Consider the following 57,671-nt stretch of genomic DNA (forward strand, 5'->3'; position numbering starts at 1 on the left):
TGTCCAAAACTTTTTAGATAATTACTCAAAAAAATACGGATCAAGTTCAAAAGTTGGGGATTATCCAAAAAGATTAGATAATCTGAATAAGAAGAAATCACTTTTCGTACTCTTTTAAATTGACGTCTAAACGCTTATACTTTAGCGTTAAAAGATTCCGCTGAACATTAGTCATTAGTACTTCTATTATCAAAATAGTTTAAGATTGACTAGTAATTAAACGTTATGGTATTAGTAGGATATTAAAGTTCTTAAAACCTGATTCTTCTACATTGCTATATTAATGTGCTAGTTTGATCATAGCAATGAGTTTGTTGTTATAAATCCCACGAAGGTGCTGTACTAGTCTATGAGTTGTTTTTATATCAGGATATAGGCTAAAATAAGATCTGAGCTCTTTTATTTTGTCTCTCAATCCATTTTTTACTAGATTTATAAAGAATACATCTGCTTCTGGCTAACAACTGCTTTACAGAGTCTGCATTAGAGAAAAGTTCTGGGATATAGGTTTTGCCCTCTCTTTTCGATTCTCAGCATCCATAGTTTCCCAACGATATTTGATTCTAAGCTCCTGTAATGCTTCTAGAGCTAATTTTTGAACATGAAATCTATCGGTAACCTGCACGACTTTTGGAAAACATCTTTTGGAAAACATCTTTTGGAAAACATCTTTTGGAAATCAATTTCAAGGAATTGGCTATGTCAAGTGTTATCTCTTGGACACAATTTTTTTGTTTTTTTGTTTTTTTTGTAATCAATTTATCAGATATGTTCAATAACCTGATCAGCCTTTGTTCTGATAAGAATAGCAACTAAGCAACTATTTTTGTTTCTGGCTTCCTCATTAATAACAATAGTAAAAGCTATCCTTGAGACAAAGCTACTTCATCAATTGATAAATGAGTACCAATATTTTCAAGGTACAAATTCCACTGATGATCATGTTCATGTGGAGTCCATGTACTAAAAGAACTTAGGTATTTTTTATATTGTCTCTGTAGTTTCTTCCCATTGACTCCAAGCAAGCTTCCAATGGTTCGACAATCAATAGCAGTCTTATTTATTAATTTTTAAAAAAACACACACAAACTCTTGAGGCATGTGGCTTCCCTTAGTAACTAAATTCCAATCTCTTTTAACGATCTCACCTGTGTCTTTATTAGTCCAGGGACGTCTTTTGATGTGTAGATAGACAAACTTGCCTCTCAAAGGAAAGTCCTGAATGGTAATCTCATCTTGAAAGCCTGATACTAACTGAAGTTCATTAAACTCCGCTAGAGGTTTGCAATTCTCTTCAAAGTATAGGTGTAATATTTCTTCTGTATTTGTAGACGAAACAACTTTAAAGTGTTATACTAAAAAATCAAGAAGCATAAATTTCAAAAGCTCTTAGGGAGCATGATAAATTATTAGATTGCAAATCTCTTATTTTATTTTGATACTTCCTTCTCAAAATTTGTTCTTGATCCGACTTTGTATTGATGTTTATAAATGCTCAGATAAGAAAAAAAATTAGCTAAAAAGGTGCTTAAACACATTGTTTTTGCACCTTTTAGTTATTATAAGCCATTGTAATTTCCGCAAATAAAATGTAATCAAATAAAGCCTAAGTCTTATTTAATCTGTTTTATTTACTGATACTTTAAAAAAGGTGCTTTTCAGCACCTTCAAAAAATTTAAACTTTTTCGTGGTAAAAATTAAGCTAGGATTATATTAAACTTGTTTGTAATCACTATGCCAAACAGCTTCTTCTGGACCATCTCCTTTATGCCCGTCTAATTGAATTACAAAACTTTTAGCTGGAAAATAAGGTGTAATGTGAATGTCTAACAATATTCTATCTTTTTGAGTTTTATCTTGCTCAATTTTCATTACAGTAAATTTCTCAATAAGGTTAGTTGGACCTTTAATTCCATCCAAAAACTTAATGATTTGACTTCTTAGATCTGCTTCTGTTCTAGTAGTCCAGTTCTCAAAAGCTCTTCTGTTTAGGAAATCAAAAAGTACTTTTGTAATGTGGTCAAATACTCTAACTACCGAATAGGTTTGTAAACCTAAGTTATCTCCGTTAAATAATGTTTTTGCAGAGAAGGCCATGATTTTGCTATATTCATTAACCATTGGTACTAGCCCCATTTTCTCAAGTTCAGAAATTTCACTTTTTTTCAAATCAAAACGAACACTTTCTACTTCATTAAGACCACCAAACTTTTTACCTGCAACAACTTGAGACATCAAAGTTTTGTATATTTTACCAGCTAATGAAGTAGATGGTGGAATATATAAATTTTCTTCTTCGCCTACTTCATCATATTTACTTCTTCCTAACAAATAGTTACAAGTCATGATGGTATTTGATTTATAAATGTCTCCTCCAGTATGATTAGCATTAAAGAAAATATCTATAACGTCATCTGGTGTTTCAAGATCCTGAAAATCAGTTAATAAAACAGATTTGTTCTCATGAGCTATCTTAGACCATTTATCTAAAACTGCATTTGAACCCAAATAACCTGGTACAGAAAGAATAGAGTAGTTTTTTCTTAAATCTAATCTATCAAAATTTTGTTTTAATTCATTAGAAACATAATCAAAAAACAGCGTGTTATCTAAATCTTTCAATTGAGAAATGTCTGCATTTAAGATAGTTACGTTCTTAATTTTGTCACTTTCCGTATTTTTATAAAATAAAGCTACACTTCTGTATGATGTTTCTAATTCTCTTGAAACATTTAAAGCATATTTTAAATTTTTATTTAGTGTAGAATCTGCAGATGTAGCTTTTGCATTAGCAACTTCAATCATCGATTCAACTGAATTATTGTCTTTTAATAAATCTAACCACAATTCAATTTTGTTAGTAAGATTTGTTCTCTCACTTTCCCATTGAGCATCATGAAGAAAAATGTTTTTCCTAGCTTTTCTAGTAGGGTTTAAGTTTGATAATCCATCAATTACGTTTTCTAAAAAGGCAAAACCTCCGTATTCGTTTAACAAGTTTATTTTGCTACTTGGAGATTCTTGTAACAATTGTTCGTTCGATGAACCTTGACTTTTTTGTTCTTTAGTTTGGATAGCCATGTTTATTGTTTATTATTATTGATTTCTTTTTTTGCATTTTCAAGCAATTCTATAATTGCATCCTTAACTGCAGGATCCTGAATAGCTTTTATTAGACCTCTATTGCTTGAGAGTTGTCTTATAATTTTGTAAGCTTGTTCTTTCTCTGTGTTTAATTTATTTAAAAAAGGACTATTTTCTCTAATCGATTTTGCTCCGAAATCTCCTAGGTTTTTAAAAGTCATTGATTCACTCAAATCGGAGCCATCTTCAGTAGTAAATTCGAAATCTACATTCGGTTTGAAGTTTTCAAAGACAGCTTCTACTGTTTGTAAATCATATACTGCTTCGGGTCCTACGGGTTGCTCATTTGTAAGTTTTTGAATCAACAAGGTTCTGTTTGAAGGAATTTCTAAAATTGATTCATTGGCATCAATTTTTACTTCATTACCACCAATGCCATAATTGAACATGCTCATAATTTTATAGATTTTTAGTTAATTTTGTAAAATTAATAAAAAATAACTTGTAAAAAATAGTGATTTGTAAGTATTTTATTTTCATTTTTGTAATTTTCTGTAAAGGAAGTTTTGTAGGCCTAATTTTTACCAAAGTAAATGTAATCTTTTTTTAATATGAAATATCTTAAATACCCCATAAATTTCAAGTCTTTACTGCATGGTTCGCAAGAGAATTTTTGTAAGATAGAAGAATCGATAGCTTACAATATTATGATGATAATTACAACCGCTTTTGGAGAGATTCCAGAGACACCAAGCTACGGAACTATTATTTGGGATTTAGAATTTAATCAACATATCAAGAAAAGAGACTGGGAAGATTTAGTCAGAAAATCATTATTTGAATCTATTACTGAATTTGAAAAAAGATTAATTCTAGGAGAAGTTACTATTTCTTTAGATGAAATTGATGACAAGGAGTTAAGTTCAAGTATAAGAAGAAAAGCAATTATAGTTGTTAAAGGTTCCATCATAGAAAGTTTAATTCCATTTAATTTTCATACAAAATTGAATATAAGCCCAATTTCTCAATAATATTAAATATGAAAGACGTCAAGTTTATTGAAATTAAAAACAGAATACAGAAAAAATGTTTAGAAATCTGGGGGATTGAAGATATCCATATGGCAGATCCTTTGGTGATGATGATGTTAGAGGTTTTTGTGTATGAAATTTATTATTTGTATCAGGAGGGAGTAGAATCTGATAATAAAATTATCGAGCGTATTGCTCAAGAAATTGTACCAAGTCAATGGAATCTTCCTATGCCAGCTCATACTTTAGCAAGTACAGTTGCTACTAAAGGTATTGTAATATTAAATGCAGATACTGAATTTGTGGTAAAATCAAGTATGGTCACTAATACCGATTTTGATATTCATTTTACTCCTTTTACCAATGAAAACATTATTGAAGGCGAGATTAGTTTTCAAATGTATAATTCATTTTTGATCGATTCTTTAAAAAATGTGTCGCATTTGCCTTCAGAACATAAGGTTGCAGATCATAGTGTATGGGTTGGATTAGATGCTACTAAAGAGAATCTAGAAAAATTGAATTTTTTGAAATTCACATTGATAACAGAGAATTCATCATTAGATACATTTTTAAAATATGTAACTGTAAAAGATTCTAAAGGAAACATTCTTGAAATCGAAAATGAAAATTTTGAGGAAGTTCAAGATAATAAGCACTATACAGAAACGATAAAAGCTTTCTATCGAAATTTTATTTACAAATTAAAACTAGATTCTGAAAATCTAGTGTATGAATCTATTCTAGACAAATTTGCAATTGATAAAGAAGCATTAAAATCGAGCAAAAAAAAATCAGGCTTGATTTGGTTAGAATTTGTATTTCCTGAAATTTTCTCTAAAGAAGAATTGGATAAGATCCAAATAAAAATAAACACTTTCCCCGTTGTTAATAGGAAATTAAATCATAGAGTTCATAATGCTCAAATAGAAGGACGTCTTTTTCCGATGAAAGCTGAGGCGAATACACATTTTCTTGATGTGATGAAAGTTTTTAATGAAAAAAATATTGAATTCATCAATGGTATAAAACAGCCTCATATTCTTGCTACAAATACATTTACTCTTTTTTATGGTGGATTAGAAAATTACGATTCCCGTAATGCTAAGTTTTTCCTTAAAAAATTAGTACGGGCGTTAAGAGAAGATATCAGTGCTTTTTCAAATATTAATGCAGATTATATTGATGCTACGATGACTAAAATTAATGAGGAAATTAACATAATTGAAAATAAAATCAGTAGTAGTTATAGTCAAGTAAATGATGAAGAGGAAGTGTATGCTTTAATTCATGAAACGAATAAATCTAAAATTATTTATTGCTCGTATTGGACATCAAATGGGCAAATAGCTAATAATTTAAAAAAGGGTACTATTTTAAAACAAACTGTTTTATCAGAGTTAGCTCAAGATTCTACTGTTTTTGAAACAAGTTCATTTGGCGGAATTTATAGAAATAACAAAATTGAAAAACTAATTAATCTACGATATGGATTTTTGTCCAAAGAAAGGTTGGTTACCAAGCAAGATATAAAATCAGCAGTACACTTTCATTTAAGAAATGTTACTAAAGATGTATTAATAACAGATGGAGTAGGTATTAGCGAAGAAAGAAAAAAGGGAGTTTTTAGGACTATTGATGTAGAAGTTATTTTGCAAGATAAATATGCAGTACAAGCAGAAAATAAGCAAAAAATAGGTTTGTTCTTAAAGGAAACTTTAGAAAAACAATCTGTCATGAATATTCCATTTCAAATAACAATTAACTAAACTTATGAATGAATTAGATTATAGTCCAAGCTTATTATCTGCAATTAAATCTGCTAAATCATTAGCTATCCAAGACGGGCATAGTACTTATGGGGTTGCTCATTTGGCTTACGCATTATTATTTGAGCCAACAGGATTGGTAGAGGTACTAAGAACACTATCAAAAGACATAGAATATATAAAAGAATGGTTTGATGTGAGAAAGGAAGTATATACTTCTGTTCAAAATAATGGCAACATCATTATAGCAGATACTGAAATCGAGCATGTTTTTTCAGAATCAAATTTCAATAAAATCAGATTGGGAGTAGATTACATTGATGCATTTTGTGTTTTTATTGCCATTATTAAGCCAGGATTGGTTTATAGTGACAAACAAATTGATGGATTAAATTTAAGTGACAAAGAGCTTTTGAAACATTTTGGATTGCGAAATACTCAAAAAAGCTTTAGTCTGGCTGATGATGGAGAAGAGCAGGAAACTATCGATATTAACTATTGTGATACATTATATAAAAAAAATATCATTGAAGAAGGTAGTAGTATTATTGGAAGAAATAAGGAAGTAAGATTAATTCTTGAGAATATAGAACGGTATGAAAATCAAGGTATTTTACTGATAGGTGAGTCAGGAATTGGCAAGACTAGTATCATAAAAAATCTCATCTATCATTTGCATGAAACAGATCCCAATTTTTTTGAAGAAACCCTAGTGCTATCTTTAAATTCATCCAAACTAGTAGCAAATTGTGGAAGTGAAAATGAAATTTCAAAAAAGCTAATTGAAATTTTTGAAAAATTAGCTAAAAACGGAAAGAGTATACTTTTCATTGATGATATACAGGTATTATTAAATTCTTCGAACTCAAAATCGAATGCAGTAATTAATATCATAAATACACAATTAACCGAAGGAAGCATTAATATTATTGCTACAATCGATTCTGATTCTTATAGAAAATCTATTGAAGGAACAACTATCAACGGAAAATTTGAAAATATTTTCATAGAAGAATTAGACTATTCGTTATTACTTGAATGCCTTGATATTTATAAAGATAAGCTAGAAAAACATTATAAGATTGAGATTGAAAATGAAGTTTTAAAAGAAGCAATTCATTTATCTAAAAGATTTTATAAAGAAAAAAAATTACCCTATGGAGCTATTGATTTATTAGACAGGACAGCTTCTTCAGTGATTGTTTCAAATGCAAATTCATTAGTTGAAATTATAAGAATAAAAGAGCAAATAAAAGAATGCGATCCTGATGATGAATCAAAAATTAGTTTGCTAAAAAAGGAAATATACAATCGAATAAGCTGTATTGTAACGAGTAAAATCGAAGTTGTCGAGAATTCAAAAAGTGTCAAAAATGAAGTGGTTACTTATGGAGATATAGAGAAGTTATCAATCAATATTGAGGCTATTGCAAAAGAAAAGATAGCTACTGTTACAAAATCTGAAATTTTAGCTGTTGTTTCTAATGCAACAGGAATTCCTTTAGGAAAAATAAGCGCAGGAGAAAAAGAAAAGCTTCTAACAATTGAGGATAAATTACAAGAAAGAGTAAAAGGGCAATCACATGCTATAAAAACACTTTCGGAAGCTATTATAGAATCGAGAAGTGGTTTGAGCAATCCTAAGCAGCCTATAGGGTCATTTTTCTTTTTAGGACCAACAGGAACTGGTAAAACTGAATTAACGAAAACATTGGCTGAGTTACTGTTTGATGATGAAAACGCTATGATCCGATTTGATATGTCGGAATTTAAAGAAGAACATTCAGCTGCTTTATTGTATGGTGCTCCTCCAGGATATGTGGGGTATGAAGAAGGAGGTATGCTAGTCAATAAAATTAGACAGAAACCTTATTCGGTTGTGCTTTTTGATGAAATTGAAAAAGCACATGCTTCTGTTTATGATGTTTTTTTACAGATTATGGATGAAGGTAAAGTACATGATAAATTAGGCAGAGAAGGTGATTTTTCTAATGCTATTATCATTTTCACATCAAACATAGGCAGTCAGTGGATTCAGGAACAAATAGAAAGTGGTCATTTACCAACTTCGAATCAATTAATTGATATCATGAGCACTCATTTCAGACCAGAATTTCTAGGACGTTTGACAGAAGTTGTTCCCTTTGCGCCTATAAATATTGAAATTGCTAAAGCCATTTTTAAATTACATCTAAGTCGTTTACAAGAGCAATTAATAAGCATTAAGAATATTTCATTTGACATATCAGACGCTGCCTTAGAGTATTTAACAAATAAAGGATTTTCTAAAAAATATGGAGCCAGACCTATTGCAGGAACAGTGCGAACATATTTGAAAAAAACTATCTCAAAATTAATTATATCAGAAGCTATTCTTGAAAATGAAACTATTATTTTGGATATAAAAGATGATGAGTTTATTTGGGAAAAGAAGTAAGTTATGGAACAAGATATTACTGTTTTAAAACAACAAGTCAATTTTAATTTAAGAGGAGAGGTCCTTTTTTATGAATTACAAAATCTTCTAGAGGACGAAGCAGAAGTTTTTGTTAGACATAGAGGGCTTTCAAAAAGAAATAATTCTAGGGACGCTATTGATATTTCTTCCATGTTATATCAAGAAGGAGCACGGCTTACAAAAGAAGCACTTGTTTTGCATCTGGCAAAAAACAGTGTTTATCATAATTTGCCCGAGTTACTTTTTCATCCATTGTCGGTAAGTAATCCAACGATGTCTAACAAAGAAATTGTAGAGGCTGTAAAAGAAAATAAAGAAACTGAAAATGTAGCTTTAGATTTTTTTATGCCTTTTGATAATGAGATTTTTTCTGCTCATACAGATTTTACTATAAGAAGCCTCCATTTATTTAATGATAAAATAGATTTGTTTTTAAAAATAGTCGACGAATTAGTGGCTATCGAATTTGAACTGACTAAAAATCAAAAAAGAAACTTGTTTATTTATTTGTGCGAATCAGAAAAACTAAAAGAAAATCTTCCAGAACTAGAAAAAGTTTTAGAAATGCTTTTGGGGAATGTGGTAAAGCTAAAATACAAAAAACATGTCTTTACAATATCACCTTTTTTAAAACTTAGCAATGGCATCTTAGGGTTTAATTTAGGACTTTGTGGATCTGTTGAAAGTGAGATAGATGATGTAGAAGTTGCTCTGTATTTTGAAGGAAATATTGACTATTCTATATTAGAACGCAAGATGATACTTACTCGCAAAATATTAGAGTATTTTATTATTAGTAACAGGAAAATTGATATTGTATTTTTTAATAACTATCAATTGGGAATAAAGTTAAACGAAAACTATTTAGGCATTAATACCATTTTATAATTTTTAAACGATAATAAAAGAGAAAACATTCAGATGAATACAATACTTCCATTTTTTTTAAAATACCTATTAGCACCGCTTTTGATATTGATTATAACTCTTGTAATGAGTCAATTTTCGAGTATAAAGATCAAAACCAAATCGGCTATAATATTTGTTTTGTGCTTTTCGCTTATAGCAGCTTTACCATCTTTATTTGCTTTTTTTAATAATGAGTTTATTTGGTTAGGCTTATTATTTTCGGTTTTTTACTATTTAATACTTGGAGTCGGATTATTATATTTTATGGATACAGCTATGTTTCAAAATATAGGAGTTCAAAATAGTGCTCCAGGAAAATTCTTCTTGTTTTTAATTGTAGCAATTTTGTCCTCTTGGATATACTATTTGGTATTTAACTATATCGCAATATCAAGTTATGCGCATATAAGTCTGCTTAATATTCTATGGTTATTTGCACCAATATTTTTTGAAGAATCAAAGAAAAAGTATTTGCAAATTCCAGATCCATTTTATGAATATTGGAGAGTTGGGAAAGAGCGTAAAGATATTGAGTATTGGGACAACATTGATAAGTTCCGTTTAATGCAGGTATCTATAAATATAAAGAAAAAAGTCAATTCGGATATTTTCTCAAAGTTTGATGTAAAAATCGCGCAAGATGTTAACCTGGGCAATTGGTTTGATAAATTTATAGAAGATCAAAATTATAGATTCCCAAATGATGCTATCGAATCAAGTGCAGAGAATGAAGATACAGGTTGGATTTTCTATACAGCAAAATATTTTAGTTTCCCATTGTTTATCAGGAACCTAAGTCCTAATCAGACTATTTCTGAGAGTAAACTAAAAAACAAGCAGATCATTTTCGCAAAAAGAGTGGCTTTAAATAGAAATAGAAATGAAAATGAAACTGAAGAGTAACAAAGACAAACTATTTTCTTTTAATCTCATATCAATTTTAAAAATAAAAAAACTAGCAAACTAACTAATACTCGAATAAAATAATTTAAGCAATTATGAAATCAAACATACATTTACCAATTAATTGGACAGATGGAGTAAAACTTACTAAAGACCATTTTATTAATAATTATTTCAATTTTATAACAATTGTTAGTGATTATAATAAAGTGCAGTTAAATGATTTTAATTATGGCTGTATCCAGACAGTTGGTGGAAAATCAATAGATATTGATATAAAAATTGAAGGAGGGCAATTAGTTGCCTATTTAAAAAAATGCGAATTGATTGCTAAGAATGGGCATTTAATTTCTTTTAATCAGGATATCTATGGGACAAAACTTCCTGAAGTAAGTATTAAAGCAAATGATTTAGATAGAAATTCTTTTGAGCATTATTATGTTATTGTATCTATAAACCCTTATAACTTAGTTCCAGTAGGTATTCCAGATCCAGAGATAATTCCGTTGCATCACCCACATGCACTTCCAGAGATAAAATTACATATTATTAATAAAAAAGAAGTAAATGATAATTTTTTAGAAGGTTACTTTTTAATCGTCAAAAAAATTGCATTTCAAAACGGGACATTTGTTGTAGATGATAAATATATAGCTCCAGTTGTAAAAGCAAAAAGCAATGAATTTTTAAAACAATTTCTTTCAAAAGTAAATAACGAATTATATCTGTTGAATGATTTTTCAATTAAAATTCATAAAAAAAATGTGCAGAGTTCAACTAATAATAGGTTAGTATCTAACACATTTAGTTTATGTACTAAAATAATTGATTATTATGCGGAGCACTGTTTTTATCTTAAAAATATTGCTTCAGAGGAGTCTCCAGTGTATATGTTCGATAAAATAATTGTTTTAGCAAATCACCTTCTTTCTTCTTTAACTTTAATGGATGACAAAGAGAAAGAAGTTTTATTGCAGTATTATTATGAATGGATTGATGTTAAACCATCAGAATTGTTAAGTGTATTGTTTGAAGCAAAAAGTGCAGTTTACGATCATAACGATATTACACAAACCTTAGAAAAGCTGAATCAATTTTTGGGTGTTTTAAAACGCTTATGGCAAAAATTAAGCGAGTTAGAATATATCGGAGTTAGAAAAGAAAATATTGTAATTAGTGAAGAAACCAAAACAGCTCCACAAAGAAGTAATACATGGTCGATACTAGATTAAAAACAAAACGATGAAACCACTTAATTATACTAAAATAAACACCGAGAAGCGTAAGTTTTACACCATGTTTGTAATAACATTTGCTTTTATTTTTTGTTGTTTGTATGTTACATTAATAACTGCAAATAAAGGAGTTGCCGAATTAGAGCAAAAAAATAAATACTACAATGATATTGCTGTAAAACAAGGTGAAATGAACTTACTTCTTGATGAAATATTAATTGAAATTAACGATTTAAGATTCAAAGATAGAACATTGAACGAACGTAAAAATCTTCAATCTTTAATTAATGAAAAGCGATTTGCAATTAATAATGAAATCCAAAAATCTAAGACCAATCTAGCAAATTCTTTTGGTTTATACGAAGAGTTTTTGGTAGAGCTTCAGCGTATACAAACTAAAATTGATGTATTAAAAGAAGTTGAGACAGGTTATAATATTAATAAAGTTCAGTTAGAAAAGTGTATTGAAAAACACAATCAGGAAAATAAAAAAAAATAATCCATAATTATGAAAAAGGCAATAGAATTGGATGAAACATATTGGAAAAAAATAAAATTCAATTTAATATTTATCATTAGTGCTTGTGTTATATATATCGGTGTTACCAAATTTTTATTAAAAACACCCAATTTTAATAATACAGATATGCTCAATAGAATTAATGATTATGAAAAAATGCAGAAGATTAAAGTAGATTATGCTAATAAATCAAAAGTAATTTTCAAAACAATTGATACTATAAAGTACGATATTAATCAAGTGCAGCGAATAGATGAAGTAAAAAGAAATATATCAGAATATAAGCAATTGTATAAGGATAATGAATTTCATTCGTCATATAATTTTTGTCTTATTGGCGGGAATTTATTGAACGTTTTTTTAGAAATAAATCTTGAAGAAAGTACCGTCAAAAAAAATGATACCCTTATTGTAAGAAGTCTTAACGAGTGTAAAGCAAATTTTAAAAATGAACGTTAAAAATAAAACAGTAGTTATCCTTTTGCTTAGCATTGCGGTAATTTTAATTATAGTCGCATTATTATTTCCTTTTAATAAAAAGTTAAGCAATCTTGATTTTTCAATAGTAGATGCTAATGATAATCATCAATATGAATTAAATGAAAAATTATCGTTTAAAATAAATGATAGTACTTTAATCTCTGATAAAAAAGCCGTTTGGTATTTTGGTAATGGAGATTCAATTGTAAGTAAGAAGAATGTAGAATATACCTATGAAAAATCAGGTAAGTATTTAGTAACATTAAGGATTGATGATAAGTTTGATTTTTCGAAGCAAATTAATATTGTTAACGGACGAGCGATGACTGCTAAAGATTCTATTCCCAAAATATTCTGTGAGGAATTTGGTTATGTAGGAGAAGAAATTGTCTTTACAGGATATTCTCCAAGCTCTAATAATTGGTACTGGGAATTTGGTGAAACAGGAACTATTGATTCTTATGAAAAACAAGCGATATATGTTTTTAATAAGCCTGGTATTTATACTGTAAAATTAGAAACGGAAAAAACTAGATATCCGATTACAAGAGAAATAGAAATTTTTCAATTGTATGAGCCATTCAAAGAACCAGTAATTGTGGACTCTTCAAGTATTGTATTAAATGATATAAAAAGGCGATTACAAATTATTGCCAATCTAAGTGCAAGAGATACCAGAGCGTATAAAGACCAGGTTAATTACATAAAAAATAAGTATATATGTAATAATTTGTCGGATGTGGTAGTGGTAATCAATGAAGAAAAATACAATGATTTTTTAAGTTATTGCCAGGGACTTCATTATTTAGATGGAAATGCGACTGTAATTCAAGAAGTAAAATTAGATACGATCAAATGCTTTAAGCAAATAAATATTACCCAAAAAACTAAAAAAACAAAGTAATATATGAAAATTAGCATTTTACTTAGATATACTTTTTTGATGTGTCTATTGATCACAAATTCTATTTTTTCGCAGGTAAAAAACAGCACAAGTGTTCTCAAGAAAACAGAAAAGACAATTAATACTTATGATAATGAGAAGCAAAAGGAAAGCGAAAAAACGGAGCTTAAATTAGTTTTTTCAGATAGAACGGATAATAATATTTATGAAGAACCTTATAGTTCTAAAGTAAAAAATAAAGCAGCTATTCTGTCCCCGATGTATGTAATCAATCAGGATAAAAATTATTATGAAGTGGTGGTGGCCGATAAAAAGATGATCGGTAAACCCAAAGGAACTCTATCTGTTTTAAGGAGTAAAAAAAATCATTTTTCTAATGCCAAAGAAGTTCAATATCTAGGTTGGATCAAAAAAGACAATGTGATTGAATATAGCAGGGCAATGCAAAATCAAACAAATCTAAAGTATGTGAGGTATTTTGTAGCTTGTAACACATTAGACAATTTGTTTTCTAGTGATAAAAATGTCAAAAAAAAGGCTCTTTTATTAAAGAACGAACCGAATTTAGAAACAGTAGCTAAAAAAAATATCAAGTTAAATGATTTCGTATATGTATATAAAATAGATAAAACTACTAAATCGGCTTTTGTATCTAATTTTGATGATATAACAACAAAAGATACTCTCAATCATAAATATGGCTGGGTGCCTATTCAATATCTAAATCCAATAGAAGACAATATGGTTGTAAAACTAAGTACAGCCGATAAATTAGAATTATCATCAGGGAAAATTACTTTTCAGGCAAATGAACTTTATAAAAACACTTTTTTTATAAATGAAAATCAATCAAGTAAACCAATCAAGTTTGATAATGTAAGTAAGGTTTTGTTGCCAATAAATATTTGGAACCATGATAAAAATAAAATTACAAACTTAAGAGGTGATGATATTACTATAAAAACAATTGAGCAAATTGCATCTCAAAGTAAGAACATTAACTTTTATTATATTTTTGAGAATAATAATTCAACAAAACAGTATTTAAAGAAAACGCTTTCGGCATTACAAAATCTCAAATTAACCACGAATAATGAGTTGTATGCAAATTATAATTTTACCTATTCGTTTATAGCCAAAGGAAAATATAAAAGTTATTATTTAGCAAAATCGCCTTCTTTTTCAAAATGGTTTGATTTAATTGAAAAAAGTATCAAAACACCTGAGGAAATTTCTAAGGAAAATATTTTGCCTAACAACAATAATGGAATTAGTCAATTTTTGAGTTCAGATGCCAATTTTGAGAATAACTTTTTTATTTTGGCAGGTTTAGATAATTCGATAAATTCTACTTTACCAGATAGTTTCAATGCCTTAGCCAAAAATAATGCAAAATTATTATTCATTCTTTTTGGAAATGAAAATACAGCCGATAATCAGGATTTTATCCTGCAAAGTAAAATGTATTTGAATGAGGCTAGTAATGCAAATAAAAGAAATATTCAGAACTATTATGTAGATCCAAAATTGGTTATAAAAAACGATGAGTTTACATATAATGGAGAATATGATAACGATTACATCTACAATGCTCCTTTAAAAAGTAATTTCAACGGAGGTATCGTATTCCCGAAATTAAATAGTGAACTTACTCCAGAAACCATAAATAAAGCGATTGATAGTGTTATTTGTAAAACTATAAAAACAAATAATACCTTATTAAAATCATTAACGCAATATAAAAATGAATTTAGCTTTTTGCGAAGCCAGCCAAGTCAAAAAATAAATAATTTAATTGAGAATGCTACTCAAAAAGATGGTGTTGATACCAACATTACAAAAAATTATAAAGACGAAACGTTTGTAATAAATGCAAAAGACACCCTTAATAACAATTTAGAAGATAAGGTACATATTTTACTAACAGAAAGCGAAATAAAGGAACTTCTTGAGAATTATAGAGAGTTAATTAGCAAAGAGTATACTAACGAGAATATCGATAAAGTCGAGATCCTTAATTTTAAGGATAAATGTAAAATGTATGCAGGAAATATAAAAAAAACAGAAAAGATAAGAGCTAGAAGTTCTTTAGCAGATTTGCTTTACTTCAAGACTAGAGTATTTGTTAATAGTCCTCAGTTGCATGAGATAAGAATTAAAGATATCCGAAAGTTTAAGAAAAAACGAGAGGAGTTTAGATCGCTTTTTACAGCTTTAAATGCAAAGCTAGAAGTTTTAGAAAAAATGCAACGAAACAGTGCTTTTGAGGTTTTTGATGAGGAATCTCAAATTAAATATTATTATATATCAAAGAATCTTTTATTATAAATAACGATTATGGAGATTATTAAAACAATAGAAATAGCCAAGCCTTTGCACGAAATAATTTTAGAATTATTTTATTTTGAAAGTAAAGGCAAACCTTGTGAGCTTACCAAAAAAGAAATTTTATGGAAACTAAAAGATTCTAGTATTTCTGAATACCAAATGGAAGAAGTACTCAATTGGATGGTTCATCATAAAAAACTAAATGAAAACTTAGGACTTTATAGTTTAGACCGCTTTGAACTTATTGATTTAGAAGAGAAATTTAAAAACGAAAGATTGAATAAAGAACAAAAACAAGAACCTATTTTTTTTACTAATTATAGTACTATAAATAACATACATAATGCTGCAAAACCAAAAGTACTGGAGATATTTGCTCAGTATATTTTGCCTACTTTTTTACTGTCATATATAGTCTTTATCTTTTTCTTGATTAACAAGCTGAATAATAGCTTTGAAATTAATAATGACAAAATCGAAGATGTAAGTGAACTGACTCTTACTGAGCCTAAAACAGGAGTTATTAGAAAAAAAGAGGCATTGTCTGACAAGGAAGTAAAACGACTATTTTCCAATCAGCATCAAAACATTTTATACTTAAATAGAACGATTGACTCTTTACAGAAGCAAGTAAATAAAATAAATGAAATTCATACGGCAGCTACCTTGGATATAAACAAACAGATAAATTCTCTGCAGCCTCAAGTAAATGGGATATTCTTGCATATTGCTTTAGTTCTTTTAGGGTTTGTCTTATTGTTTTTTATGAAAAATAACATTAATTAGATATAGAGGGGTACTGGTATGTAATTAGTTCGCTAAATGGAAATTTTCTCATGGGAGAAAACTAAAAAGTGCTAGTTAGTTAAGTTGAACCTATGTCAGACAGATATTTTTAAAGTTTGAAGGAAATTGGAAAAAATAGTTCGGAAAATTAAATGTGAAAAAGAAATTTAAACATACTACATGTAAGGAAAATTGGAACAAAGAGGCTGATATAAAAAAAAATAGCAGTTCACCTTTTGTCATTTACGTGCTAATCTTAGTTTTTATTTATTTACTAGCATTAGTATTATTTTTTAGAAAAATATTTTTTGATTTCAGTGCATTTTCTTATTGGGTTGGATTAGGTTTATGGATGTTGTTTTATAGTAACTCACAACGAATTGTAGACAAAAATCAATTTAAGGAATTCACGTTATTAGGTTTACTAATTCTGATTTTAAGCACAATTCTACTAATTGCAACAAAAAGTAGTTTTTTAAATTTTCTCATGACTGGATTTCCATTCTTTTATATTGTTTATTTCCGTCTGTTACTATTTTTATTCTATAAAGACTTTGCAAACACATATAATAAACCAATTATTCTTTTTGCATCAAGAGGAGGTAAGTGGACACCTGAAAATTCCGGACATGGATATACTATTTCTAAAAAGGAAATAATTTTTTCCGATTTACTTTTTTTTGGGCCTTTCATATTTGCGCTCATTGTTGCGTATTTTGTACTTAGAAAGTAAATCATTAGAATCATTTTGTTTTCAATAAGATGTTTTATGTGTCTGAAGGAACATGATTTATCTTAATTTTTTTTTTATTTTCAGAAAATAGGAGCTTTATTAGAAGAGAGACAAAGCATTTTATTTGAATTATATAAAAATATTTTTATTTAAATAAAATCACAGATTCTCTGTTAGCCCAAGTAAACACTAGATTCTTACATTTACGAGTTGAGGTTTTTGATTTTATTTTTATATTTTTGATGAAAAAGATGGTTAATTAGCTTGTTTATTCAATTTTGTGTTATATATTCGTACAAGAATTGATTGCGAATCCTCCTCATCTTCCTACAAGAAGCAAATCAAAAAAAAGTACATTAGTACAAAAGAGGTATTCTAAAATCAGTTAGAATACCTCTTTTTTTGTTAATACTAGTCATACAAAACAAAGAGGATTCTAAACAAAAACAATTTTTAACAATTTAATTATTTTTATTATGGCATTTAAAGCAATTTTAGAATTCGAAGGAAACGAGTACCAAGTATTATTTTCAAAAGTAGATATGTTAAGACATACTGATGGTAAAGGAGCTGTTTCATCTGAAATTAAAGGAGGTAGATTAAACGTAAGAGTGAAATCTACAGACAACACTACAGTTATTGAGCAGGCAGTAAACAGTCAGCACAAACCAGTAAGTGGAAAAGTAAAGTATTTTAAAGCTGATTCTGAACAAGTAATGAAAGAACTTTCTTTTGAAAATGCTTTTATTGTTTTCTTTAGTGAGCAATTAGATGCTTTGGCAGAAACTCCAATGGTAACAGAGATCACTTTCTCAGCAGAGAAAATTACATTAGGTAATGCAACATTAGATAACAATTGGGCAAGAATTTAATTTTGCTTATTGGAACAAGAAGCGGTTTTTTACCGCTTCTTGTTTTTATAAAGTCATAATGTTTTATCATGTTTAGATATCCATTCTCAAAGAATAAATACAAACTAACATTTTTTATTATGTTTAGAAGTTTTAAAATCAGGAATTGTTCCATTTTAAGCTAAAACTTATGAAAGGAATACTATTTTTTTTCTTTATAGCATTCTCGGCTAATGCTCAAACAGCGTTACATAATATAGTAAAATCATGTAATTATTATTCAGAAACTGATATTTCTAAATCTAATAGAATCAAATATTATATAGGCAAGGATGAACTAACAAAATTTAACGCGACAAAAGTTATTGAACTCTATAAAGATTTAAGTATAGTACCCGAATTTTATATAGTACCTATAAATATATCCGCTGAGTTTAATGTATACGTCGAAATACCCTTTGATGTTATTGGTGAAAAAAAAAATATAATGACTCCTGCTATATATGGCTCCTACTTACTATTTGACAAAAAAGTAAATATATTATATCGTATAGAGTCGGATATGGCATGTGGCTCGGTATATAAAAAAAGCAAAAAGATTTTAGTTACCAATAGTTCTTTTAATACATTAATGGATCCTGTCTTTATAGTTGATAAAAATTTTAATAATTTAAAAATATAAGACTCGTAATCATAACAATTATATTAACATTATTATTGTTTTGTTAAATACTTGGAGATAATAAATGATTTTCAAAGATGACTTACAAAATGAACGTGAAATGCAATTATTAAAACTTAATAAATGTCAATGATTAGAATAGCTTATTTAGCAATTTTGAGATTAAATAATTAAAATAAAGTTATTATGCTTCGATCATCAAATACAGGAAAATATAAAAATGCAAGTTCATTAGGTGTTAGAAGTCCACGATATAATAGAGAAACTGGCGAATGGGAAAATACGGACAGGTTAGCAGCAACGATTGTAAGAAGAAATGCAAATAGTTTATTTAGTCCTAAAGAATTAAGAATGGGAGAACCTCCTATTATATGGGTCGTAGATGACTCTCATAGTCATAACATTATAAAATTCGCAAATGATTTTAGGTATATTAAAGGAGATAATTATTTTGATGTTTTTGCGCATGCAAATTACAAATATATAGAAGGAAGAGATTCTAACGGAAAGATTGTAGCTATTAGAAGTGCCAAACAGTTTGTAGAATTAATGAAAAAAGCTAGTATAGAGTTTAAAAGGGCTTTTGAGAGTGATGCTTTAATAACTGTAAAGTTACATGCTTGTAATACTGGAGCAGATACAGATCATAGGGGCAATCCAATTATAAGCTCAATAGGTCAACAAATTTCTGAACAATATGAAAACATTATTATAATTGCACCAGATGGAAAAGTTGTTACAGCATCCGGAATAGATCCGAATGGGAAAAGTGAAAGTAGTGCAAATGCTCATGAAAAAGGTGTTTGGGATAGTCATGATTCAACACCAAATTCGGATGGGTCACAAGGGTCCTATAGAATGTTTTTTAAAGGAAAATTAATTTATGAAGACTCTAGTGTTGGGCTAAAACCTGCTAAAAAATAAAAGTTATGAATAATCGATATTTAACAAATCTTCTTGTTTTTTTAGGAGGTGTTTTTTTAGGAGTTATTTTATTTAGCTCTTATATTAAATCATCTAAAGATAAAGTAGAAAAAGATTTAGTTAATGATAGCTACGCAATAAGTAATAACCATCAAGAGCTTTCTAACAAACTTGAATCAGATATAATTAATCAAGGAAATATTAAATCATATAATGAATTAAGAGTTTCTTATATTGATAAAGATATGTTTGCTTTTCTTCCTTGGGCATTAATAATGGCTAATAAATACAATAATAACGACGCTTACTTTGACGTGTATTATAGCCTTTTTGATTTAAACTGTACAGCGTGTAATAATCAAGAAGTAGAAAATTGGTCTTTGGATAAATTAAACCGTAAAGAACAAGATTTAGCAATTTACTATCTAATCAAAGCTTCTGAAAAAGGGCACTCCCAGGCAAAAGAAATATTAGACATATATAAATCAAAAGGTAAATATCTCAATATTTTACATTAATTATATTTACGTAGAGGTAAAAAAATATAAACTCACCAAACATTATAATAATTTTTGAGATAAGTTTTAAAAGATGTACCATTCTCAACTTAAATAATTATAAAAACTAATTTATTATGTCTAGATCATCATCTTCAGGGAAATATAGAAATAGCTGTTCGTTAGGAGTTAAAAGTCCACGATATAACAGGGAAACAGATGTGTGGGAAAATACTAATATGTTAGAAGCAATGATTGAAAGAAGAAATAATCAATACCGGTCTAATAATCCATTTGATGTTGTTCCTTATTTGGTCACATCATTAACAAAACCTGAACTAGACCCTATATTTAGAAAAGGAATTTTTACAAAAGCACTGGGTCTTACAATGAGAGATATAATGAAGACCAATACTGGTAAAAACTATATATCGCAGTTTATGAAAAAAAACGACATGTTTTACGGCTATAAAGCTCGAGCTGATGGAAAATATTCTGACGTTATACTTAATATTGTTCAATTCGAATTAGACAAAGACAATAAAATTTACGAAGGATCACGAGGTTTTGCGCATCGTGAAGGAAATGTTACCTTATCTCAGGACAAAGAAACTGGAAAATTATTGATTAATATATATACTAATCAATCAGATATTGATGCAATCTCGCACGAACTTTTTGTTCATAATGCTGGAGGTATCGAAGAAATAATTCAAGGATTTAGAAGAGGTGGTTTAGATGAAGCTGAAAAAATTAAAAGAAGTATTTATAGTGCAAATGAAGATCATATAGCTCTTCGAGATTTGGATTCAAACCATAAAGGTATTAGGATGTATAAAAAAATTACTCAAGAACTAGAAAAAGTTGATCCAAAATATAAAGAAGTTTTTGATAATGTGGAAAAAGTTAATCTGATAAAATATGGGGATCTTAAATAAAAACACTAGTTGGTTTATTTTATTGCTATTATTTTTTTTTAGTTGTTCAAAAAAAAGTGATGTTTTAACAAACAAAAAAAACGATGAATATCGTGAGTATATTTATTCTAATGATACCATTTTATGCATTTCTGGGAATTTTTCAAAGAAGAATAAAACAATCGATACTACTATTTATTATAAAAAAAGGAATGATTTTTATAAAGATTTTTATAATCCTACTGAAGGACCAATCTCTATAAAAAGTAAATTGTCTTTTTCTATAAATAAAGATACTTGCTACAATTATAATGTAATATTCGATTCGCTCTATTGTAAAATTTCAAAAATTGGGAACAATAAATTCCAGACTATTTATGGAAAACATGACAGTTTGAACTATAAATATAAACGAATCTTTTATTATGATAATAATTATAGAATATATAAAATTGAAGAAATAGATAATGATGAGAGAATCATCTTTGAGAAATAATAATGAAGTAACAACAATCTTTTTAATTATAAGTTTATGAAACCATCAACAATTATATTCGGAATAGATTCTAAAAAAGATTATTAATTAACTTGATAATCTTCATAGACAACAATTAAAAAACTCTTAATAATAATGAAAAATACAATTTTGATAATTAGCTTTTTAATGTTTTTAAGTTGCAAAGAAAAAGATAATAAATCTTCGCTTGTAAAAATTAAGAATATTAATGGAATCGTCGAAACAATAATTGATCAAGATAGTTTAAAATTTTCCAGAAATAAATTAAGTCCTATCTCTCTTTTTTGTGAAGATCTAATAAAAATAAATATTCATATTCCAGAAAGTACTGATAAACAAAACATTCCGTCTATTCCATTTAATAATGTCTCCATAAATGATTTATTAAATTCCAAAATAGAAAGAGATTTTTTTTTCTCAAAATCTGATTCTTCTTATTTAGTCTCACAAAATCTAGGGCAGAAAGAATTTAAAATAGAGCAAAAAATAATAGATAAAATAAATTCGACAACATTCGAGAAGGAAAAAGTAAAACAAGAAAATAGAACAAAATATGATTTTTATCAAATGACAATACCTGTTTTTTCAAAAGATATGACTAAAGCTTACGTTGAGCTTAATCACTTTTGCGGAGGGCTTTGCGGAGACGGAAAAGCATTCTTTTTGTCTAAAATTAATGGAAAGTGGAGAATTATAAATAAGCACCGAACTTGGGTTAGTTAAAAACGCTTTGCATAATATTTATTTGGATATTTAAAATTGAAGTAACAGATATTGAGAAAATCATCTTTAAAGATGAGAGGTACTATACCAGTAATTATTAAACTATAAAAACATGACACGACCAGCAATAATATTTGGAATAGACGGTAAAAAAATAAGTCATTTTACCAGCATTGAATTGGTACAGGTAATAAATGGCCATCATCAATTTGAAATTCATGTCCCACACGCGGCAGTAGAGAGTCCTTTGGCATACACGCTGGAAAATGCGCAAGGCTGGTTAGGTAAAGTGGTACATATAATGCTTGAGGAGAAAAATAATTTTTTAGGGGTTGTTACCAATGTCGATTTTGATCAGGAAATGGGGCATTCAGGTAACCAGATAATTGTGTCTGGATATTCTAAAACGATATTGTTAGAATCAGGAGAAAAGTTATATTCCTGGGAAGAACTACCCTTAAAAGATATTGTAAAAGAAGTAGTTAAGAATGGTTCTGGGGAGCAATTACAGAACGAAATAAATCCTGAGTATACCAGTAAAATGGACTATCAGAATCAGTATCTCGAAACTGATTTTCAGTTCATCCAGCGATTAGCAAAACAATATAATGAATGGTTGTATTATGACGGAGAGAAATTAGTTTTTGGCAAGCCTAAAAGTTTTGATGATCCTATATCGTTAATGTATAATAGAGATATTTCAAAATTAAAGATATCTGTACAGGCTGTACCTAATAAATTTAGTGCTTTTACTTACAACGAAAGCACAGATAAGCGTTATACGGCTAAATCTAAAGATACAGTAGGTGGTTTGCCCAAATTAGGAAACGAAGCATTTGCAAGCTCAAAAGATCTTTTTGCAACACCTGCTTTTACACACGGTGTTGTAAGTACAGGTGATGATTTAATTCTGGAATCTTTCTTAAAAAAGAAGCAAGAAAGTGCTGCTGCCAATACCAATTACGTTAATGCAAGTACTAAAAATTCAAAATTAAAAATAGGAAGTATTGTTAATATACAATCGAGTGTTTTAGAAAACTCGAGCATGATTACACAAGAAGTAGGTTCTTATATTATTACCGAAATTACGCACTATGCTACACATTTAGGAGAGTATGGGAATGATTTTAGAGCGATACCTTCAAAAATACTAAGCTTGCCAGAACCGGATATTGCTTATCCAATTGCACAAACACAGCAAGCGATTGTAGAGAGTAATACCGACCCGAAAAATAAAGGAAGAATTAGGGTGCAAATGCTTTGGCAACAAGGTACTTCGATGAAAACAGCCTGGCTTCGTGTCATGACTCCTGATGCAGGTGGACCAAATAATAGAGGAATTGTATTTATCCCTGAGGTTGGAGATTCTGTAATGTTAGGGTTTAGACATAATGACCCCAACAGACCTTTTGTATTAGGAAGTGTATTTAACCATGTTATCGGAGCTGGTGGTGGTAGTGGTAATAACACTAAAACTATTAGAACTAAAAGTGGTAGCACCATAGCTTTTCAAGAAGATAAAAAAAGTATTACTATAACAGATGGAGCAGGAAATTCTGTGGCATTAGATGGAGCAGGAAATATTTCGGTTACATCTTCGGCTTCAATAACGCTAACTACAGGTAGTAGTAGTTTAACATTAAAAGAAGATGGAACTATTGATTTATCGGGTAATAAAGTAACGATTAATGGTGCGGAGACACTGGATCATAATAGTCCAAAAGTAACTGTAACTGGTTCGGAAGAAGTTGTAGTGACCTCTCCGATAAAAGTAGATATAAATTCGGCAGCAGAAGTTTCTGTTACAGGAACTGCATTAGCAACTTTATCTTCATCGGCAACCACATCTGTAGAGGGAACAATTATTAGATTAAATTAAATATGGCAACTAGTAATTCGGTACAAAATGCTATGGATAGTTTAGTAAGTAAATGGCAAAATGCTTATATCTCAAAAGATGTAAAAATGGTATGCATTACTTATACCCCAAAAGAGGAATCTATGATGGAAGCTTTTTTGGATTATATCTTAGCATTAGACAACCAAGTAGAAAATTTTGTTTGGGTTTTTGAATCTGTTTTTGAAAATGAAGAATCTTTTGCTCTCGATATTGCTAAAGAAATGCAGGAACTAGTGCAGAATTGGAACACTATGAACAAACCTGTAGAATATGCTACTTCAGAAATAAATTGGGAACCACTTTTAGAGCACACTAATTCTAAAAACCCAATGCAACTTTTGGTAGATAATTTAAATAGTTTCGCTAAGAATCTTTTTCCTAAAAGGGATATAGAAGTGTGTTATGTTTTCAAAAATTATGGTATTTCAAAATCTGAGGCTTATCAGTGGACAAAATTATCACTAGCCTTTCCTTTCGAAAAAAATGTTTCGTGGACAGTAGTACAATCAACAGAAAATTTGGTATATCAAAAAGTAGTAGATCATTTTCCTAAAGAAGTAAAAGAAATTAAAACTGACATTAATGTTAATGCAGTTGTAGAACAATTAGTTGCACAAGCAGACCCTACCAAGCCAGAAAATGTATATCGTAGCGAATTGGTAAAATTAATGCATGCTGTTGAAGATCGGAATCAGGATAAGGTAAGTATTCAAGCAAAAAAATGTTTAGATATTGTTCTTCGAGAATTAAAAAATGATACAAACTGGATTTCTCAAATTGTTACCGTTTATGTAATCTTATATAATGATCAAATTGGTTATAAAAACTACGATGAAGCAATTTATTTTGCAGACAAAGCAGTAGAAGCCTCTATAATTGCTCAAAAAGAAACGGAGCCTTCAATCGGTAATAGATTGGCAGGTCAAACTCATATAGGCAGAGGTAGTATTTATGTTTTAAAGAACGATTGGAGAAAAGCTAATGCTGATTACATAAGTGCAAAAGAAGCATACAAACAATGTGATGATTATTTAATGCAAATAGAAGCCTGTCGTCTTTGTGGATGGTCAGGTAATAAATTTGATGTAGAAAAAAACGTACTGCCTTTTTATATCGAGGGCTTTAATTTACATACAGAATTAACCCCTCAATTATTATCAAATTCAACTTTTCCGTTGCTGTTAAAAGATGTAATTTATAATTCAAATTTCGAAAACAAAGTAAGTAAACAAAAGCTAGACGAAGTATTAATTCCTCTTTTTGGTGAAAATTATAAATTTGAAATTGATCGATATGGAACAGGTAAATAACCTATACGAAGTTATTGCTAACTTAAATTGGAAAAGAATTTTTTCTTTTATAGTAATTGGAATTCTAATTTTTGGTTCGGTATATCAAAGAAATTGGAACCTTAGTAGCAAAGACAAAATTACATTGCCTAACAAACAAAAAGTATCTAGAAGGGGTATAAATACATTTTTAGTATTTATTTTTTGCCTAATTAGTTTAATAATTTCATTAACACTATTCTAAAAAACAAACAAAACCTACAAACAAAACCTATTATGAAAGAGCAATCAGAAAGCATTACAAACCAATTTAGCCAATTTTTAACTCAAAATCCACATTATGGTTATTTGTTAGCCGCAGTGGGGTTTACTATATTTTTTCTGGGATATTTGTTTAGATGGAGTTGGATTATTAATCCTGAGGGGAGCACGCGATCTGTGTTTTTATATGAAGTATTTGGAAAAGAAACCATGCGTAAATTAATGATAGTTGTTATGGGGGTAGTGGTTTTTCTTTGTGTTGGAGCTTTTTTTCTTTCTAATTCAAAACAAAAAGATAGCTTAAAAAACACTTCTGATAAAGAGGTTACTCAACAAAAATAAACGGCATGGAAAAAGAATCTAAATATGCAGATAAAAGCTATCATGAAAAAGTGAGCCAACAGCTTGCTATTACCACAGCTAAGAAAACGCAAGGGATTTCGGCCAATGTAACTACTGCTCAAAAGACATATAATAATAAAAGCTTAAGTACTTCTACCAAAGTTACAGCGTTGGCACTTAATGCTGTGGGTACTGGAATACAAGCCTTTGGAGCTGTAACAAGTATGGTAGATGGAGTATTAGGAGCGGCATTGATGCCTATGTTAGAAGGTATCGGGATGAAAGGAATGGCATCACTACCAATCTCCAAACAGCTTGACCCTGTGTTGGGTATAGATATTCACATGGTAACTATACCGCCTTCTCCGGCTCCTATATCAATGCCACATCCGTATATAGGAATGCTTTTTCGCCCAAAAGATTTCTTAGCTGCAGCAATTGCATCTATAATTCCACCACCACCTGCGCCACCGCCAATGTCTGAAACACCCACAGATGGAGAACAAGCAGAGGCCAATAAAGTACAAGCATTAACCGTAGCACATACCGCAGCCACAATGATTGTAGGTATGATTGGTGCTACTGTAAAAATTGGAGGTTTTATACCGCGTGCTGTTGCGAGTACACCTACAAAAAACATTCCTCATTTTCCGATGGGAGCAGGATTTCATCCTGTTTATTCTAGATTGTGTAGCAAAAATAATGGACACGCTCTTTTTGGTAGTTTGCTAGCTCTTGCAGATGGTGATCCTATTGGTGGTGGTGGTGCCCATTTGCATAATAGTTGTCAAGATATTGGTATTTTTTCTCCCCATACTTTTCGTCCTACAAAAAATAAGGACGATTCAATTAAGATAGGGTTAAAACTATTTTTGCCTACGAGTGTAATAATACCCATCCCCACATCAGGATTAATTATTACGAATCCTGTTCCTGCTCCTTTTAACCCAATTACAATGCTCAAAAAAATGCTAAGAGCAACGCTGGGAAAATTTGTAGGAGGGAAAATGCACAAATTAGTCAACAAAAAAATTGGTTCGGGTAAGCTACAAAATATGCTGCACAAAGGAATTTGTACAGTTACAGGTCACCCTGTAGATGTAGCGACAGGTAACTTTTTTACGGATGAAGAAGATTTTTTCTTGCCTGGTCCCATACCTTTATCATGGGAACGTACCTATTATAGCAAATCAGATTATCAAGGCCCGCTAGGGAATGGATGGCACCATGCTTATGATATGGCAATGCATGTAGACGATGATACCAATACTGTTACCGTAAGGCTTACCGATGGTAGACCCATTGCTTTTGAAAAACCTAGCCTAAAAAAACCAACGTTTAATAAAGCAGAGCAACTCGAACTTTTTGTAGACGATACCAATCGCCTGTACCTTTGGGATATAAAAGAAAATTTATATTATTATTTTACTCCCAACTCTTACAACGACTTGCATCTTCTGCAAACTGTAGCCAATGCCAATGGATTTGCTCTTTTTTTTGGGTATGATACTAATGGTTTTTTGATCAAAATAACCGATGCAGCTCATCGAGAACTTACAGTTACTAACGATAACCAAGGCAGAATACTAACCATTACGGCACCGCATCCAACGGCATATAACCAGTTTTTTGCAATTGCCACCTATGAGTATGATGCAATAGGGAACCTTGTAAAACAGACCAATGCTGAGAACGATAGTATGTTCTTTGAATATAAAGACAGGCTAATGACCAAAGAAATTTGGCGTAATGGTCTTAATTGGTATTTTGAGTATGATGGTACAGCACCTGGAGCGCGCTGTGTACACACTTGGGGAGATGGAGATATTTACAACCACAAATTATTTTTTGAAGAAGGCAAAACGATTGTAACCGATAGCCGAGGGCATGACATTGAGTACTACCATAAAAACGGACTCGTATACAAACGTATTGATCCTAATGGAGCTATAAATCAGTGGCTTTACGACAAAGACAATCAACTACTTTCTGAAACTGACCCGCTAGAAAATGCCTATTTATATGGCTATGACAATCGTGGTAACCAGATACAAACCACCAACCCAATGGGGGGGACTGAAACGACAGACTATAGCTTTTTGCATAAGAACCTACCAAGTTTATTAGAAACGTCATTGGGTGGAAAATGGAAATGGAAATACGACTCTAATGGGAACACTATAGAAGTTACCAACCCCAATAATGCCAAAACCAAAATAGAATACCAAAACGGTTTACCTAATACTATTATAGATTATTTGGGTAATAAAACACTTTTGGAGTATGACAAAAATTATAACTTAATACAAATAACAGAACCTACAGGTGCTATAACCTTATATAGTTATGATTCTCTAGGAAGAAATATTACTACACAAAACGCAAAAGACGCTAAACAAAAACTGTTTTATGACCTACTAGGTAGAGTAACCCAAGTAGATGATTTTGATGGGAATGAGATAAAATTACAATACGATGGTATAGACAACCTGTTGCAATACAATGATGCTCAGACTGAGGTAAGCTACACTTACAAAGGGATGTGGAAAATGACAGGTAGGTATCAAAACCAAAAAAAGACTCTCTTTTTTTACAATAAAGAAGAACAGTTGATACGAATAGAAAACGACCACCAGCCCTACACTTTTAAGCGTGACAGCGTAGGTAATGTAGTCGAAGAAAGTCCGTTTGACAATGTAGTGCGCCTGTATAAACATGATCTTGCGGGCAATGTTCTGCAAAAAGAAATAGAAAACCACGAAAGTACTCTAGCTCAAAATGCCAAAACGAATTATGAGTATAACAGATTAGGCAACATACAAAAGATTACCTACACAGATGGCATAGAACACCTCTTTGATTATAATCCAGCAGGCTTACTCATCAGTGCTATAAACCCAGCTAGTGAGGTAACCTTTACCTACGACACCTTAGGTAATATTACACAAGAAACACAAAATGGTACCATTATAACCAATACGTATAATGCAGTAGGACAACGTACCAATTTGAAAAGTAATCTAGGAGCTAACCTGGATCTGGAGTATAATGAGTTGGGGCAGTTAAGCAAAATGAAAACCCAAGAAGACTGGCAAAGCACTTTTGGTTATGACCAAATGGGACTAGAAATACAACGTTTACTACCAGGTAACATACAACAAACTACCAACCGAGATGCGCTAGGACGACCAACGGAACAACTTGTAGGACATGCCAGTAAACGTGTTAAAAGCCGAAAATACCAATGGGGAATAAACAACCAATTAAGACAAATAATAGACTCTACCACAGGTGTAACTAATTTTGCATATAACAAAAACGGGCACTTAACAGAAGCAAAATATGCCGATGGAAGTATCCAAAACAGATATCCGGACGGCAAAGGAAACCTATACGAAACACCCGAAAAAAAGGATAGAACGTATACCCGAGATGGGAAATTAGAAAAAAAAGGCAGTTGGCATTACAAATATGACCATCTTGGTAACTTAATAGAAAAATATAAAAAAACAGGAAGTATTTTTTCTTTTAAAGAAGAGCATTGGTTTTATGAATGGAACGCCACAGGAATGCTTAAAAGGGTACAACGCCCCGATGGTGACTATGTAAATTTTGCATACGACGCCTTGGGCAGAAGAATATACAAACATTATAAAAAAACATTTACTAACTTTGCTTGGGATGGTAATGTGCCTTTGCACGAATGGAAAACATTTACGACTAAAGACGTACTCTCAGACAATATTATAACATGGGTATTTGAGGAAGATAGTTTTTCTCCAATAGCCAAAATAAAAAAAGATAAACAGTATAGCATAATAAATGACCATTTAGGTACACCAATAGAAGCGTATGCTGATGATGGAAAACTTATTTGGGAGCGTTCTTTAAACAGTAACGGTAAAGTTTTAAAAGAAACTGGATTTGAAAACTTTTGCCAATTTTTGTATCAGGGACAAAGTTATGATAGTGAAATAGAACTTGCCTATAATCGTTTTAGGTACTATGACCCTGAGGAAGGGCGGTATATTTCTCAAGACCCGATTGGTTTGGCTTCTGGAGAGTTCGGGTTTTATAACTATGTTCATGATACAAATGGATGGATTGATGAATTAGGACTTGCAAGTAATGCTTATAAAGCCGCATGGACTAAAGCAAGGAAAAAATACTGGTCAGACGAATTAGAAGCAAATCCTGGTAGGTTTTCTGAAAGAAATAAACAACGAATTAGAGAAGGCAATTCTCCACAGATTAAAGTTATTGTAGAGGATAAATTAGGAAACAGAAGTACTAAATATGTGTCTATGGAACTTGAACATACTCATTTAAAACAAAGAGGAGGCTCATTAAAAGCTCATGAATCTTGGAATTTGACAGAAGCAAATCCTTGGGGACATGCTTCAATGGATAAATATCGACATGTTGGGACAAAATTGATAAAAATTTTAGAAGGTCTAAATCCTAAATAAAAATATTTAAATTATGATAGAAAATAAGATTTATATAAAAGTAATATTTGAAATAGTAGAGAAATCAAATAAAAAAATTGATACAAATAATTATATGTCTTCAATACAGTATGCAAAGGAAGCTATCAAGAAGGCAGATCAAAGCGAAGAAAAACTGTTGGACTTTTTAGTTAAAAATATTGATGAAGTAATTTCTTTTTCTGTGAAAAAATTAACAACTTTAAATAGTACAGATGAAAAAGATGAAGATGATGATTGGATTTCAGATGATGGTGATGAAGATGAAGTTGTAGAAGAATTAGGACTTTCAATGACATTCTTGATATATTATTTAATCGAATTAATTCTTATAAAAAAAGGGGATGATTCATTAGAGAAATATTTAAAAAAAATGCGTATTCCTAATGCTAAAAAATATGCAAAAGAGTTACAGGATATTTACAAATCTATAAATGAAAAGTAATCCCGATGTTTTTCTCTCTTGCGCAAGTTTCTAGCTTGTGCACGCAAAGTAATTTAAAAGAACAAAACCCGCTAATTTTAGCGGGTTTTGTTCTTTTATAGCGATAATGTTTTATTGTGCTAATGTGTTTTGTGTTTTCTTTTTCATTTGAAAGAAAAATCAGTTATTTTTGAAATATCGTAATAGTAGGCTCTTTGACAGTAGATAATAGTAGAGAGAAGACTTGCCTATAATCGTTTTAGGTACTATGATCCTGAGGAAGGACGGTACATAAGTCAGGATCCAATTGGCTTGGCTTCTGGAGAGTTCGGGTTTTATAACTATGTTCATAATACCAATGCGTGGATTGATGTTTTTGGATTAGATGGAATTACGATTGCAGAGTTATTAAAAGATGAACCTGAATTATTGCAAAATTTTAGAGATGAGTTCAAAAATAATCCCCAATGGCAAGGTATTGATCCTGATAAAACCAAAATACAATATGTTGATAAAGCTACTGTCGATGATATAAGAAAGAAGAAAGGTGAAAGCGGAGGACATCATCCGCATGGACTGGCTCTAGATGGTCCAGAGGGGCAAAAACTTACAATAACGAATGAAACACGGAAAATAAAAAATCCGTTACATTCTTTAGCTACAAAAATGCAAAGACAATTAATAAAAAGGCTTAAAAGTACAGGCTATAATAAAAAATAGAAATAATATGCAAATAGAAGACTATATTAATGAGCTAATTAAAAAAAAGTGGATTTATGATCCTATGGATAAACAAGATTATAATTTAGAAAATATTGCTGATGGAAAATTGAAAAATATTGATATTTCATATATACTTTTTTTAAAAAAATTTAATAAACTGACTAATAAAGAGGAAACTGTATGGTTTAACTCATTAATTGATTATTCAAATTTAGGAACTGATAAAAGTGCTTTTTTATGGAATGATTTTGAAGTTGATAGTTTGGAATGTGCTGAAGATGATGAAGAAAGAAATGAAATTGTTAAATTTTGGAAAAAATATTTACCTTTTCTTATCTCTGTAAAAAATGGATATTCATATCTAGGAATTGGTATTAAGGGAGCGAATATTGGAAAAATTGTTTATGGAAGAGAGCCTGAATATGAAGAGATTGAAGTTATTGCAAATTCATTTGAAGAATTTATGGAATTACATTCTTCTGAAACAGCTCAAATAAAAGATTTTATTTAAAACACCATGAGATAAGTGTTCCGCTTGTGAGCACGATAAGAAATTATTTAAAAAGCTAAAGAATCTGGATTTAAACCCCGCTCTGCGAAGAGTTCTTTATAAGTGCTGTGCGAATGTTTCTGAGTTCGCACTGAGAAGATAATAAATACAAACCCCGCTAATTTAGCGGGGTTTGTCGTTTTATAAAGCGAGTTGTTGAATCTTCTTTTTTGTAATAAAGGCATCTAAGAAAGTTTTAACAAGATGTTTTTCTTCGGGGTTTAATTTTTCTACTTCTTGAAATTGTCTGATTAATTCTTTAACCCGATTGCTCGGATATGCACAACGATAGCGCGGAAATTCTTTCCGTGCCCTCAAAGAGAATCGACAAAGAATAAAAAAACACAAAACCCTGAGTAATCGGGGTTTTGTGTTTTTATAAATAGACCAAGACGACCTTGATAATCACACGAAAACCAGAAAAGAAGTTGCAGATGACTATAATAATATTGACAATTTAGGATATGAATGTGCAACACAAAGTTCAATCGACGGTGGTACATTTAAAGGATTGGAATAAATTAATTTGTAAAAATAATTAGCATGAATATTAAGGACTTAAAATTAGTTTTAATAAATAATAGTTTCGAAGAGTTTAAAAAAGCTTTGGAAGATTTTGACATCAACGAAAAAGATAATTATGGAAATATCCTGCATTATTTTATTGGAGGAGGGTTTTCAAATGAAAACAGCAAAAAATATAAAGAAATTATCGATTTATTAATAAAAAAAGGGATTGACATTAATGAAAAACAAGTAAATGGAAGAAATAAAATGAGTCCGTTACATATAGCTGTTCTTCTTTCTAAAAAAGATTTTTTTGATTATTTAATAGAGGTTGGAGCAGATGGTAATTCAACCGATGGAAATGGTAACAATATTTTATCAACAGCTGTAACATGGTGGCAAAGAATAAACGACGATTATTTTATTAGAAAACTGATTGAAAATGGTGCAGATGTAAACCATGAAAATAATTACGGTAGAAGTGCAAAAATGGGAGCACTAGAAAATGATGGTAATGAAAGTATTCATAAATATTTTATTTCACAAATCTAAAGGCTGACGCAATCTTCTAGCTTGTGCACGCAAAGAAATACGACACAAAACCCTGAGCAATCGGGGTTTTGTTGTTTTATATAAAAGTCAATTTTTATTGTTCTAATTGTTGTGTTTTCTTTTTTATTTGAAAGAAAAATAAGCTACTTTTGAAATTACACAGTAGCAAGCTCCTTGATAGACAGTAGGTAATTTATTGAAAGTATAGCAGAGACAGGCCTTGCCTATAATCGTTTTAGGTATTATGACCCTGAGGAAGGACGGTACATCAGTCAGGACCCGATTGGGTTGGCATCTGGAGAGCTCGGCTTTTATAACTATGTAGAGGATTCCAATGCATGGATAGATGTTTTAGGACTCTCGGCCTATGCTCCAACTCATCATATTGCAACTAATAAGCATGACGATTGGGAACATAAATTTAGAGATCTTTTTAGAAAACATGGATTTGGTAAATTTAAAAATGGCAGAGAGCGTAAAGATATTCTAAATGATCCACGAAATAAAGTAGACGTAGTAGGCCATAAAGGACCTCACAATGAGGAAGATTTTCATAAAAATATTTTTGACAGATTAGAAACAGCTGGTAAAAAGGGAGGTGATGCTGGTTTTGAAACTGAATTGGCCAAGATGAAAACTGAATGTACTCAAGTTGGAAGTGAAATGAATAAAATTATTACGAAAACATATTAAAAATGGATTACTATAAATTACGAATAACTGGAGAAAAAAAAGTTTGGAGAAAATATTTTACTTATGCAGAACGTTTTTTTATAAACGAAGAAGAAACCAAGTTTACCGTTGCATATTTTAAAAATATAGAAAATAGTTTTACTATTGAAGCATTAAATGACAAAGGTATAGTTTTGAATGAATCTGATTTTTTTAAAAAAAAAATGGCTGAGTTTAGTGTTATCGAAAGAATTTTGTTTGTAAGAAAAAGCGTACTAAACAGAGCTGTTTTTACTGATATAAAAGGAATCTTGTTCAACGAGGTTAATGTTAGAGGGAAATTTTCAGATTCTTATTTATTACTCAATTTTACAACTGCTGTTAACTGCATTAATGAATCAAAATCGATTAAAGCAAGCTTTGAGTTTTTTAGCACTTTAGTTTTAGATAAATCAAAAATACCTATGGAAGTAGATGGTTTTTTTTTAAAAGATTGGGATAAGTATGGTGGGTTCTCCTGTATTGTTAATGAAAAATTAAAGGATACACTTTTAACTTTAGAAAAAGCAAAAGAATTTTTAATTTTTGATAGAATAGAATGCGAGTAATGCACTTACAATTGTAAGTTTCTAGTTTATGCACTAAGAGAATAGAACGACAAAATCCACTGATTTAGCGGGTTTTGTGTTGTATATAAAAGTCTATTTTTATTGTGTTAACTGCTTGGTTTTTTTTATTTGAAAGAAAAATAAGCTATTTTTGAGTTGTACAATAATAAGTTTTGGTAATTTATTGAAAGTATAGTAGAGAGAAGACTTGGTTATAATCGCTATAGTTACTATGACCCTGAGGATGGGCGCTACATAAGTCAGGATCCAATTGGACTACTAAGTGGAGAGTTCGGGTTTTATAATTATGTAGAGGACAGTAATGCATGGTTAGATATTTTTGGGCTTGTTGATCGTGCTAATAAGATAGGTCTGATTACTGATGCTCAGTCTAAAAGATAAAAAAAAAACGCATATTCAAAATAATTATGAGTAAAGTTTATGATTTAATTCCTTATATTTCTGTAGGAGATATAAAGTTCGGAATGACTAAGACAGATTTAGTTGGTGTTTTTTCTAAAGAGCCTGATCTTGTTTCAGTTTCTTTTTCAAAGAGAACTACTTTAGATTGGGGAACTATTAAAGTAAGGCTTAATAAAAAAGGACTAGTAGATGAAGTTTCTTTTATTGATAACTGTTCTGTGTTATATGATGGAATGGATATTTTTAATGATCCTAAAGCCATAAAAGAATTAACAAAAATAGAAAAACCGTATAATACAGTAGGCTTTAAAGTCTTTTTTGAATTTGGAATAGCAATTACTGGGTTTAGTACAAAGAAAGATTATAAATCATTATCAGTTTTCTCAAAAGAATTAATAAATGCTTGGAAAAGCTAACACGAATCTTTTATAAAAAGAGTAATATAAAACAAAAAAACGTGCTGGTGTAAGCTTCTTTATTTCTGTTTTTATGTGACAGAAGTAACAGGACTTTCTAACAAGGTCTAAATAATAGTTATTAAGACCTTGTTTTTTATTTTTAAATCATGAATTTAAGATCTTAATGAAAACCTTAGAGATCATTTTTTAAACTGTTTAATCATAAATTTTAGATAGACAGATTTAGATCTTGTGATAAAAAAGATATTTTTGATATAATTCTAACTGATTGTCTAGGTTAATTATTTACTCGATTTATCATCTATAGTAATCTGTTTATCAGTTTATCAGTTTATCAGTTTATAATTTGACTGATTTTAAAGAACCTAGCAGGTATGGAGAATTTGAAGATTCTGAATTGCTAACTAAATATTTTATTAAAAAAGCCTTTTTTACCAAAAGTATCTTTAATATATTCTTCATAAGTCATTTTTTTCTCTTCTAGAAAACCAATTAGGTATTTCTCACTAGCATCAACACCACTTGAAAGTTCAATTTGAAGTAATCTTTCGTATAAAGGCTTAATCTTCTGCAAAGCCTCTTCAGGTACCGCTTTACGTTTTGCTAAAAAATTTGCGATTTCATTATTCTTATCTTTACTAATTTCAAAATCAGTAACCATCCAATAATATCTTCCAGATTTAGCCATGTTTTTAACTACAGCATGAAAATTACGACCTGCTTTTAAGTTTTCCCATAAAATTTTAAAAATGACTTTAGGCATGTCCGGATGTCTAATGATATTATGCGGTTTAGCCATCAATTCATAATCCTCATAACCCGATACATTCACAAATCCTTCGTTGGCATATTCGATATTGCCAAATCGATCTGTTTTGGTCATTATTAATTGCTTTTTGTCCCAAACGACTTCTTTATCTATTGGGGTTGGTTTTAGTAAAGTTAATTCCATTTTTATTTGTTTTTAGTCGTACAATAGTATGATAAATTGAATTAAATAACAAATTTTTAAAATAAAATAAAAAAAATGTATAATTGTTGGTGGTATTTAGTAGTGTATTAACATTATGGTGAATTTTGTTTTTGATAAATTTAAGAGCGTTATTTTGAGCATTTATTTGTTCATAAACATCAGACTTTAAAAAATTATATATGTAAATAAGAAAAAAAAGAATCAAGTATTAGATTGAAAATTACAATTCCGTTTTAACTATTTTAAAATTAGTTTTTTCTCATAGGGTTAGAAAAATTATTCTATAGTTTTATTTTTTGATTTATTCTGTTTAGATTTGACAAAGGCGACAAAGTCTTTTATAAGCTATTTAAGAATGTGAATTTTTCACTGATAGTGAGCTGTTTGAATTGTAATAATTTTTTTAGTAATAAGTAGTCAATGATTTATAACAAAGAAAATTTCCCCAAAATATCTTCTGAACGCAATCTGGTTTTTACTATATTGATGCATATGCTGTTTGGAATTTTGTGTTTCGCAATGTTAGCTTTATTTATTGGAATTCCTTTAAGTATTCAACTGGAGTATGGTAGCCCTTTATCTACAGGTGAGATAATCTTCAATCTTATTTATTTCCCTTTATTTATTTGGGGTGTTTGGGCTCTTTACAAGAATTACAAACGCCATAAACTTAAAAAAGTCATCTCGATTTCTGTAGATGAATATGGTATGCATCACCACCAATTTGATGGTACAATTCAAAGTGTTTTATACAAAGACTTGGAGCGGAGTAAAGAAGTTTATGTAAGTGATATTGATCGGAAAATTGGAACAAAATATTCTCCTGGATATATTTTTGGTTTTAAAGATGGTAAGCAGATTCCGATTCATTTTTCTAAACCAGACAATGGAATGACTTATATCCCGAAAAATAAATATGAGTTAATTGGTCATTTTCTGCAGGGTGCTGTTTTATTTTTTCCGCACCTAAAAATTTCTCAGGCTGTTTACGCTGATTATTTTATAAATCCTACCACTTTTGAATTTGATAAAAAAGCCCAAAGGATTACCTATTTAATGATTTTTATATTTCTTCTCGTAGTCTTGATTGCAATCGACCTATTTACAAAATATACAAAAGGTTTTTCGATATTATTTTAATTAGTAAAAAACAAGTGACCTTTTAAAGGAGTATTTGGTGTTTTATTTTTGGGATTACGAATGTAATAAAATAAAGGGATTTGCTAAAGCTTTGATTCTGTTAGATTAAATGCTAGATATGTCCCCCCTACAATAAGTGGTTCAACTGTTTACAGTTCGCCAAATATCTTTTTGACTACTGGATATAATATGGAGTTAAACAGTGAGTTGATATTTGAGCCTTCGATATTAGCAAAATATGTTAGAACAGTTCCTTTAGCAATTGATTTTGTACTAAATTTTGAGTATAGAGAATCATTCCGATTTGGAGTATCTTACCGTTGGGATAATGCTATGACTGGATTAATTGGATTTGATGTATTAAAAGACTTTCATGTGGGATACGCTTATGATTATAACTTAAATTCAATTGCTAAGTATGCTCCAAGTTCACATCAATTTCATTTGAAATATACTTTTAAACGACCTAAAGAGCTTATGAGGCAATGGCAATTGTAATACCTCAAAAAAGATAAAGCTCAATCAAGTTTATGACTTTCTAATGTATAGAAGATTTGAAACTTGAAGTATTCAATACGCCTGGTTTATATTTTTGGGAAATCTATTGGGCGTTGTAGTTTCTCTTTTGTTATTTAATAATTTTATTTTGTGCATATGATTACATAGAGCGTATTAAGCGTAAGAGAAAAGTTGATATTAATATTATAGGGCTATTATATTCTTTTTCTTGTATACTATAATTGCCTATCAAATTTTAATTCATTTCTTTTTTACTGCAAATTGAAAATTTTCAGCACCTAATAAACCATCACCACTTACACCCTCGATATTTCCTAAAAACAAGGTGTTAATATCCGAACAGAAAAAGGTTACAGTTGCTTCTCCTTGCTCATTAGTAATAATATCTGGTTTCCAAAACAAAGTATTACGGTAATCAGGAATAGGATCATTCAATGTTACATCGTCATAAAATGCTTCGTAAAATACTTTCTTTCCATAAAAACCTTTGATTGCAATAGTATTGAACATTGATAGAAGTTCCGATTCAGTTAATTGTTCGTTATTACCAGCAACAGCTTTATAACCTGGGTAAGGTGGATGTTTAGGGCAGTTTAATATCCCATTTTCGCACACATAATCATTAGAAGGCTTTACTTTGGCTAAACTGTCTAGTTTTCCTATGAATTTGTCCCGAAATATTATTTTATTTTTTGAAGTTATCAAAACTTCATTCAATTTGTTTATTTCTGGACGATCTTCAAATTTTCGTAAAACTTCTGGTTTGATTTCCAGTTCTGCTGGTATTGGATAAATAGTTGTTTTGATCTTGCGCTCTTTATTGATGTTTTCAAACGAAAAATCCTTGGCATTAATGCTGTATTTAGAATTTTGAGGAGCAATCAATTTCAGATATGTATAGCCTCCTTCTCCTTTTTTTAAATCATTTGGCGTAATAGTAAAAGTTCCGTTTGCATCTGCAATTAAAAAATCGGTTCCTTTTTTTTCATCGGAAGAAAATATTTTTACACCTTGTGGCTGTGGTTCTTTTGATTTTGAATCGGGGTTTTTTAAATTGATTTTAGCTTTTAGTTCGTCAAAAACAATCGGTCTTTGGGGAGTGCCCTGTTCTCTTAAATTGGATTCTTCCCACACATAACTTCGCCATCCCTGAGTAAGTAATAATAGGTTTAATGACTGTTTTAGATCTTCATTCTGTTCGTTGAAATAATATTCGGGATCATAAATATTACCTTTTAATTGGGTAGAAAGAAAATAGTGGGTAAGTATGTTTTTTGAGTCGCGTTTGTTTTTGTATAATTCATCGTAGATGCTAAGTGCTAAATGGGCTACTATGGGCTGTTGATTTTGGTCTGTTACTTTTATTTTTAGAGTTACTTTATCTCTTGTATCGTAATTTTTTTTATCGAGTTCGACCTTAATGTTTAATTTTTGGTCTGAGTTTATATAAACTAATCGCTCTGCTTCAGGAACAGAATTTTCATTAAAAAGGATGATTTCTGCAATGCCCTGCGGGATATCTTTTAAGGGAAACTTAATTATTAACTCTTTTTTTAACAAGCCTCTTGCAATGGAGTAAACCATTCCTCGTATTTGCAATCTTAGACATACGTTTTCTTCATTTAGACCCGCGCTTTGCGAAACTTTAAAAATTAAATCTTCTTTTGTCTGCTCTATTAATTGTAATGTTTTACCGCTTTGATATATTTTTGCCAAAGGATATTGCTCTTTAGATACTGGTGTCGTGAGTTGAATATAATATTTTTTATTTACATTGGGTGTAAAAACTAAGCTTCCCATCCCTGCATGACTACTTTTAAAATCAAGCAGAGGGACATTGTTTTCATACAAGTTACCCGAAACATTCACAGGCAAGCCATTTGAATCGACAGCCTTAAATGCCAGCGTAGTCTTAATTCCTGAGACTAGGTTTCCTCCTTCAGGAAAAGTATAAAATTGCAAAGCGCTCTCTTTTTGAACTGGATTAGCAATAGCTTTACTCTTTATTGATTTTAAAACCTCGAATTTCTTTACAGCATAAAATTCTTTTGTATTTTTTGTATAGGAAAAAGAACTGTAAGCTACGAGGGAATAAGTTCCCTCTGGCAATTTACTATCCAAAAATAGATGGCCATTGACAAAGCCTTTTTCTATTTCATACTTCTTTTCCCAAACAACCTTATCTGTTTTGTCTTCTATTAATTGAACAAACAATATTTTACTTCGCTCTGAAGGCATAAAATAGTTTCCATCCAAAACATATCCTTTAAACCAAACATCCTCTTCTGTTTCATAAATATTTTTACTAGTTTGCAGATATACTACGTCAGAAGTATTATTTCTGGTTAAACTATCCAACTGTTCAATTAATTGATCTGTTATTATATTGTTTTGTGAAAACAAATGGAAGGAACAGAACATGAAAAAGAAAATGAGTTTTTTTATCATATTTTAATTTTAAATTACTTTGTAGTTTCTAGTTTGATTTTAGCAATATGACACTAGGCTTACTACATTCTTTGTAGCATAAATATTAAGGCACTTTATCTTTTTTAGAGAATTTTATATACCAACCAGAACTCAATCAATAATTTGGAATAAATAATTGCGCTAAAAGGTGAAATTTAATATTTAAATATCTCAGAAAAAAGATATATTTAATTATGCTTTACTTTATGAGTTGTCTCGATAAAAATACAGATATTTTTTTATTGATGAAGAATTTTGTATAGATTTTGATAAAGCTACATGGTCTTTTTTTAGGAAAACTATTTAAGTATTCTTTGGTTATGTCTAAATATGAAAAATGAATACAGTTTATTTACTTTTTCATTTGAGTGGGTTTCTTCTTATTCAGATTATCTAATCTTTTGATCTAATTCCCAAGTTTTGCGTTTGATCTGGATTGATTCAACTTTTCATTGGTTTTTGGGATATAGTCAATACACTTTTATATTGATTACTGATTGTGACGGCACAAATTTTAAATTCCAACGGCCACTTTTTTCGAGTATTTTCCTTGGTTTCAAATTTATTGAGTGATGAGTTGTTTTGTAATTATTTCTTCTTACAATTTATAAATTTAAAATCTAATCAATATTTTAAAACCGCCTTAGCTTTTTGTGGCAAAAAAGGTATCACCTCCAAGTGCTATATGCTTCTTTTTTGCACTTTCTCATCAATACTGCCTAAGCATTTAATCGCGAAAAAGGCAGCAACTCCACTTGCAATTTAAATGCGTTTATTTTCATTACTTTACTATCTTTAGCCAAAATCTGAAATATGCGAAAACTATTACTTTCACTGTTATTGCTTCCTTCTTTATTTCAAGCGCAAAATGCAGCTAGTGCCGATCCGGGATTTATTCCTGCTACGGTTTGGAATAATTATGAAAAACAAGTCAACGATATGGCGCTTCAGTCCGATGGCAAAATTGTCATTGAGGCTACCCAATATGATTACGATACGGGATGGACGCGAACCATAGAACGACTCAATGCAGACGGTTCGAGTGATGTTGCTTTTAGGGTATTGACCGATAATACGGCAAATAGGCATGAATGTCTGATACTGATACAGTCTGATGGCAAAATTATATTGGGCTCCCAATTTACTGTAGCAGGTGTAATCAAACCTATGATTCGACTGAACACCGACGGTAGTATTGATACAACCTTCGACACACCAGCTTTGCCAGCATCTTCTTATATCTACTGTTTGACCTTGTTGCCAGACGGGAAGCTACTGGTTGGAAATGACTCTTCTAAAAAACTGCTTCGCCTGACCGCCGATGGTGCTTTAGATACCACTTTTTATGATGAGCATCCCGAAATACAGTCTTGCAGGGCCGTATTGGTATTGCCAGATGGCAAGTTGATTGTAGCCGGCTCAATGTTAGATCCAGGAGGGGCGGTTACGTACTACCATATTGAAAAACTAAATGCCAACGGCACAATAGATCCAACATTTGATATCAGCACAAGTTTTATAGGTCGGAATGGTTATACGTCTTCATTGGCATTACAGCCTGACGGAAAAATACTGGTGGGCGGAAGGTTCGATACATGCGACGGCAACAATTCTAAGAGCTTAGCACGGCTGCACCCCGACGGAAGTTATGACAACACGTTTACATCCCCAATATATGACACAGAACCTGTGGTAAATGACATTTTGGTGCGACCTAACGGCAATATCCTGATTGGAGGTAATTTTAGCGCGAGCAGTATTTATGGTATTGCTATGCTGTTACCAAACGGTTCAGTAACATATTCTTTTTCGCCATCGACGGCTGGTACTAGCGTTACGATTTCAGAATACTCGGAAGTGCGCAGGGTCTTGCAGCAACCTAATGGTATGATCTTGCACTGTGGTGATTATGGAAATATTGGAGGTCAGTATAATAAGACCAGCATGATTCGCTTGCTCGGTACTGATAGCTATCTTGTAAACGGCTATACCCGACTTGACATGCAAAATAATGGGTGTACCGATGCCGATCCTGGATTTCCGTACCTTAAGTACAAACTGGTGAACGGTACGAACCAAAGTTCTTATTATTCCAGTTCCAATGGTTACCATGGCGTCATGCTCAAAAATGGCACAAGTGTTATCACGCCTATACTTGACAATCCGACTTGGTTCAGCGTTTCGCCATCAAGTATCAGTCTGAATATGCCATCGGCAACGAATTATGCAAACCAGAATTTCTGTGTGACCGCAGTCGGAAGCCACCATGATTTGTCGGTTGTAATAGAGCCAATTGACAGAGCGAGACCAGGTTTTGACTCCTATTATAAAGTTTTGGTTAGGAACAATGGCAATCAAACGGCAACAGGTACTGTACGATTTACGTACGATGCCGCTACGGCGGAATATATCCAAAGTACCCCTTTGGCTGCAAGCGCAGGTTTTGGCTCGGTGACATGGAATGTTGAGGGTTTATTGCCGTTATCTGAAGTTGAATATATTGTAAAACTAAACTTAAACACCCCTACCGATACGCCACCACTGAATGCCAATGATGTATTGAAATTTTCAGCAGTGGCAAACATTGCTCAAGACGAAGTTACGACAAATGATGAAGCGACATTGGAGCAAACGGTAGTAAATTCGTTTGATCCTAATGATAAGATTTGCCTCGGAGGTGACTATCTGCGTCCGGAACATGTAGGTGATTATATGTATTATCGCATCCGATTCGAGAATTTGGGTACGGCATCGGCGCAAAACATTAAGGTGACCGATATGATTGATACCACTAAATTTGATATCGCTAGTTTGAGTCCAGTAGACGGTAGCCATCCTTTTACTACCCGCGTGATACAAGGTAATCAGGTTGAGTTTATGTTCAACAACATACAGCTTGGGTTTGCTGATGAGAATAATGATGGCTATTTGGTTTTTAAAATTCGTTCATTGAATTCGCTTACAGAAGGTGCTGTGCTAGAGAATACAGCTTCGATTTATTTTGACTACAATCTCCCTGTTGTGACAAATACTTCGGTCGTGACGGTGCAGAGGTCTTTGCATACTATATCATTTGAAACGATTAAATTGGCGCTTTATCCTGTTCCTGCGGGCGATATGGTATTCATCAGTATTCCCAAACAAGTTAATGTTCAGTCGGTAACAGTGTATAATCTTTTAGGGCAGTCGGTACTTGAAAATGTAAGACCCGGACCCCAAGGCGATGTGAATGTTACAACACTTGCTAGTGGAAGCTATTTAATGCGGGTGAGGACGGAATTGGGCGATGGTGTGATGCGGTTTGTTAAAAAGTAGGTGCTGGGCGTAGTTGGTGGTCCCTAAGGCATTTGCCCGTAAAGATAATGTGATCGAAAATAAAGAATAGCATTGAGTTATCCTGAAAAAGGTTGACTGAATTAATCACATAAAATTAATTAAATCGGAACAGAATTACTTTTGTTCCGATTTATTTTTTTTCATTTTTTCAATTTCACTTTATTTTGTAAATGAGCTTGATTTGGAGTCAGCATATTGATTGTCTCGCCCTAAAATAAGTTGACTTATTTGGAGTTACAACAATTTTTTTAATGAAGAGAAATAAACAAAATTATCTTATTTTTTTACTAAACTTAGTACAGTTGTTTTATTTTTCCATTTTTTACAATATACACCCCATCTTCACATATGATATATACATTAAATTTGGTTTTTTTAATATTTGTAAACCAACCTGGGAATTTATATTGTTTCAATGTTTTATCACCTATTAACTGCCCGTAATATCCATATTGTTTACTAGTTTTTTTATCTATTCCAGTTCCTGAAATATGTACCACTTTATCTTTTTGAACTATTTCTCTAGCTTCACTGCACAAATCTAAGTAAACCAACGTGTCCGTTTTATTCTTGCTTTTTTTATAAAGCTTCACGTTATCACTTTCATCATTGATTCCAGATGGATAATCAACTATATCTCTTGTATATTCCGTTTCTGGTATCGTTTTACATATACCCAGTCTTTCTTATAATCAGTTCCTTGAAATTTGTAGACTTTGTTTTCAACTGTACGAACATAAAGCTGCTCCTTTGGATTTGAAATTACTTCCATTAGAAAAAATTTTCTAGTATCAAAAGTTATTGTTTCCCAAGAATTTCCAAAATCTTTTGAAATATGTATTCGAGAATAATCCGATTCGTGAATTCCTACCCAACTATCAATTCCAACAAGAATCTTTTTATCAGTAAAAGTTATTTCGTGTTGATGCGTTTCATCTGGATTGATTCAACTTTTCATTGGTTTTTGAGCATAAAAAAAGTCCTGAAGTAATTCAGGACTTTTATGTGGGGAGAGCAGGATTCGAACCTGCGAAGTTCTCACAGCAGATTTACAGTCTGCCCTCGTTGGCCGCTTGAGTATCTCCCCTAAGCTTGTTTTGTCTTGCGTTGTTCTGCTTGACGGGTGCAAATATAGGGACACTTTTTAATTCTGCAAACAAAAAACACACTTAATTTTAAGTTTATTTTATGTTGTTTTTTAAAGCATTGGTATTGAATAAAATAAAAAATGATAACAAGGCATTTTTTTTGAAATATAGGTAGAATAGTATAATTTTATTTCTCAGTCTCAGTAATCAGTAGTGTTATCTTGAGTGGAGTTGAAGGGGTATCAGTTCTAGTTTTCAGTTTCCCTCCTTTGAGTCTCTATTGAGGAGCTATTTTATGAGTTCCTTCCTTTGTCTGTATGACAAAGTTGGTTATATTGATTAGTCATAGTAATCAGTAGTGTTCTTCTGAGGAGTCGAATGACAGTCGTAGTTTTCAATGACAGTGTTTTACTTTATTTTAAATGTAGTTTTTAAATCTAACTAGTAAATGGATTATAATCTCGTATAAGTGGTGTTATTAGTCCGTATTTGGTGTTTAAGTTGTAAACTTTTGGGTGGTGTATAAAACAAAAAATCTCCACTAGGGAGATTTTTGTTTTATACTGAATATTGGTATTATTTAGCTAAAAGTTCAATAATTTTCGCTCTTAATTCGTCGCCTCTTAAATCTTGTGCTACTACTTTTCCTGATGCATCTAGTATAAATGTTGCAGGAATTGATTGAACACCGTATTGAGCAGCAATTGGCTCATCCCAAAATTTTAGGTTAGAAACTTGCGTCCAGGTTAAATTATCTTTTGCAATAGCTTCTTTCCAAGCTTTGGCATCTTTATCTAAAGAAACTCCAATAATATTAAGGCCTTTAGAATGTAGCTCTTTGTAAATAGCTACAACATTTGGATTTTCTTTTCTGCATGGTCCACACCATGAAGCCCAAAAATCTACAATGGTAACTTTTCCTAAGCTTTCTTTAAGAGATACCGTTTTTCCTTCTGGATTAGGAGCAGAAAAATCTGATCTTCAGTTAGCGCTACCAACTGGAGGAGCAGTAGCACCAACAGCAGGCATTTTCATTTGACCAATTTTTTCTTTTATTTCTTTACCAGGCTTAGTGTTCTTTACAGATTCATCTAAACTAGCGTAGATCGATTCAACTTTTTTCAAATCCGTTGAAGGATCGTTTAACATTCCTTTGATAATTAATGCAGTAATGAAAGATTTTGGGTGAGATTCAGCGTAAGTAGTGTACTTAGATTTAGTTTCAGTTTGTACATCACCTTGTAATTTCATAAATTCTTTCATCAAACCATTGATTACTGCAGTATCTTGAGCTTGTTGAGCAGTATTCATAGTGGCTGTGTTTTTTTTCTGGAAATCAACTAATTTCTTTTGAACTTTCATAAGTTCGTCGTTGAATTTTACATACTCATCATTGTTGTATGTACCAGAAATTTTAGATTTATGGATACTATCTTTATCTACAATAACTGTAATTTCTCCAGTTTCAAGAATAAAAGGAACAGGTCCTTGAATGTCTTGTATTTGTAATATGTGAAATGCAGGCTCAGTAACTTTACCTTTAATTTCGAATTTTCCATTTTCAACTTTTACAGTATCAAGAGAGATTGCTGCTCCAGTAGTTGGATCTTGAGTTTGTAGGATGATAGTTTTCCCATTTTCAATTCCTTTTGCAGTACCAGTAATTAGGTATTCACCGTCTTTAACTTTGTTGCATGAAATTATTGCTATAGAAGCAGTAAGTAAAAAAAATATTTTTTTCATTATTAATTAGTTAATTGATTTGAGGAACAAAAGTATTTAAAATTATATGACTTAAATAATTTTGTAACCTAAAATTTTGTTATTGTTTTCTGAAAGTTAAAATGCTTGTAATCAGTTTGTTTTGCGGTGTTTTAGTAGGTAAGTGTTGCGTTTTTATGTTAATTACAAAACATAAAACAATATTTTGTGTGTTTTTATAGCAAAAAAAAAAGCATCCGCCAGAGGGGATGCTTTTCTAAAACAACTAGAAAAACTAGTCTTGATTTGTTTTCTTTCTCCAAGTAAAAGAGTTAAGAATATGTCTTTTTGCAAATCTTCCAGGAGAATCTGCATTTACCATTTTTACATAAGTAGCTTTTGGTACACTGATGTACTCATATACACTACCATTTGAGAAATCAATAATTAATCTACCTTCTACAAATTTGTAATCTGTAATAGATGAATTAGAGATTGTTTCTGTGTATTCTGGCAAGTTTTGCTTAATTGTCTCAGGATTGATGCTTACCAAAAAGTGGTATGCTTCAATTACTAATTTACTTTTTTCTTCTGCTTCTTTTAAACCAGCGTCGTTACCTTGAAATTTGTCAGGATGACATTCTTTCATAGCATTACGATAGATTGTTTTTAAATCTTTTAATTCTGCAGTTTTGTCTACATTAAGTAACTTGCGGTATTCAACTATTTTTTTCATAAATAAGATAACTACTTGTCTATTAGGTTTAAATTAATATTTGTTTAATTTAAAAAAGACAAATTTTTTGCAAAGGTACACTTTTTTTTAACTTTTTACTTTCGTAGAAAAAAATATTCAAAAAATATATAAAACACTGATTTTAAAGTGTTAAAAATAGGTTTTTTATCGAAAGGATCTGCTGAGAATTAAAACTTAGAAAATAATCGAATTATTTTTGCTCCGGTTTATTATTTGCTTTATCAAAGTTTTTTGACTTTTTTGGATATTTATTATAACTAATATCGCTTGGGTTTTCGATTATAGATTTTATAGTAATCCAATCTCCAACTACGTGATTAGCATGTGCCATCTTGTAATCCAAAAGGTATATACCACAAAAATAATTATTATTTTCGTCCTTCTCCATTATTCCTGTATAAACCCCTTTTTGTAACATTTTTTCTTGAGAAGCTTTTGTCATGATATTTTTATTTAAAATTTGATGCAGCAAAGTTAATCAATATATTGTTTGGTTTAGGGAGTTCGTGACAATCTGAGTATATTTGCACATGCAAAAAAACTTTAGACCAAATCCGAATTCGTTCAAAAATACATTTTGTGTTTTTCAGGAAGTAACAATGAATGAAGTAGAGGGGTTGAAAATTCAGTTTGAAAGTAAGGCAGGGAGTACTTATTATTATTCAGATTTGGGGATGTATCGTTTTTCAAATCATTGGGGAAGATTGGCCAATAGTAAATGGCGTTTAATCGCTTTAGAACCAGAAACAGAGTCTAAATTTAAATTAGGATTTGCTTCATGGAACTCTTTTTATCCTGATAATACAATCGATAAACTGTATTATATAGAAGCTGATTTTAATAAAAATAGCGTTAATTATCAACATAAAAATAATCCTGAGTACAACAATAAAGCATTACTTAGAACAAGTTTTGATACAACAAAAAGAATTAAGCAAATAAGAAATTTACAGCAATTAACTTCATGGGCAAAATATTTTGATTATGATGACATTGCTGTTTTGCGAGAATCAATTATAAATGAACTTATTTTTACCAATAAAACATTGGAAGAAATTAAAAAAGAGATACAATAATGGGAAGGAATAACGAAAGGAATATCAAGAAACACAACGATAAGTTGCACAAAGCACAAGATAAAGCAAAACAGGCTGTAATTGCGCGTAAGGAGAAACTAAAAGAAATTGTAAAGAAATTTAATGAAGATAAGTCTTCATCAGAAAAATAGAATATAAATATATGGAAAACGATAAATTCAACGGTTTAAAAGAAAGTGTTCAGGAAATTATAGATTTAATTGCTGCCAAACAAAATAAATCTGCAAATAATAAACTAGTAGAAGTAAGCGATATCTTAGATGAATTACTTGATTTTTCTGAAGAAGACGAAGATCTAATCGAGATTAGTAAATATCAGGTTTTACTGAATCAATTGCATCAAAAGATAAATACTGCTGAATAATATTAAATACTTTCATGGAAAACTCCAAATGTTATTGTGATACAGGTTTAGATTTTGATAATTGTTGTGGTTTGTATCTCAAGAATAATCTAAAAGCACCAACAGCCTTAGCTCTAATGCGCTCTCGTTTTTCGGCTTATGTTACTAAAGATGCCGATTATTTATTGGATACGACACATGCCTCTGAAAGAAAATATTATTCGAAAGAAGATATTTTGAATTGGGCTACGACCAATGAATGGTTACGATTAGAAATTATTAGTTTTACAGAAACGACTGTGGCTTTTAAAGCATATTTTTTAGATGAAAATAAACAATCTCAAACGCATTATGAGTTTTCTACTTTTAAACAAGAAAATAATGTTTGGTACTATCTAGAAGGTAAGTTTGAGTAATTAGTAGTTTTATACTGATTATGAGGTGCTTTTAGAGGAATCTTTTAACTAAAAATTAATATCTGTTTGTTTTTGCTACACTCTAAAATGATGTAATTTTAGAATTATGAAAGAGGAACATAAAAAAGGCTTTTATTTTAAAACGTACGAAGCTCCAAATCAGTCTCCGTTTGAAAAACTTTTTGGTATTTTCAAGGAATTAATTACCCATACTTCGGGTGATTTTGATGAGGCTATAGACTGGCTTCGTGAATTGGATAAAGAATACAAGCTTACAGATGAAAATTATACCATCGACGATTTTATAGAAGATCTGAAAAAGAAAGGATATATAAAAGACGAAATAAAAGAAGATGGTTCTTCGGGAATAGGGATTACTGCTAAAACTGAACGTGCGATACGACAACAAGCACTTGATCAGATATTCGGAAATTTAAAACGCTCTGGAAACGGAAATCATAAAACCAAATACGCTGGAAATGGAGATGAACATACGGGAGAATTCCGTGAGTTTCATTTTGGCGATGGGCTTGAACGAATTTCGCTTACAGAAAGTTTACGTAATGCTCAAATTAATAATGGAGTAGATGGCTTTGTGCTTACCGAAAATGATTTGGTTGTAGAAGAGACACAATACAAATCACAAATGAGCACCGTTTTGATGATAGATATTAGCCATAGCATGATATTGTATGGAGAAGATCGTATCACACCTGCTAAAAAAGTCGCCATGGCTTTGGCAGAATTAATTACTACGCGTTATCCTAAAGATACTCTAGATATTTTGGTTTTTGGAAACGATGCCTGGACAATTGCAATTAAAGATTTACCATATTTAAAAGTTGGACCTTATCATACCAATACAGTAGCTGGTTTGCAATTGGCAATGGATTTATTACGCCGAAAACGAAATACGAATAAACAAATCTTCATGATTACAGATGGTAAACCAAGTTGCGTTCGTGAACGTGACGGTTCTTACTATATGAATAGTAATGGTTTAGATGAGTATATTGTAGATAAATGTTATAATCAGGCACAACAAGCCAGAAAGTTACATATTCCTATTACCACATTTATGATTGCAAATGATCCTTATTTACAGCGTTTTGTCAATCATTTTACCGAAGCAAATCAAGGAAAAGCATTTTATACGGGATTGAAAGGCCTTGGAGAAATGATTTTTGAAGATTATGAAGCTAATAGGAAAAAGCGAGTGCGTTAGTTTGCAGTATTCAGTCTCAGTTTACAGCTATAGTGTTGAGACGAATCGGAGTAAATTTTAAGATATTCAAAGGTTTTACTGTAGAGGCTCACAGTAGTGCGTCTAATTATTGATTTTATTAGAAACAAATTTTACAGGTTTAATTCAAAAAACACAAAAAATAAAAACTGAAGATTTTATAAATTTTTAAATCATTTAATCTTTCAATTTTTAAATAATATAGATATGGAAATAAATAATATAAACACATTAGGTGAATTAAACGCTTCAGGATATAAAAGTAAGAGCATCAAAGATGAATTACGAAATAACCTTCGTGAGAAAATAAAATCAGGTAACCCCGTTTTTGATGGTGTACATGGATTCGAAAATACAGTTATTCCTGAATTAGAACGGGCTATTTTATCACGTCATAATATTAATTTATTGGGACTCCGAGGGCAGGCTAAAACGAGATTGGCTCGTAAAATGGTCGAATTGCTAGATGAATACATTCCATTTGTAACTGGTTCAGAGATAAATGATGATCCATTGAATCCCATATCACGCTTTGCAAAAGACATAATTTCTGAAAAGGGTGAGGCAACTCCAATAAGCTGGTTGCATAGAAACGATCGTTTTTTCGAAAAATTGGCAACACCAGATGTTACTGTTGCTGATTTGATTGGAGATGTAGATCCTATAAAGGCTGCTAATTTAAAATTGTCATATGCTGATGATCGTGTAATACATTTTGGTATGATTCCGCGTGCTAATCGTTGTATTTTCGTTATTAATGAATTACCCGATTTACAAGCAAGAATACAAGTGGCGCTGTTTAATATTTTGCAAGAAGGAGATATTCAGATTCGAGGATTTAAGTTACGAATGCCATTAGATATGCAATTTGTATTTACTGCAAATCCTGAAGATTATACTAATCGTGGAAGTATAGTCACGCCATTAAAAGATAGAATAGGATCTCAAATTTTAACACATTATCCTGAAACAGTTGCAATTGCCAGAACAATTACAGAGCAGGAAGCTAAATTAGATGTTGAGCAAGAAGAGTTGGTATATGTGCCAGGTTTAGCAAAGGATTTATTAGAACAAATAAGTTTTGAAGCTCGCGAAAGTGAGTTCGTAGATAATAAGAGTGGTGTAAGTGCGAGGATGAGTATTACGGCCTACGAAAATTTATTAAGTACTGCTGAGCGCCGTGCATTGCTTGTAGGTGTTGATAAAACTAGTTTACGTTTATCGGATTTTATGGGAATTATTCCGGCTATTACAGGAAAAGTTGAGTTAGTATATGAAGGAGAGCAGGAGGGAGCAGCGATTGTTGCTCAGCATTTAATAGGTGATGCAATTCGAACATTCTTCCCAATATTTTTTCCGAAAATTGAAAAATTAGAGAAGCCAAACGAAAAAACACCCTATACTGATACAATCGAATGGTTCTTTACCGAAAGTGGTTTTGAATTATTAGATGATTGTTCGGATGCTGAATACAAGAAAATACTTGATGGCATTAAGCCATTGGATGTCTTGCTAAAAAAATACCAACCTGAATTACCCGCGGAAGATCACTATTTTATGAAAGAGTTTATTTTATGGGGATTAGTTGAATATAAAAAACTAAGTAAGGATCGTTTTTCAGAAGGATATGAATTTAAGGATATATACGGGAGTTACATCAGTAAATTATAAAGTAAATAGAAAGGGTTTGATAATTATCAAGCCCTTTTTTATGTCGTTAAAAATTTAATTCTAAAAAGGTTATACTATTTATCTCTGATTATAGTGTCGCAAATTTTATTTAGCCTACCTTGCTCCGTTGGTTGTACTTGCATTCCATCAAAAACATAAATGGAAAATAGCTTTGAGGCTTTGATCGCTACTTATATAGATAATAAAGTAGGTATATGCGAACATTTTTTGAGTACAGAATTGGCAAATAATTTAAAACAAAATCTTCTTGATTTAAATGCCAAAAGTTTACTGCTCGATGCTGGAGTCGGGAATTTAGATAAAGTGACTTATGATGGAGCTATTCGTAGTGATTCGATTTATTGGCTTGACAAAAAGCATAATAATGCATTCGAAAATGAATTCTTTGTACAAATTGAGACATTTATTGCTTATTTAAATAGTAGCTGTTATGCTGGAATTACGGGCTATGAATTTCATTATTCTTTATATGAAAAAGGAGATTTTTATTTAAAACATTTAGATCAATTTAAAAATAATCCTAGCAGAAAATATTCGATGATAAGTTATTTAAATGCCAATTGGGAAGAAAGTGATGGAGGAGAACTACTTATTCATCAGTTAAATAACAATCAAAAAATTAGTCCTACACAAGGTAAAACTGTTTTCTTTAAAAGTGATGAACTTGTTCATGAAGTATTGGTGACTCAAAATACAAGGATGAGTATTACAGGCTGGTTAAAGAGTGATTAAGTAATTGTTTTTCAGTCTGTTTTAAATTTTTATAAAAATAACTCTACTAATTCTATAGAATATTAGAAATATATTTATAGATTTGTAAAAGAAATGAGAAACGAAAGCCAAAATACGATCCCTTATGACTGTGATACTATAATGTGTTATATGTATGATTTGTTATATGAACAGGTTTTCTATAGTTTGGTTATTTAGCTAAAGAAGCATTTTTTATTTAAGATTATTAAAAAGTAAATAATATAAATCATTAAGAAGTTAAGTTTTATTAAGTATTGCTCTTGTTCTTACTAAGAATTAAATTAGGTTTAAATCTGTGTCATTTTTAAGTAATTAGAAGAATTAGAGATAAAATAAAATTAAGCGGTTAAGTATTTTAAACTTAATAGGACTTAATTTATTAATGGTGAAAAATAAAAATAGTCAAGGTTAGTAATAAAATAAACATGAGATTATATTATATAAATAGTAACATTATGATGCAAAGCTGCCACATGAAAATCCCTCCCTGTTGCAGAAGTTGCTATTGTTTATAAAATAATATTTATGCTCTTTCGTAACAGTTCCGAAAGAGTTTTTTTATGCCGTTCGCATTTCAATTACTGTACTTATTTAATAAAAATATAATTTAAAACCCCATAAAATTATGAGTTCACAAATCGTAAAACAGAATCCTTTTCAATCGATGATTGATCGTTTTAATATAGCTGCTGATATTCTTAAATTAGATGAATCGGTTAGGCAAAAACTACAGAGACCAGAGAAACAGATAGTAGTTAATTTTTCTATTACACTTGATAATGGTACAGAACAAAATTTTGAAGGATATCGCGTAATTCATAATACTGCTTTAGGACCGTCTAAAGGAGGTATTCGTTATGATACAGCTGTTAATCTAGATGAGGTAAAAGCCCTTGCGGCATGGATGACCTGGAAATCAGCAGTTACTGGAATTCCTTTTGGAGGAGCTAAAGGTGGAATTATCTGTGATCCGAGATTACATTCTAAAACAGAATTAGAAAAAATAACAAGGGAATATACCAATGCATTGTCAGATATTTTTGGACCTGATAAAGATGTTCCGGCGCCAGATATGGGAACTGGTCCAGATGAAATGGGATGGTTAATGGATGAGTTCTCTTTAATTCATGGAAGAACAATTCATTCTGTTGTAACCGGCAAGCATTTGCATTCAGGAGGTTCATTGGGTCGGGTAGAAGCGACAGGAAGAGGAGTGAGTATTATAAGTATTCTGGCACTTCAAAAATTAAAATTGAGACCTGCAAGAGCTACAGCAGCTATTCAGGGATTTGGTAATGTGGGACTTCATTCTGCTTTATTTTTATTTGAAAAAGGACTAAAAATTGTTGCTGTTAGTGATGTCTCTGAAGCCTTTTATAATCCGCAAGGAATTAATATTCCAGAGCTTATCTTGTACTATAATTTAAATAATAAAAGCGTTAACGGATATCCAAATGCTGTTGCTATAAAACACGAAGATTTATTATTACTTGAAGTAGATGTTCTTATTCCTGCTGCTAAAGAAGATGTGATTACTGCAGTAAATGCGGGATCTGTACGTGCTAAAATTATAGTTGAAGGAGCTAATGGTCCTGTTTCTTCAGATGCTGATAGAATCTTGCATGAGAATAATGTTTTGGTAGTTCCGGATATTTTAGCAAATGCAGGTGGGGTTACGGTTTCTTATTTTGAATGGCTTCAGAATTGTCTTTTAGAGTCTTGGAGAATCAATCAGATTAACAAACGTTTGGAAGATATATTAGAGAAAAGCTTCGAAACTGTTTTTGCTACTTCTGTAAAATATAAAATAACACCGCGTATTGCGGCTTATGTAATTGCTTTGCGTAAAGTGGCAGATGTTCAGCAAGTAAAAGAAATTAAATTGATTGAGAAAAAATTCAAACAGAATTAAAAGCAATTGAGTTTTTAAAATTGACTTTAAACTGGTTTAAGATAATTTTCATTGGCTACATATTGTATTTTTTTTGATATTTTTTTTTTTTTTTGAAATACAGCATTGGTTAGTTGCGTAAGTATATAGTCAATGGAAATGTCTTTTACTCAATATTTTTAACGTATTTAGGATGGAACATATTAATTTTTTGGCTTTTGCCATGCCTGCTTTTTTTCTTTTTGTTTATATAGAATTTCGATTGGCACAACGAAGTAATAGACCTGAATTATTCAATTATGAAAGCTCTGTTTCAAACATAAGTATTGGTATAGCTGAGCGATTAATTAATCTTTTTATTGTAGCAAGTTTTTATCAATTGTATTATTACATCTATAATAATTACAGAATTTTTGATATTCCGAGTAATTTCCTGGTCTGGATTGGATTAATTCTCGCCACAGATTTCGTTTGGTACTGGTATCACAGGCTGGGACATGAGGTGAATTTTTTCTGGGCAGCACATATTGTACATCACCACAGCAGTGAATTTAATTTTACAGCAGCAGCAAGAATAACTACTTTTCAGGCAATTATTCGTACTGGATTTTGGTGTATATTGCCGTTTATTGGTTTTCATCCCAAGATGGTTATTACAATGTTAATTGTGCATGGTGCCTATTCTTTTTTTACGCACACTCAGATTATAAAGAGAATAAAATGGTTAGAATATGTTCTTGTCACGCCTTCGGTTCATGGAATTCATCATGCTTCTGATGAGAAATATTTGGATAAAAACTACGGAGATATGTTTACATTTTGGGATCGTATTTTTGGAACTTTTCAGGAAGAAGAAGAAAAACCAAAATACGGATTAACGCATCCTTTAAAAAGCTATAGTTTTCTTTGGCAGCATTTTCATTATTATTTTGAAATTTATGAATTATGGAAACGTTCTAAAGGATTTAAAGCTCGTTGGAATGCCATATTTGGAAGTCCTGCCGATATGGATCAAGATATCCGTCCAATACTAGAAAAGCGCTTTCTTCAAGACAAAGACAATCCAAGTCACCGACTTAAATTTAAGAATTACCTTTATTTGCAACTTGGTATAAGTACGTTTTTACTAACTATTTTTACTTATTATTTTGATTCTTTGGATGCATCTGACAGAATATTTGTTTTGTCTTTCATCATAATCACACTGATCAATTGTGGAGCGCTTTTAGAACAGCGAAAGTGGATTTATTACCTTGAATATTTCCGAATTTTTATTTGTACGACTTATTTTTTATATGTTGTGAATGAAGTCGAATATTTTATTATTCCTGTTGTTTTGATGTTTTTGGCGGAGCAGGTTTTTTCTTTGGGTGAAAAATATCAAAATGTAGTACTTCAGCTTGAAACTTCTGAGTGAGGGGGTGATTTATATAATAACCTTTGATGTTTTTTTTTGCTAATTTGATTTTGAATGTCTTGCTCTTTTGTTATATTTGAAAGTAAAATAATACATAACGACTGTAAAATAATTTATAGAAAAACAAGAGCATCGATAATGGGATTAATCAATAGTATTTTAGGAAAAAAGGACGCCGCTATAAAATCATACGCTGATTTTTGGAATTGGTTTGAAAAAAACGAAAAAGTTTTCTTTGAAGCAGTGATGAGTAAAGGGGAAAATATTGAAAAAGATTTTTTTGATAAATTATCTCCTAAGTTAGGAGAGTTAAAAGAAGGCTATTTCTTTTTGGCTGGAATGATGAATGATACTACTGCAGAATTAGTTTTAACTGCCGATGGTAATATTAAAAATATTGTTTTTGTAGAAGAATTGGTACATGCAGCTCCTAAACTTCCTAATTGGAAAATTACAGCATTAAAGCCAGCAATCGATATTAATAATTTAGGAATACAAATGAATGGTTTTACTTTTGATAAAGACAATTTATTTTTTTATTCAAATGATGAAAATGAATTTCCTGATAAAATAGATATTACAATTGTTCATTTAGATTGTACTAAAGAGAATGAAGCAATTATAACGAATGGAACATTTATCTTTTTGGATAATTATCTTGGCGAATTGCATTTTACTGAAAATATTGATAGAATTAATGTGATTGGTAGAGCTGAAGCTAATAAAGAGTTAGTACCTATTGAAAAACTGAAAGATTTCTTAATTTGGAGACAAAAAGAATTTGTTGAAAAATATGAAGGGGTAAGACATGATACAGAAAATGACGGTTATGCAAGCCTTGAAGCCACTCTTAATAATGGAATGCCGTTGATGGCAGTTATTAACTCGACATTGTTTGAATGGGATGCAAAACCATCTCACCCTTGGATTGTAGCTATAAGAATAGGATATAATGGAGAAGACAATAATGGATTTCCTGATAGTGAAATGTTTAATTTATTGAATGAAATTGAAGATGATTTTTTAATGGTAAAGCTTAAAGATTCAGAAGGATATTTAAATTTAGGCCGTGAAACAGCAGATAGTTTAAGAGAGATTTATTTTGCTTGTAAAGACTTTAGAAAGCCTTCGATAGTGCTTGAAGAAATCAAAAACCAATTTGCTTCACAGGTAGATATTGAATATGAGATTTATAAAGATAAATACTGGCAATCGTTTAGTAGATTTATGAACTAGCTTCGGCTTTATGAGTAGATATTCTCAATGTTTTATTGGAAATAGTATATTTAAAGCATCCACCTCAGGTGGATGCTTTTTTGTTTTTTATAAGGCCATTGTATTGTCTTTTTTATGGTTTTTATCTCCCCAGTCAGCCATTAAATTCAAGATATCTTCAAAAGATTTGCCAAGAGTAGTTAGTTCGTATT

The 57,671-nt window shown here is 30.8% G+C and carries 55 protein-coding genes and 1 tRNA gene (1 of these 56 running past the window's edge); 44 read left to right on the forward strand and 12 right to left on the reverse strand.

The annotated features are described in order from the left end of the window. Window positions 1-469: 469 nt before the first annotated feature. The 3 genes from LPB87_RS17780 to LPB87_RS17790 all read right to left on the reverse strand — a co-directional run bounded on the left by LPB87_RS17780 (window position 470) and on the right by LPB87_RS17790 (window position 3,540). Window positions 470-655, reverse strand: a complete 186-nt coding sequence (locus LPB87_RS17780; RefSeq protein WP_230728746.1) for a transposase — start codon at window positions 653-655, stop codon at window positions 470-472. Between the two features lie 1,059 nt (window positions 656-1,714). Then, window positions 1,715-3,082 (reverse strand): DUF5458 family protein, encoded by a 1,368-nt coding sequence (locus LPB87_RS17785; protein ID WP_129539013.1) that lies wholly within the window; start codon window positions 3,080-3,082, stop codon window positions 1,715-1,717. Window positions 3,083-3,084: 2 nt separating this feature from the next. Beyond that, the gene (locus LPB87_RS17790) at window positions 3,085-3,540 is read right to left on the reverse strand and encodes a type VI secretion system contractile sheath small subunit (RefSeq protein ID WP_129539012.1); all 456 of its coding nucleotides are present in this window, start codon (window positions 3,538-3,540) and stop codon (window positions 3,085-3,087) included. A gap of 156 nt (window positions 3,541-3,696) precedes the next feature. On the opposite strand from LPB87_RS17790, the gene LPB87_RS17795 reads away from it, so the two are divergent. The 31 genes from LPB87_RS17795 (at window position 3,697) to LPB87_RS17945 (ending at window position 35,406) form a co-directional block, all read left to right on the forward strand. Then, window positions 3,697-4,116: a GPW/gp25 family protein gene (locus LPB87_RS17795; RefSeq protein WP_230728747.1), complete on the forward strand. Its 420-nt coding sequence runs from the start codon at window positions 3,697-3,699 to the stop codon at window positions 4,114-4,116. Window positions 4,117-4,124: 8 nt separating this feature from the next. Then, window positions 4,125-5,885, forward strand: a complete 1,761-nt coding sequence (locus LPB87_RS17800) for a hypothetical protein (protein WP_230728748.1) — start codon at window positions 4,125-4,127, stop codon at window positions 5,883-5,885. 4 nt (window positions 5,886-5,889) lie between these two features. Then, on the forward strand, window positions 5,890-8,322 hold the full coding sequence (locus LPB87_RS17805; protein ID WP_230728749.1) for an ATP-dependent Clp protease ATP-binding subunit: 2,433 nt from the start codon (window positions 5,890-5,892) through the stop codon (window positions 8,320-8,322). 3 nt (window positions 8,323-8,325) lie between these two features. Beyond that, window positions 8,326-9,231: a hypothetical protein gene (locus LPB87_RS17810; RefSeq protein WP_230728750.1), complete on the forward strand. Its 906-nt coding sequence runs from the start codon at window positions 8,326-8,328 to the stop codon at window positions 9,229-9,231. A 33-nt stretch (window positions 9,232-9,264) separates the two neighbouring features. Next, window positions 9,265-10,155 carry a TssN family type VI secretion system protein gene (locus tag LPB87_RS17815; RefSeq protein WP_230728751.1) on the forward strand — a complete coding sequence of 297 codons (891 nt, stop codon included), beginning with the start codon at window positions 9,265-9,267 and terminating at the stop codon, window positions 10,153-10,155. A 95-nt stretch (window positions 10,156-10,250) separates the two neighbouring features. Beyond that, the gene (locus tag LPB87_RS17820; RefSeq protein WP_230728752.1) at window positions 10,251-11,387 is read left to right on the forward strand and encodes a hypothetical protein; all 1,137 of its coding nucleotides are present in this window, start codon (window positions 10,251-10,253) and stop codon (window positions 11,385-11,387) included. Between the two features lie 10 nt (window positions 11,388-11,397). After that, window positions 11,398-11,889: a hypothetical protein gene (locus tag LPB87_RS17825; RefSeq protein ID WP_230728753.1), complete on the forward strand. Its 492-nt coding sequence runs from the start codon at window positions 11,398-11,400 to the stop codon at window positions 11,887-11,889. 9 nt (window positions 11,890-11,898) lie between these two features. Next, window positions 11,899-12,369, forward strand: a complete 471-nt coding sequence (gene tssO, locus LPB87_RS17830; protein WP_129539005.1) for a type VI secretion system TssO — start codon at window positions 11,899-11,901, stop codon at window positions 12,367-12,369. Then, window positions 12,359-13,294: a PKD domain-containing protein gene (locus LPB87_RS17835; protein ID WP_230728754.1), complete on the forward strand. Its 936-nt coding sequence runs from the start codon at window positions 12,359-12,361 to the stop codon at window positions 13,292-13,294. Before tssO ends, LPB87_RS17835 begins: the two co-directional genes overlap by 11 nt. Before the next feature lie 3 nt (window positions 13,295-13,297). Beyond that, on the forward strand, window positions 13,298-15,622 hold the full coding sequence (tssR, locus tag LPB87_RS17840; RefSeq protein ID WP_230728755.1) for a type VI secretion system protein TssR domain-containing protein: 2,325 nt from the start codon (window positions 13,298-13,300) through the stop codon (window positions 15,620-15,622). 9 nt (window positions 15,623-15,631) lie between these two features. After that, entirely contained in the window at window positions 15,632-16,408 is a 777-nt protein-coding gene (locus LPB87_RS17845; RefSeq protein WP_230728756.1) for a DUF5457 domain-containing protein, read from the forward strand. 154 nt (window positions 16,409-16,562) lie between these two features. Next, a complete protein-coding gene (locus LPB87_RS17850; protein ID WP_230728757.1) occupies window positions 16,563-17,141 on the forward strand; it encodes a hypothetical protein in 579 nt (192 codons plus the stop codon). A 476-nt stretch (window positions 17,142-17,617) separates the two neighbouring features. Next, complete coding sequence (gene tssD, locus LPB87_RS17855; RefSeq protein WP_129539000.1) at window positions 17,618-18,013, forward strand: type VI secretion system tube protein TssD; 396 nt, start codon at window positions 17,618-17,620, stop codon at window positions 18,011-18,013. Window positions 18,014-18,182: 169 nt separating this feature from the next. Next, window positions 18,183-18,674, forward strand: a complete 492-nt coding sequence (locus LPB87_RS17860; protein ID WP_129538999.1) for a hypothetical protein — start codon at window positions 18,183-18,185, stop codon at window positions 18,672-18,674. A gap of 186 nt (window positions 18,675-18,860) precedes the next feature. Next, the gene (locus LPB87_RS17865) at window positions 18,861-19,598 is read left to right on the forward strand and encodes a hypothetical protein (protein WP_129538998.1); all 738 of its coding nucleotides are present in this window, start codon (window positions 18,861-18,863) and stop codon (window positions 19,596-19,598) included. Window positions 19,599-19,603: 5 nt separating this feature from the next. Beyond that, window positions 19,604-20,116, forward strand: coding sequence for a hypothetical protein (locus tag LPB87_RS17870; protein WP_129538997.1), 513 nt, complete (start codon window positions 19,604-19,606; stop codon window positions 20,114-20,116). Window positions 20,117-20,232: 116 nt separating this feature from the next. Then, window positions 20,233-21,033, forward strand: coding sequence for a hypothetical protein (locus LPB87_RS17875; protein ID WP_230728758.1), 801 nt, complete (start codon window positions 20,233-20,235; stop codon window positions 21,031-21,033). After that, window positions 21,017-21,508 carry a hypothetical protein gene (locus LPB87_RS17880; protein ID WP_129538995.1) on the forward strand — a complete coding sequence of 164 codons (492 nt, stop codon included), beginning with the start codon at window positions 21,017-21,019 and terminating at the stop codon, window positions 21,506-21,508. The genes LPB87_RS17875 and LPB87_RS17880 overlap by 17 nt, the downstream gene beginning before the upstream one ends. 135 nt (window positions 21,509-21,643) lie before the next feature. Continuing rightward, complete coding sequence (locus LPB87_RS17885; RefSeq protein ID WP_230728759.1) at window positions 21,644-22,252, forward strand: hypothetical protein; 609 nt, start codon at window positions 21,644-21,646, stop codon at window positions 22,250-22,252. A 112-nt stretch (window positions 22,253-22,364) separates the two neighbouring features. Further along, window positions 22,365-24,131: a phage baseplate assembly protein V gene (locus tag LPB87_RS17890; RefSeq protein ID WP_230728760.1), complete on the forward strand. Its 1,767-nt coding sequence runs from the start codon at window positions 22,365-22,367 to the stop codon at window positions 24,129-24,131. Between the two features lie 2 nt (window positions 24,132-24,133). Further along, on the forward strand, window positions 24,134-25,462 hold the full coding sequence (locus LPB87_RS17895) for a hypothetical protein (protein ID WP_129538992.1): 1,329 nt from the start codon (window positions 24,134-24,136) through the stop codon (window positions 25,460-25,462). A 255-nt stretch (window positions 25,463-25,717) separates the two neighbouring features. Further along, on the forward strand, window positions 25,718-26,044 hold the full coding sequence (locus LPB87_RS17900; RefSeq protein WP_129538991.1) for an immunity 17 family protein: 327 nt from the start codon (window positions 25,718-25,720) through the stop codon (window positions 26,042-26,044). A 5-nt stretch (window positions 26,045-26,049) separates the two neighbouring features. Continuing rightward, window positions 26,050-30,513, forward strand: coding sequence for a DUF6531 domain-containing protein (locus LPB87_RS17905; RefSeq protein WP_230728761.1), 4,464 nt, complete (start codon window positions 26,050-26,052; stop codon window positions 30,511-30,513). A gap of 13 nt (window positions 30,514-30,526) precedes the next feature. Further along, window positions 30,527-30,976, forward strand: coding sequence for a hypothetical protein (locus LPB87_RS17910; RefSeq protein WP_230728762.1), 450 nt, complete (start codon window positions 30,527-30,529; stop codon window positions 30,974-30,976). 207 nt (window positions 30,977-31,183) lie between these two features. Continuing rightward, window positions 31,184-31,675, forward strand: coding sequence for an RHS repeat-associated core domain-containing protein (locus LPB87_RS17915; RefSeq protein ID WP_347349800.1), 492 nt, complete (start codon window positions 31,184-31,186; stop codon window positions 31,673-31,675). Between the two features lie 7 nt (window positions 31,676-31,682). Next, on the forward strand, window positions 31,683-32,189 hold the full coding sequence (locus tag LPB87_RS17920) for an SMI1/KNR4 family protein (RefSeq protein ID WP_230728763.1): 507 nt from the start codon (window positions 31,683-31,685) through the stop codon (window positions 32,187-32,189). Between the two features lie 582 nt (window positions 32,190-32,771). Beyond that, window positions 32,772-33,287 (forward strand): ankyrin repeat domain-containing protein, encoded by a 516-nt coding sequence (locus LPB87_RS17925; RefSeq protein WP_230728764.1) that lies wholly within the window; start codon window positions 32,772-32,774, stop codon window positions 33,285-33,287. Between the two features lie 204 nt (window positions 33,288-33,491). Beyond that, complete coding sequence (locus tag LPB87_RS17930; protein ID WP_347349801.1) at window positions 33,492-33,980, forward strand: RHS repeat-associated core domain-containing protein; 489 nt, start codon at window positions 33,492-33,494, stop codon at window positions 33,978-33,980. A gap of 2 nt (window positions 33,981-33,982) precedes the next feature. Beyond that, window positions 33,983-34,567, forward strand: a complete 585-nt coding sequence (locus LPB87_RS17935; protein WP_230728765.1) for a hypothetical protein — start codon at window positions 33,983-33,985, stop codon at window positions 34,565-34,567. 192 nt (window positions 34,568-34,759) lie between these two features. Next, complete coding sequence (locus LPB87_RS17940) at window positions 34,760-34,969, forward strand: RHS repeat-associated core domain-containing protein (protein ID WP_347349802.1); 210 nt, start codon at window positions 34,760-34,762, stop codon at window positions 34,967-34,969. A 26-nt stretch (window positions 34,970-34,995) separates the two neighbouring features. Next, a complete protein-coding gene (locus tag LPB87_RS17945) occupies window positions 34,996-35,406 on the forward strand; it encodes a hypothetical protein (RefSeq protein ID WP_230728766.1) in 411 nt (136 codons plus the stop codon). Window positions 35,407-35,809: 403 nt separating this feature from the next. Here LPB87_RS17945 and LPB87_RS17950 read toward each other — a convergent pair whose 3' ends face one another. Further along, on the reverse strand, window positions 35,810-36,361 hold the full coding sequence (locus tag LPB87_RS17950) for a PAS domain-containing protein (RefSeq protein WP_230728767.1): 552 nt from the start codon (window positions 36,359-36,361) through the stop codon (window positions 35,810-35,812). Window positions 36,362-36,802: 441 nt separating this feature from the next. Here LPB87_RS17950 and LPB87_RS17955 point away from each other — a divergent pair, with 441 nt between their 5' ends. Both LPB87_RS17955 and LPB87_RS17960 read left to right on the forward strand, forming a co-directional pair. Beyond that, the gene (locus LPB87_RS17955) at window positions 36,803-37,522 is read left to right on the forward strand and encodes a hypothetical protein (RefSeq protein ID WP_230728768.1); all 720 of its coding nucleotides are present in this window, start codon (window positions 36,803-36,805) and stop codon (window positions 37,520-37,522) included. Window positions 37,523-37,687: 165 nt separating this feature from the next. Then, on the forward strand, window positions 37,688-38,020 hold the full coding sequence (locus tag LPB87_RS17960) for a type IX secretion system membrane protein PorP/SprF (RefSeq protein WP_347349803.1): 333 nt from the start codon (window positions 37,688-37,690) through the stop codon (window positions 38,018-38,020). Between the two features lie 261 nt (window positions 38,021-38,281). Here the strand turns inward: LPB87_RS17960 and LPB87_RS17965 are convergent, their stop codons facing one another. Beyond that, the gene (locus LPB87_RS17965) at window positions 38,282-40,489 is read right to left on the reverse strand and encodes a hypothetical protein (protein ID WP_230728770.1); all 2,208 of its coding nucleotides are present in this window, start codon (window positions 40,487-40,489) and stop codon (window positions 38,282-38,284) included. Between the two features lie 834 nt (window positions 40,490-41,323). Between LPB87_RS17965 and LPB87_RS17970 the strand changes: the two genes are divergently transcribed. Beyond that, complete coding sequence (locus LPB87_RS17970) at window positions 41,324-43,825, forward strand: T9SS type A sorting domain-containing protein (protein ID WP_230728771.1); 2,502 nt, start codon at window positions 41,324-41,326, stop codon at window positions 43,823-43,825. A gap of 314 nt (window positions 43,826-44,139) precedes the next feature. Here the strand turns inward: LPB87_RS17970 and LPB87_RS17975 are convergent, their stop codons facing one another. The 6 genes from LPB87_RS17975 to LPB87_RS18000 all read right to left on the reverse strand — a co-directional run bounded on the left by LPB87_RS17975 (window position 44,140) and on the right by LPB87_RS18000 (window position 47,834). Beyond that, window positions 44,140-44,439 carry a hypothetical protein gene (locus LPB87_RS17975; protein WP_230728772.1) on the reverse strand — a complete coding sequence of 100 codons (300 nt, stop codon included), beginning with the start codon at window positions 44,437-44,439 and terminating at the stop codon, window positions 44,140-44,142. A gap of 38 nt (window positions 44,440-44,477) precedes the next feature. Beyond that, window positions 44,478-44,618, reverse strand: a complete 141-nt coding sequence (locus tag LPB87_RS17980) for a hypothetical protein (protein ID WP_230728773.1) — start codon at window positions 44,616-44,618, stop codon at window positions 44,478-44,480. A gap of 234 nt (window positions 44,619-44,852) precedes the next feature. After that, window positions 44,853-44,933: transfer RNA gene (locus LPB87_RS17985), tRNA-Tyr, on the reverse strand. 982 nt (window positions 44,934-45,915) lie between these two features. Continuing rightward, window positions 45,916-46,677 (reverse strand): DUF4369 domain-containing protein, encoded by a 762-nt coding sequence (locus tag LPB87_RS17990; RefSeq protein WP_230728774.1) that lies wholly within the window; start codon window positions 46,675-46,677, stop codon window positions 45,916-45,918. Between the two features lie 253 nt (window positions 46,678-46,930). Beyond that, window positions 46,931-47,371, reverse strand: coding sequence for a KTSC domain-containing protein (locus LPB87_RS17995; RefSeq protein WP_129538943.1), 441 nt, complete (start codon window positions 47,369-47,371; stop codon window positions 46,931-46,933). A gap of 211 nt (window positions 47,372-47,582) precedes the next feature. Beyond that, the gene (locus tag LPB87_RS18000; RefSeq protein ID WP_129538942.1) at window positions 47,583-47,834 is read right to left on the reverse strand and encodes a hypothetical protein; all 252 of its coding nucleotides are present in this window, start codon (window positions 47,832-47,834) and stop codon (window positions 47,583-47,585) included. Between the two features lie 88 nt (window positions 47,835-47,922). Here LPB87_RS18000 and LPB87_RS18005 point away from each other — a divergent pair, with 88 nt between their 5' ends. From LPB87_RS18005 to LPB87_RS18050, 10 genes are all read left to right on the forward strand, one after another. After that, entirely contained in the window at window positions 47,923-48,468 is a 546-nt protein-coding gene (locus tag LPB87_RS18005) for a hypothetical protein (RefSeq protein ID WP_230728775.1), read from the forward strand. Next, entirely contained in the window at window positions 48,468-48,620 is a 153-nt protein-coding gene (locus tag LPB87_RS18010) for a hypothetical protein (protein ID WP_164998683.1), read from the forward strand. The genes LPB87_RS18005 and LPB87_RS18010 overlap by 1 nt, the downstream gene beginning before the upstream one ends. A gap of 11 nt (window positions 48,621-48,631) precedes the next feature. Continuing rightward, the gene (locus LPB87_RS18015; protein WP_129538940.1) at window positions 48,632-48,853 is read left to right on the forward strand and encodes a hypothetical protein; all 222 of its coding nucleotides are present in this window, start codon (window positions 48,632-48,634) and stop codon (window positions 48,851-48,853) included. A gap of 14 nt (window positions 48,854-48,867) precedes the next feature. Further along, on the forward strand, window positions 48,868-49,248 hold the full coding sequence (locus LPB87_RS18020) for a YchJ family metal-binding protein (protein ID WP_230728776.1): 381 nt from the start codon (window positions 48,868-48,870) through the stop codon (window positions 49,246-49,248). Window positions 49,249-49,354: 106 nt separating this feature from the next. Continuing rightward, the gene (locus tag LPB87_RS18025) at window positions 49,355-50,473 is read left to right on the forward strand and encodes a VWA domain-containing protein (RefSeq protein ID WP_129538938.1); all 1,119 of its coding nucleotides are present in this window, start codon (window positions 49,355-49,357) and stop codon (window positions 50,471-50,473) included. Window positions 50,474-50,698: 225 nt separating this feature from the next. Beyond that, the gene (locus LPB87_RS18030; protein ID WP_230728777.1) at window positions 50,699-52,162 is read left to right on the forward strand and encodes an AAA family ATPase; all 1,464 of its coding nucleotides are present in this window, start codon (window positions 50,699-50,701) and stop codon (window positions 52,160-52,162) included. A 159-nt stretch (window positions 52,163-52,321) separates the two neighbouring features. After that, a complete protein-coding gene (locus tag LPB87_RS18035) occupies window positions 52,322-52,915 on the forward strand; it encodes a 2OG-Fe(II) oxygenase family protein (protein ID WP_129538936.1) in 594 nt (197 codons plus the stop codon). A 646-nt stretch (window positions 52,916-53,561) separates the two neighbouring features. Continuing rightward, entirely contained in the window at window positions 53,562-54,848 is a 1,287-nt protein-coding gene (locus LPB87_RS18040; RefSeq protein ID WP_230728778.1) for a Glu/Leu/Phe/Val dehydrogenase, read from the forward strand. Between the two features lie 172 nt (window positions 54,849-55,020). Further along, window positions 55,021-56,244 (forward strand): sterol desaturase family protein, encoded by a 1,224-nt coding sequence (locus LPB87_RS18045; protein WP_230728779.1) that lies wholly within the window; start codon window positions 55,021-55,023, stop codon window positions 56,242-56,244. A gap of 138 nt (window positions 56,245-56,382) precedes the next feature. Continuing rightward, on the forward strand, window positions 56,383-57,480 hold the full coding sequence (locus LPB87_RS18050; protein ID WP_230728780.1) for a DUF695 domain-containing protein: 1,098 nt from the start codon (window positions 56,383-56,385) through the stop codon (window positions 57,478-57,480). Between the two features lie 87 nt (window positions 57,481-57,567). On the opposite strand, the gene LPB87_RS18055 is transcribed toward LPB87_RS18050, so the two are convergent. Beyond that, window positions 57,568-57,671 carry the final stretch of a helix-turn-helix domain-containing protein gene (locus LPB87_RS18055; protein WP_230728781.1) on the reverse strand. The gene runs 265 nt beyond the window's last position, so the window shows 104 of its 369 coding nt (coding positions 266-369); the start codon falls outside the window, past its right edge — the gene reads right to left on this strand; its stop codon occupies window positions 57,568-57,570.

It is taken from the genome of Flavobacterium sp. EDS (assembly GCF_020991525.1).
In the GTDB taxonomy this organism is placed as follows: Bacteria; Bacteroidota; Bacteroidia; order Flavobacteriales; family Flavobacteriaceae; genus Flavobacterium.

Excerpts from the sequence above, each read along its gene's own strand:
- LPB87_RS17820 (WP_230728752.1), top strand. The coding sequence starts at position 10,251 with ATGAAATCAAACATACATTTACCAATTAATTGGACAGATGGAGTAAAA.
- LPB87_RS17875 (WP_230728758.1), top strand. The coding sequence starts at position 20,233 with ATGTCTAGATCATCATCTTCAGGGAAATATAGAAATAGCTGTTCGTTA.
- LPB87_RS17860 (WP_129538999.1), top strand. The coding sequence starts at position 18,183 with ATGAAAGGAATACTATTTTTTTTCTTTATAGCATTCTCGGCTAATGCT.
- LPB87_RS17795 (WP_230728747.1), top strand. The coding sequence starts at position 3,697 with ATGAAATATCTTAAATACCCCATAAATTTCAAGTCTTTACTGCATGGT.
- LPB87_RS17945 (WP_230728766.1), top strand. The coding sequence starts at position 34,996 with ATGAGTAAAGTTTATGATTTAATTCCTTATATTTCTGTAGGAGATATA.
- tssO (WP_129539005.1), top strand. The coding sequence starts at position 11,899 with ATGAAAAAGGCAATAGAATTGGATGAAACATATTGGAAAAAAATAAAA.
- LPB87_RS17885 (WP_230728759.1), top strand. The coding sequence starts at position 21,644 with ATGAAAAATACAATTTTGATAATTAGCTTTTTAATGTTTTTAAGTTGC.
- LPB87_RS17995 (WP_129538943.1), bottom strand. The coding sequence starts at position 47,371 with ATGAAAAAAATAGTTGAATACCGCAAGTTACTTAATGTAGACAAAACT.
- LPB87_RS17890 (WP_230728760.1), top strand. The coding sequence starts at position 22,365 with ATGACACGACCAGCAATAATATTTGGAATAGACGGTAAAAAAATAAGT.
- LPB87_RS17845 (WP_230728756.1), top strand. The coding sequence starts at position 15,632 with ATGGAGATTATTAAAACAATAGAAATAGCCAAGCCTTTGCACGAAATA.
- LPB87_RS17910 (WP_230728762.1), top strand. The coding sequence starts at position 30,527 with ATGATAGAAAATAAGATTTATATAAAAGTAATATTTGAAATAGTAGAG.
- LPB87_RS17815 (WP_230728751.1), top strand. The coding sequence starts at position 9,265 with ATGAATACAATACTTCCATTTTTTTTAAAATACCTATTAGCACCGCTT.
- LPB87_RS18050 (WP_230728780.1), top strand. The coding sequence starts at position 56,383 with ATGGGATTAATCAATAGTATTTTAGGAAAAAAGGACGCCGCTATAAAA.
- LPB87_RS18035 (WP_129538936.1), top strand. The coding sequence starts at position 52,322 with ATGGAAAATAGCTTTGAGGCTTTGATCGCTACTTATATAGATAATAAA.
- LPB87_RS18015 (WP_129538940.1), top strand. The coding sequence starts at position 48,632 with ATGGAAAACGATAAATTCAACGGTTTAAAAGAAAGTGTTCAGGAAATT.
- LPB87_RS17800 (WP_230728748.1), top strand. The coding sequence starts at position 4,125 with ATGAAAGACGTCAAGTTTATTGAAATTAAAAACAGAATACAGAAAAAA.
- LPB87_RS17785 (WP_129539013.1), bottom strand. The coding sequence starts at position 3,082 with ATGGCTATCCAAACTAAAGAACAAAAAAGTCAAGGTTCATCGAACGAA.
- LPB87_RS17805 (WP_230728749.1), top strand. The coding sequence starts at position 5,890 with ATGAATGAATTAGATTATAGTCCAAGCTTATTATCTGCAATTAAATCT.
- LPB87_RS17990 (WP_230728774.1), bottom strand. The coding sequence starts at position 46,677 with ATGAAAAAAATATTTTTTTTACTTACTGCTTCTATAGCAATAATTTCA.
- LPB87_RS17900 (WP_129538991.1), top strand. The coding sequence starts at position 25,718 with ATGAAAGAGCAATCAGAAAGCATTACAAACCAATTTAGCCAATTTTTA.
- LPB87_RS17920 (WP_230728763.1), top strand. The coding sequence starts at position 31,683 with ATGCAAATAGAAGACTATATTAATGAGCTAATTAAAAAAAAGTGGATT.
- LPB87_RS17780 (WP_230728746.1), bottom strand. The coding sequence starts at position 655 with ATGTTTTCCAAAAGATGTTTTCCAAAAGTCGTGCAGGTTACCGATAGA.
- tssR (WP_230728755.1), top strand. The coding sequence starts at position 13,298 with ATGAAAATTAGCATTTTACTTAGATATACTTTTTTGATGTGTCTATTG.
- LPB87_RS18040 (WP_230728778.1), top strand. The coding sequence starts at position 53,562 with ATGAGTTCACAAATCGTAAAACAGAATCCTTTTCAATCGATGATTGAT.
- LPB87_RS17905 (WP_230728761.1), top strand. The coding sequence starts at position 26,050 with ATGGAAAAAGAATCTAAATATGCAGATAAAAGCTATCATGAAAAAGTG.
- tssD (WP_129539000.1), top strand. The coding sequence starts at position 17,618 with ATGGCATTTAAAGCAATTTTAGAATTCGAAGGAAACGAGTACCAAGTA.
- LPB87_RS18005 (WP_230728775.1), top strand. The coding sequence starts at position 47,923 with ATGCAAAAAAACTTTAGACCAAATCCGAATTCGTTCAAAAATACATTT.
- LPB87_RS18020 (WP_230728776.1), top strand. The coding sequence starts at position 48,868 with ATGGAAAACTCCAAATGTTATTGTGATACAGGTTTAGATTTTGATAAT.
- LPB87_RS17925 (WP_230728764.1), top strand. The coding sequence starts at position 32,772 with ATGAATATTAAGGACTTAAAATTAGTTTTAATAAATAATAGTTTCGAA.
- LPB87_RS17950 (WP_230728767.1), bottom strand. The coding sequence starts at position 36,361 with ATGGAATTAACTTTACTAAAACCAACCCCAATAGATAAAGAAGTCGTT.
- LPB87_RS17810 (WP_230728750.1), top strand. The coding sequence starts at position 8,326 with ATGGAACAAGATATTACTGTTTTAAAACAACAAGTCAATTTTAATTTA.
- LPB87_RS18000 (WP_129538942.1), bottom strand. The coding sequence starts at position 47,834 with ATGACAAAAGCTTCTCAAGAAAAAATGTTACAAAAAGGGGTTTATACA.
- LPB87_RS17835 (WP_230728754.1), top strand. The coding sequence starts at position 12,359 with ATGAACGTTAAAAATAAAACAGTAGTTATCCTTTTGCTTAGCATTGCG.
- LPB87_RS17980 (WP_230728773.1), bottom strand. The coding sequence starts at position 44,618 with ATGGAAGTAATTTCAAATCCAAAGGAGCAGCTTTATGTTCGTACAGTT.
- LPB87_RS18030 (WP_230728777.1), top strand. The coding sequence starts at position 50,699 with ATGGAAATAAATAATATAAACACATTAGGTGAATTAAACGCTTCAGGA.
- LPB87_RS17955 (WP_230728768.1), top strand. The coding sequence starts at position 36,803 with ATGATTTATAACAAAGAAAATTTCCCCAAAATATCTTCTGAACGCAAT.
- LPB87_RS17825 (WP_230728753.1), top strand. The coding sequence starts at position 11,398 with ATGAAACCACTTAATTATACTAAAATAAACACCGAGAAGCGTAAGTTT.
- LPB87_RS18045 (WP_230728779.1), top strand. The coding sequence starts at position 55,021 with ATGGAACATATTAATTTTTTGGCTTTTGCCATGCCTGCTTTTTTTCTT.
- LPB87_RS17965 (WP_230728770.1), bottom strand. The coding sequence starts at position 40,489 with ATGATAAAAAAACTCATTTTCTTTTTCATGTTCTGTTCCTTCCATTTG.
- LPB87_RS17935 (WP_230728765.1), top strand. The coding sequence starts at position 33,983 with ATGGATTACTATAAATTACGAATAACTGGAGAAAAAAAAGTTTGGAGA.
- LPB87_RS18010 (WP_164998683.1), top strand. The coding sequence starts at position 48,468 with ATGGGAAGGAATAACGAAAGGAATATCAAGAAACACAACGATAAGTTG.
- LPB87_RS17865 (WP_129538998.1), top strand. The coding sequence starts at position 18,861 with ATGCTTCGATCATCAAATACAGGAAAATATAAAAATGCAAGTTCATTA.
- LPB87_RS17870 (WP_129538997.1), top strand. The coding sequence starts at position 19,604 with ATGAATAATCGATATTTAACAAATCTTCTTGTTTTTTTAGGAGGTGTT.
- LPB87_RS17880 (WP_129538995.1), top strand. The coding sequence starts at position 21,017 with ATGGGGATCTTAAATAAAAACACTAGTTGGTTTATTTTATTGCTATTA.
- LPB87_RS18025 (WP_129538938.1), top strand. The coding sequence starts at position 49,355 with ATGAAAGAGGAACATAAAAAAGGCTTTTATTTTAAAACGTACGAAGCT.
- LPB87_RS17790 (WP_129539012.1), bottom strand. The coding sequence starts at position 3,540 with ATGAGCATGTTCAATTATGGCATTGGTGGTAATGAAGTAAAAATTGAT.
- LPB87_RS17895 (WP_129538992.1), top strand. The coding sequence starts at position 24,134 with ATGGCAACTAGTAATTCGGTACAAAATGCTATGGATAGTTTAGTAAGT.
- LPB87_RS17970 (WP_230728771.1), top strand. The coding sequence starts at position 41,324 with ATGCGAAAACTATTACTTTCACTGTTATTGCTTCCTTCTTTATTTCAA.